Source organism: Leptospira bouyouniensis (assembly GCF_004769525.1).
Taxonomy (GTDB): domain Bacteria; phylum Spirochaetota; class Leptospiria; order Leptospirales; family Leptospiraceae; genus Leptospira_A; species Leptospira_A bouyouniensis.
The window spans coordinates 380001-437671 of the sequence record NZ_RQFT01000012.1 but is presented as its reverse complement, the minus strand read 5'-3'; the positions used below and the strand labels follow the sequence as shown (position 1 = coordinate 437671).

Here is a 57671-nt window from a genome sequence, read left to right as displayed (position 1 = left end):
CACTAATTCACAATCGCTCAAACATTATGATCTTTAGATTCACCTTAAGAAAGGATTAAGATTTCATTTTATTTAAATTCGAAACTATGGAAAATCTTTTCAAATTTTATTTATACTCAATTGACCAAAGGTATCCAACACCTGGAATCGTTTTGATCAACTTAGGTTGATTTGGTTTATCTTCAATTTTCTTTCGCAATTGAGTGATATGAACACGAAGCGAATTCATTTCATTTTGTGCTGCATCACCCCATATTTTTTTAATCAATATATCATGCGAAATTATCTTACCTGCATTTTTAATTAGATACGTTAACAACTGAAATTCAGTTGGCGTTAATCGCACTTTTTTATCGTTTTTTTGGACTTCATAATTTAGAAAATCGATAACTAAATTTCCCATCTCCCAATTGGAAGGAGTTTCTTCCGCAGGCAATCTCCTAAACGCTGTCCTTATTCTTGCGAGAAGTTCTCCCATGCTAAAGGGTTTCGTGATATAATCATCTGCACCTGCATCAAGTAAGGCAATTTTATCTTCTTCGGAATCCATAACTGATAAAACAATAAATGGTAGTTCGGAAAACGTCCTAACTTCATGGATCACATCCAATCCACTTCCATCAGGAAGTTGTAAATCCAACAATACTAATTTAGGCGATCTGAGTGCAATGGATTCGATAGCATCCTTTTTAGAGATTGCTTCAATGATTTGGTATCCTTTTGCTTCAAGTGCAATTCGTAACATTTTGCGTATGGCACTATCATCATCAACTAAAAGGATTAAATCATGATTCATACATTTTGATTATTGAAACTTACAGGGAATGTCAATGACAAACCTTGCTCCACCCTCTTTTCGATTCAAAGCTTCAATGTGTCCTCCATGCAAATCAACGATAGACTTAGTAATGGCAAGACCAAGTCCAGTTCCAATTTTCCCAGAGGATTCACCACGATAAAATTTTTGAAAGATACGAGACGAATCAAAAGGTAAACCAGTGCCATTGTCCTCAACAATCCAACGAAGCGATTCGTTATCGCTATTTTCTAATGAAATCCAAATTGTTGATCCTTCCTGAGTGTACAAACAAGCATTATACAATAAATTAAAAATAGCATGGGAAAATAGAATTCGATCCATTTCTATGGGAAAATCAAAATCACCAAGTTTGACCTCGATTGTATGATTTGATTTTGTTCTACCTAGGTAGGAAATAGCATCTTGGATTATTTCCGATGGATAAACCTTTTCTTTCTTTAACGATAAATATCCAGACTCTATCCGACTAATATCCAAAAGATTCCCAAGTAATAAATTCAAAACCAATGAATTTTCTTGGATTTCTTCTAAAAGAGCTCGTCTTGCAATCGGATTTGATTCTATCTCGGGATCAAGTAATGCCGAAGCAGAGCCTCTAATGGCAGTTAAGGGAGTTTTTAACTCATGTGACAAAGAGTTAAAAACTAAATTGTATAACTTTTCGGATTCTTTCAGTAAATAATTCTTTTTTGAATCTTCAGATAATACATCTCTATCAAGAGCAAGCGCCACCTGGCTTGCCACTGTATTTAACATTATTTCTTGTTCTAAAGTAGGTTCATATAATGAAACAACATTTATGACACCGGTGATTCCTCCGGGCGAAACAAGTGGATAAAAGGTTGCATTCGAAAGAGACAAGGTTTCAGTAAATCTTCCTGCGGGTTTTCCATTTTTTACTGTCCATGTGGCAACCGCTAGATCTTTGGAATCTACGATCATCGGTAAAAATTCACCCGACTGGTATAAATGTAATTTCACAGGGAAAGGGAAAATTCTTTTAAAATAAGTATCGCCTGTTTGTACAATCTCCTTTGATGAGGATGTTTTTGATAAATTCTGAGCTAATTCATATAAAATGGATAACTTTTCCTCTCTCGATCTAAGTTTGGTTTCATTTTTCTTTAATCTTGCTGTTAATCCGCCATTAATTAAGGCAATCAACATAAATATAACAAACATTAAGGCATCTTCTAACTTTGAAATATAAAAAGTATATAAAGGAGGGATAAATAAAAAATTCCAAAAACTTGCGGATAAAATGGCTGCAAGTAGGACTGGTCCTCTACTAAAAAACATTCCTAGTAGGGCAACATAAAACAAATACAAAATCGAAATAGTCCAATAACTGATAAAATTTAGGAGTAATAAGTTAATGAGTGTAACAAAAGAAGTTAAAACAAATATTGCTGCATATTGGCGAAAACTAGAGGAAGGTATCAATCTTTTATAAAAATCAAAATTAAATTTTCTATTTTCTTGGTAAGGAATGATTATCAATTCAACATCACGTAAGTAATTTAAAATTTTTTCCGTTATGTTTTTCTGGAATAAGGAATGGAAAAATCTTTTTTTGGAACCACCCATGACCAATCTATGGATTCTTTTTTCATGGACTGCGGATAAAATACCAAAAACTGGATCTGATTCAAATGAATGAATGACTTCTGCCCCTAACTCTTTTGCAAGCCTGATGTGAGAACGAATTGCCAATGCTGACTCTGTATCATTAACTTCTTCACTTTCAGAAAAGAACGCATAAAAATCAGAATTTCTTTCCAATGACAATCGTTTGGCGGTTCTAAGGAGTGTTTTGGAATGTGGGCTAGCCGAAATTGCAACCATAATCCGTTCCCTTCCTTGAGGCATTTTTTTCTCTACATACTTTGCTGTATAAGAAAGTGATAGTTCTCTCAAATAAGTTAGATTTTCTTTACGAAAAAAATTTTCTTTTGCGGCATTGATTTTTTCTGGTACGTAAACTCTACCATCAGATAATCGTTTTAATAACTCATCAGGAATAATATCGATGAGAACAAGTTCGTCTGCCCTCTCCAAAATTTTATCGGGAATGGTTTCCTTTACGGGACTTTGCAATATTTTTTCCACCGAATCAACCTGACTTTCTAAGTGTTGAACATTAACTGTTGATAAAACATTGATTCCTGCATCTAACAGGAGAAAAACATCTTGGTATCTTTTGTTATTCAGTGATCCAGGGATATTGGTATGGGCCAATTCATCCACTAATACATAATTTGGTTTCTCTTTTAGAATAGATTCCACATCCATTTCTTCCCAAACTTTCCCACGATATTCAATTTTTTTTAAAGGGAAGGAGCTTAGACCATCGAGTAAATTTTTTGTTTCTGAACGTCCATGTGTTTCCACAATTCCTATTTTGACGTCTTCACCTTCTTCGATTAAATGGTGAGCTTCGGTAAGCATCGCATACGTTTTTCCAACTCCAGGAGACATCCCGAAGTAAATTTTCAAACTTCCAAATTTGCGAGGCTCCGATTGGTTCGCTAGTGACAAAAAATCTTCGGGACGACGGCCTTCATTCATGTGTAAATTGTTTCCAAGCTATGTTTAATTTTGTAACGTTTACTCTTTCTCTGCCTATAAAACCAAAGTATGATTTTTCAACAAATTGGTCGATCATACCATCGATTGTTTCGATAGGAATTTTAGTTATAAAACTTAAAACTTTTCCTTGTTCTCTAGCGCATTCGGAAGTTATATGAGGATCCAAACCTGAACCTGATGTATAAAGCAATTCTTGGCAATGTTCAGGACGAATCCCAGCGGAGATTAAAACTTTTTTCCTCTCTTCCACTTGTTTTTTCAATTCCATACTCGATGGACCCAAATTGGATGCGCTACTGGGAATGGTATCATATTGATTGGCACTTGGCCGATATAAAAACAAATCAGTCCGTTCCTCATTTTTCGCTAAAAGTGATGAACCTATCACTTGTTTGTCTTGGTATATCAAACTTCCGTTCGCCAAATGAGTTCCCAAAGACTGACTGAGAAGTGTAATTATTAGAGGATACATAAATCCCAAAACCAAAATGGAAATAAACAAAAACCGAATGCTCACTTCCCAATCATTTGCAATATTTTTAGAATTCATAAACTTACTCCGGATAAAATCATATCAATTAATTTAATCCCAAAAAATGGAAATACCATTCCTCCACCTCCATAGATGATAAAATTTCTAAGTAAAGCTTGGTCTGGTGATTTCGGAACATATTTCACTCCTCGAAGAGCAAGTGGGATTAATGTTGGGATCACTAATGCATTAAAAATTACCGCAGATAAAATCGCATTATCAGGATTCGATAATCGCATGATGTTGAGAGATCCTAGTGGTAAAAATAAGGCAGGAATGATTGCAAAATATTTTGCAACATCATTTGCGATGCTAAAGGTAGTTAATGCGCCTCTCGTCATCAAAAGTTGTTTTCCAATTTCTACAATTTCAATGAGTTTGCTTGGATTGCTATCTAAATCGATCATATTTCCTGCTTCCCTTGCTGTTTGAGTACCCGTATTCATGGCGACTCCCACATCTGATTGAGCAAGTGCGGGGGCATCATTAGTTCCATCTCCAATCATTGCCACCAAATACCCGTTTGCTTGTTCTTCTCGGATTCTTTTTAATTTTGCTTCAGGAGTTGCTTCTGCAATGAAATCATCAACACCAGCTTCCGCTGCAATTGCAGCTGCTGTCAGTGGATTATCGCCGGTAATCATTACTGTCCGAATTCCCATTCTTCTGAGATATGCGAATCTTTCTTTAAGCCCACCTTTCACAATGTCTTTAAGTTCTATGATTCCTAAAAGTCGATTCCCTTCTGATACAAGAATTGGAGTGCTTCCTTTTCTTGAAATTTCATCTGAAATTTTTTGGTGATCTAAATTAAATACCCCACCTAGAGATTCAATATGTTTACGAATGGCATCAATAGCCCCCTTTCGTATATTTCGAATGACATTTCCTTTCTCATAAATTTCAACTCCACTCATTCTTGTGGAGGCAGTAAACGGAATCCATCGAACATCTAGCGAATTTAAATTTCTTTCTCGTATTGAATATTTTTGTTTTGCAAGAATTACGATTGAACGACCTTCAGGTGTCTCATCTGACAACGAAGAGAGTTGGGAAGCATCAGCTAATTCCTCTTCCGATACACCGTCCACCGGATAAAAACGATGTGCTTCTCGATTGCCTAAAGTTATGGTGCCTGTTTTATCTAATAATAAAACATGTATATCACCGGCAGCTTCGACAGCTTTTCCACTCTTTGCGATTACATTATATCGAATGAGTCTTTCCATACCAGAAATACCAATCGCACTCAGTAATGCAGCAATCGTAGTAGGAATCAAACAAACAAAGAGCGCAAGCCAAACGGAAAAACTAAAATGCCAATTTTCACCGATTTGATTCCCTACAAAGTTTGCGATTGGGATCAGAGTGACGACACCCAAAAAAAACAAAATTGTCAGTGCAAAAAGTAAAATTCCCAATGCAATTTCATTTGGTGTTTTTTGTCTTGTTGCACCTTCTATCATCGAAATCATTTTATCGATAAAACTTTCACCAGGTTTCGATGTAATTTTGATATAAAGAAAATCGGAAATCACTTTTGTACCACCGGTGACGGCGGAGCGATCGCCTCCACTTTCACGGATCACTGGAGCCGACTCTCCCGTTACTGCGGATTCGTCCACACTTGCAATACCAGAAATTACTTCACCATCAGATGGAATGATTGCACCTGCTTCGACTAACACGATATCATCGATCTTTAGTTCATTCGATGTGATTAGTGTAAATTGTGTATCTCCGACAGCATTCACTTTTTTTGTAGCAGTTGATGATCTAGTTTTCTTAAGACTATCTGCCCTTGCCTTACCTCTACTTTCCGCTACACTTTCGGCAAAATTCGCAAAGAAAAGTGTAAGGATTAACCATAACAAAATAGGAACTTCATTTTGAAGTGGCGTATTGGTTAACAAGAAATAGATAGTCTGAATCAATAGGATACTTGTACCGACCCAAACGGTTGCCATCACTGGATTGGAAAAAGCATATTTTGGAGAAAATTTTTGAATCGAATTCCAAATAGATTCCTGAATCAGATCTTTTGAGAATAAGGTTTTAGAGTTCATATTTTATGTTACCTATTTAAAAAAAGACACCACTTTGAATGAACAATTCTTCTAGAATTGGTCCCAAAGCTAAAACTGGAAAAAAAGACAATCCACAGACAATAATGATCACTGAGAAAGTTAAGATTCCGAACAATAGCGAATCGATTTTAAAATTTCCTTCAGACGTTTTCGTTGTAATTTTGCTTCCAAAACTCCCACATACCATCACAACTGCACAAATCACGCCAAATCGACCAACTAACATTGATATTCCAAGTGATAAATTCCCCCAAAGAGTATCCGCTCCAAAACCTGCAAATGCCGATCCATTGTTCCCTGCTGCAGAACTAAAAGCATATAAAATTTGGGATAAAGCATGAGGACCATTCGCCGTATAACCGTTATTCAAAAGTAATGTGAAAGTAGTCCCTATAAGTATGCATAGAGTGGGTGCCAATATCCCAAACAAAGTCCATTTAATTTCATAACTTCCTATTTTTTTACCAAAGTATTCTGGAGTTCGACCTGTCATTAGTCCAGATAAAAAAACGGTTAAAATTAAAAATAGGATCATTCCATACATACCAGTTCCGATACCACCAAAGATAATTTCACCTAACATCATTTGAAATATTGCAATTCCACCTGCTAGCGGAGAATAACTATCGTGCATTGAGTTCACAGAGCCATTTGATGCAGCTGTAGTTGCTGATAACCAAAGAGAAGATTCTGTTAAAGTGAATCTAGCTTCCTTACCTTCCCAAAACCCAGGATGGTTCATTTCAGAATAGAATACGCATAGAAATCCAATTACAAACAAACTCAGCATAACGAAGAACACAACCCAAGCATGCCGGAACGAATTTGTAATTTTACCATATAAAAACACACAAGAGGCAGGTAAGACTAGAATGGAAAAGAGTTCTATAAAATTGGAAATTGGAGTTGGATTTTCAAAAGGATGAGCACTATTGACTCCAAAAAAACCCCCACCATTCGTACCTAATTGTTTGATTGCTATTTGGGAGGCAGCAGTACCCATCGGAATGATTCGAATATTTCCTGTAGAACTAACACTTGTAATCGGTTCCGCAAAACTTTGTATCACTCCTTGCGAAACCAATAACAATGCAATGATTATAGAGATTGGTAGAAGTATATAGAAACTCGAACGAAATAAATCTAACCAAAAATTTCCAAAATGTTTCGTTTCTGAGGATGTGATTGCTCGACTCACATATGCTAAAACTGATACTCCTACCCCAGCACTTAGAAAATTTTGAGGAGTGAGTCCGACCATTTGCGAAAAATTGCTGAGTTGGCTTTCTCCAGAATAAGCCTGCCAATTTGTATTTGTGATAAAAGAAATTGTTGTATTTAACGCCAAATCCCAATCCATTCCAACAAGTTTTAAAGAATTCATTGGCAATAAGTTTTGGTATCTTAAAATCAAAAATAATAGGATCCCACCAAAGAGATGGAAAATGATTAAACTTTGTAAATATTGTTTTGGAGTTTGGCTTCTTGGTTCTCCCGAAAACAAAAATCGTTTCAAGGCTCCTTCTAATGGTAATCCTTTAGCATTGAGTATGAATGCCATGTAATAACCGATGAATGGTGAGACTAGTAGCAGTAATCCTATAAAAAACGGAAAGTAAAGTAATTCAACCATACACAAATTCTCGCATGGGAAAACCTATTGGTAAAGATCAGAGGAGTTAAGAAGAGAAAAGAAGAGATTAAGAAAAGATTAAGAAAATCTCCGAAGTCTCTCCTTAGAAGGTATGAAAAATATCATTCTCTAGTCGGGAAATACACCACAATCCCCCAAACCAAATGGACAAAGACCAAAAACAATAAAGAATAAATCCCTTTCGTTTCATATTCATGATCCAAACGGTCTTTCCAAACAATAAAGATTGCACCTTGTTCAAAATTGGGTTCACTGTTTTCCCATATGAATTCGCGGAGTAACACTCCACCTGTGTAAAGACTAGAAATTTGGCAATTTCTAGTTTCTTTTGAATAACAAATTGCATATAACGGATATTTGGTGTCATTTCCTAATAGAGACCGAATTCTTTTGTAGTGAAATGTAATGACTGGCCCGTACACAGATGCTCCGGATCGACGCCTGATAAGAAGTGGTGAATTAAAACTCCCAGAATCCGAATCATCCAAACGAAAATCTCTTAAATACAAATACCGATACCCAAGGGAAAGATGTACATCTTCAGGTGGTACATCAAATTTGGAAGTAAGGCCGAAATGATAACCAATCGAATCACCTAAAAACAACAAAACATTTCCACCAGCAATAAGAGATAAAAAAACGGCAAAAATAATTTTATAACCGTATCCTTTAGTAAAGTGGATTCCAAGAAAAACCAAAGGTAAAAAAAAGATAAACAATACCCAAATTGAATTTGATAAGGGCCAATACACACCAAACGGGAGTAAGATGAGAGAGAATACAAATATCATAAGTGACCCGATCCAAAGGATGACTAGCAATGGAGGAGATCCTTCATTAGGTTCTCTTTTTTTGGGGTTTTTGTTTTCCACAAAGGAAGTTAACATTCAGATATCCTCCCCTAATCTTTTACAGTAAAACTAGTGCGAATTGTATTCCAATACTTGTCAGCTTTATCCTTTTCTCTTTTGGGATAGGACAATGATAAAAAATATCCTCTCGGTGCATTATAAACATAATATTCTTTCATCTCCATAGGGATTGGATTTCCGATATCATCCACCTCCACCCATTCACTTACATACTGACCGTTCACATCGGAACGTTTGAATTGGAGTCGATTCATTAAACTTTTTGTTAAGGAACGAACTGAATCCCAGAATACAAAATAATTTTTGGTATCTCTTAGCGGTTTTACTTTATCAAAACTTGAACCAATTGACAAAATGATTTTTGGAACTGTTTTCTTTTTTTTACCTGAAGTTTGTAGTTTTAAGGCTTCATCCCATTCTGTTTGCCCCTCTGGCAAATAATTGGATAAAAATTCAACAAAACGTACTAGACGATAGATACTATCTCGGTTCTCTCCATAGATTCCGAGACGATTTCCATACAAACCTTCATATCGTAAGGAAGATGGAATTTTCAATCGATACCGAAATGACTCTGACTCAAGGTATAAAAAATCCATCGGAGATCTCTCATCCACATAACAACCATAAGGATCACTAACTAAATCCAATGGAATTGTTTGGTCCGACCATTCATTTGCTGCTCTGTTTGTGATTTCATTGGATCGGATAAGCCATTCTGGGAAAAATCCTGAGTCTTTTTCTTTTTTTAAACGATAACAAAGATGAATTCCTTTTCCAAGAAACACTACATCCTTTTCCTTTCTTACTTCATATAATACTTCTAACTCTTTCGAAGCAATATCAGCTTCCTTTTGGATGGGAAATTCTTTATAATACTCATCATCAATTAAAAACCGAATTTTACCTGCGGGGGACATGAGGTAGTTCCTTCCAAAACTATCTTTTTTTTTCACTGAGGATTGTTTGTTTTTGAATTCAGTTAAAAAGCGATGGTAACTTCGACTTTCCTCTTCTTCTGCATCAGGGATCCAAGGTTTTTGCAAGAGTGGGTCAACGATGATATCATTTCGCGTTTGCGAGAATACGGAAGTGCTTACAAAACAAAAAAGCACAATGAAATTTATGATTAGGTTTTTCCAATGAGTCTGGCAGAATAAAAGATACCCTTTCGAATGGTTCTTTTTGAGAGATTGATTCTCTCGGCCCATATCTTAGACCTGGTATTTTGATTGGATAAAATTGAGAGCCATAGTGAATATTTTTGAAAAATCTTTTTTATGAGATTCGTCATTCACTCGAGATAAAATTCCACGGAGTAAAGTCTGCACCTGTTGGTAATTTGGCACTTCATAAAATGATTTTTGGATATGAGGCCATGCCATTTTGACCATTTGCATAAACTCAGGACTTCCCTTTTTGAATTCCTGTATCATTCGGTCTAACGTTAGTTTCACGATCTGAAAGTTCTTGATTTTTTTAACTATACCTTGTAAAACTTCAGGTTTTAACTCAGATTTACTGCTCATCATTTGAAAAAGGGCTTTCCAATCGACGGCTTCATTTTTTTGTTCTTTTAAAACTTGGGTTCGCAAGGAAACCACTGCTTTGTCAAATTCTGAGATGGAACGTAACCAATTTTGATATCCTACTTGATCACCTTTTGTCTGATAGGTGGTGATGGTTTGCACCAAATCCATAAATTCTTTTACCGAAAAATTACCAAGTCTTACCAAATTCAAATCAATTTGTTTCGGAGGAGGTGGTGGTTCCTCCTCTTCATATTCAATCCCTAAATCGTCAGAAAAATCATCATGTTCTTCTGCACCATTTGATGTATTTGAATTGGATTGGCCGGAATCAGAATCATCAAATTCTAAATCTTCTATTTCGTATTCTTCGTTAACTTTTGTGGAGTTTGTATTTGAACTTGTATCGGCAAGTGAAGGCTCTGTCACTTCAGGACCAATTTTAATTTCGAGCTTTTCGCCTGTTAAGATGTCACTAAAGGTTTCTGTGATTTCTTGTAAGATTGATTTATCTTTTTCGGGAATTAACGATTGTTTTTTTGTGACCGGTGTTGGAGGTGCATTTGCAACCGCTAGGGCTTCGGTTAATGAGACTGGTTCTTTTTCCGAATCAGTCCCTTGTGGCATCGCTAATGCCGCTTTAGCGGAAGCTGCCATAAGACCTTGTGGTTCGATGATCTCCCCTGTGATTGGATTTTCCAATACCATCAAAATGCCTTTTTGGGCAAAAACATAATCCTTTGGGTGAGTGACTTGTAATCGTTCTACAATTTCTTCTGTGATTGATGAGAAACTTGGTGCAGGTGCATTTGTCAGTTTTTCTAATTCTTGGGTTTTCAGTTTCTCTTGGACTTTGGTTAAAACTTCGATGAAATTGGAATTGAGATAGGAAGAAACTTCCTCTTTGGAAACCCCAAGGATTGTAGCAAATTGAGGGAGGTGCTCAAAAAACTGGTCAGTTTTTTTGATGTTCCCCGTCATGTAGGATTTGATTTGTTTGGCGACCTCTTCCACTCTGGTGGGGTCCATTTTTTTGGATTTGAGAAGCCTTTTGAAAATATCTATATGGGCATGGAAATAGGACAAAAATTCCCCGTAAGCGGTGAATTCATATTCGCCTTGTCCTTTTTTCTCTAAAACTTTTTTGGAAGAATCTGCCATATTGGAATCTCATCCAATGCATAGGAAAAGTCACAAGGGTCAAGATTTTTACGAACCGATTGACGAAATGCTAATCAAGTGAGTCTATGTGTTATGAAACGTTTTTTTTTACTGATGGTGCTTAGTTTTGTCGTGTTCTTTTCTACATCTTGCCAAAAGCGAGAAGACAAAACCTTGGAGAGAAACTTGTTCACTTTCCTTGTTTCGTGTACGGGTGGAAGTCTGACTGCCTGCAATGCAGATTGTGCAGCGAAATACCCGGACATCACGGGTGAAAATTATACAGTGGCTTCAACATGTTTTAGCAATTGTTCGACCAATTGTAGTCTTTCGAGCACCCTTCTCCTTTTAACCAATAAATAATTTTTTTAAGTTCCATAGACCAAAAAACTTGCGGCTACGATTCCGCAAGTTTCCGTGCGGAGAACTCCCCCAGGTAGTGTAAGTTTTGGAATTTGATTCTTGTCCATCCATTCCTCTTCCTCTGCATGATATCCACCTTCAGGTCCAATCACTGGAATTTTCCCAACCAAACTTTGGATTTGGAAAGAATCTTTTGCAAATGGATGGAATACCACCAAACTTTCTTTATGTGCATCCATCCATTCTTTCGCTGATTCAATAGATAAATTTAAAATTTCTGTTTGTTTCGATTGAGCCGCAGCTTCTCTTACAATTTTTTCAGCCCGTTCCAAATTAAATTCCTTTCGGATTGAATGACGAAAGACCAAAAATACGACTTCATCCAAACCTACTTCGGTCACTTTTTGTAAAAAAAAATCCAGACGATTCCCTTTTGGTAAAGCGATCGCAATTTTTTTACGATTCATTTTTCTCGGGATCAATTCTTCGTTTTGGAAAACTAAATTTTTAGAATTGGGAGTGTAGAGATAATTATATAACCCACCTATACCATCTCGAATTTGGATGGTTGTTTGTGCTTGTTGTAAACGGAGTGCTCTTAAATGATTTAACTCTTCTTTTGTGAGTTCGATCTGATTTTGTTTTTGAAATGGTGTTCGAAAAAGTATCAGACCAGGTTCGGACAATGGCAAACCACTCTACCTGCTTAGATTATCAACGTTAAACAGTGATGCATCTGGATTCACTGTTTTGTCCACTTCTTGGATTTCCCAAACAGTGATACTACCTGTATTCAAATCTAACATTTCCAATCGAGATGCTTTTTGCACTTCTTCCACTTTACCAGTGGCATCCTTGATTTTGACAGGACCATACTTTAAGTTTAAAGTTTTGAATAAAATTCCATCACGGTCGTGAAAGTCCACACGGTATGGTTTTAAATCTTTTTTACCAACAAGAAGGACTAATTTCTTATAAAAGTAAGGTAGAATGGGTTTAAGCGAAACACGGTAATAAATCTCACCTCCAATTTCCAAATCTCCATTGACTAAAGGATTGTAGTTTGCCTGATACGAATAACCAGATAAATCCACATAAAAAAATCCAGTCCCCATTAGGGACTCGTATTTTTCATCATCAGTTTTACGGAAAAGTTTGGCACTAAGAACATTGAAGAAAAATACATTTTCCCCTTCGTCCTTAGTGAGAAGTTTTGACTCAAGTCCTCTTCCCTTTCGATCAAATAACAAAAGGGCATCCTCGCCATTAAAGAACCGATTGATTTTCCACGTTTCGGATGTTCCATTCCTACGAATGAGAACGTAAGTTCCTTTCACAAGGCCTTTCCCGAAATCCATTTCTCGGTCAAGCCTTGCCAAAAGTTCCTGTGCTGACAAACTCGTATCAGGTGCTTGTGCCGCAAGCGAGGTAAAAGAAATCAAAAAAATAAATATCCAAAGTTTTCGCATGTGATTTCTTTATTCAGCTCTCATCGAAGGTTTTGTATAAGAATACAACCCGTGCACACTTCCTTGTGCTTGAGCCGATTCCGTTCTCCGTTCAAAACGAAGTTTTCCTTCGCGTAATGCTTTATGCAAATCAGGGATGTTTCGATAACCCATATCTTGGAAACTTTGTCTAAGGCCTTGCACTAGATATGGAATGAGATTGAGAACAGAACCCTTATCTACCACATAACCAGAAACACCTTGTGCTACCTTGATCTTTTGTGACTCTGAGAAATACCGTTTGTCCCCACCTTTGCTCATTGCTTCCAAACTAGCCATCCCTCTATACTTCTTTAGACGAATGCCGTTCTCATAAAAATACTCACCAGGTGCTTCTTTTGTTCCAGCAAACATGGAACCCATCATACACATGGAAGCTCCAATCGCGAGTGCATTGGCAATGTCGCCAATGTTAGAAATCCCTCCATCGGCAATGACTGGAACTCCGTGAGCCTGTGCATACTCCGCTGTTTTGAAAACAGCCGTCGCTTGTGCTCGACCAACTGCCATCGTATCTTGTGTGATACAAATGGAACCAGGTCCCATTCCAATCCGTAGTCCATCTGCCCCAGCACCAATGAGATTGGCAGCTTGTGCTTTTGTGACCACATTCCCACCTATCACATCAATGTTTGGAAAATTAGATTTAATCCATTGGATCATTTCGATTTGGTAACTGGAGTTCCCTTGTGCGGAATCAATGATGATCGCATCCACTCCCACACCTGCAAGAGCAGCCATACGATCGCGTGACTCTGGTAAGGTGGAAAGTGCGGCACCCACACGTAATCTTTTTTGGTCATCTTTGGAGGATTGAGGGAACTCTTTATTTTTTTTCAGGTCACTTCGACAGATGAGTGCTACAAGTTTTCCTTGTTTGTCCACAATGGGAAGTTTTCCTTTTTTACTTGTACGAAGAATATCGTTTGCCTCAAGTAAACTGATCCCCACGTTTGCTGTGATCAGATCTGTTGTCATCACCTTACCTAATTTGATGTTTCGGTCTTTTTCAAAGTCCACATCTCGGTTTGTGACAATTCCAACTAACTTAGTACTGGCGGTTCCGTTTTCGGTAATGGGGATTCCACTAAATCCATATTTTTCTTTGACTGCGTCTAAATCGGCAACAGTATGTTCTGGCGAAAGAAGGATTGGATCTTTAATGAATCCGTTTTCGTATCGTTTCACTTTCCGAACGAGATCTACTTGTTCTTCTATCGAGTTATTATAATGAATGATACCGATTCCACCCATAAGTGCTTGTGCGATCGCCATCTCAGACTCTGTCACTGTGTCCATGGGGGAACTCATGAGTGGTCTTTTGAGTGAAATATTTTTGGAAAGTTTCGTTTCTAGTTCTACATCGCTTGGATTGAAGTCTATATACCCAGGTAGTACTAAAAAATCTCGATACGTGAGTCCCATGTTGACCGAGAAGAGCTCTTGTCCACTGACTCCATCGAGAAGCTCAGATCCTGGTAGGGGGTGATTTGACATAATTATCCTTCCTTTTTCTACTTTAGGTAAGAAAACTCTGCGTGCAAGAGAATTTCAGGAGAAAATTGACCGATAATAGTAAGTACCACGACCTTTTATGGAAACAGTAGAAAGAAACAAACGTTCCTTGGATGTTTTTTCCGACACGGAAAAAAAACTGCATGTTTTGACCAAATTTTTATTAAACCAGGAATTGAATCTGAAGGATGACATCCATTCAGGTGAGATTTGTTATCTCAAAAAAGTTTCTCAAGATGGAAACAAAATCTTAGTGGGTGTTCGCCCTACCATCACCCTATCAGTAGGCCAAAAAATCACCCTCTACAAAATCCTTGGTCGTTACCTCCACTTGGAATGTACGGTGGAACAGGATAAAGGTGAATCACAATACGTTTTACAATTGAATAAAATTGCGATCGCCAAAAAAGACAGAGAAAGTTCAAGAATCCCTGTCCCTCCCGGATCTGCATGGATTACGAATGTTGTTTCAAGTAAGGCAAAAATTGAAACAGATATGTTTCATGTTCCGACAGCAGTCAAAGTCAATTTCCAAGATTACGAAACTAAATTAAAAAACACTGTCGATTTTATTAAAATTTCAACTTTCAATTCTCGCGAAGACAATGAAGTCATTCGCCTAATCAAAAAAACAAAAAAAGGATTACTTCTCGAAGATGTGAATAACAAAGAATGTTATGAAACGTCTCCAAACGAAGACTTTATTGTTTTCGCTGATGAAATAGAAGAAGATATCAATAAAGAAATTAACAACCGTAGGAATTTAAAAATCAAATCAGAACTCATTCTTCCCATTTTGTATTTAAATGATGAAGAAGAGTCCATCCCCATCGGTTACATTCATATGCAAAGTAAAACAGAAAATTTTGATCTGATCAAGGCAATGGAGATGAAAACTTTGTGTTTTGAAATGGTTGATCGAATCCGCCATTCGAACATGATCAAATCCGATGGAAAATTTCCTGTGATCGATATTTCAGAAGGTGGTCTTAAAGTGATTGTGGATCACCCTGATCTCATGCAAAGTTTGCCTAAACTCTCAGGGTTTCAGTTTGATATCTTTTTTAAGATGCAGTCGCCCCTCACTGCTTTTGGACAAATCAAAACCATCACAAAAAACGAAGAAGGCCATTTAACAGTAGGACTTGCCATCGCAGGGCATTCTTCAAGAGCCGGTGAGAAAAAAAGATTTTTGGAAAACGTAGAATTTTTTCGAAAACAAATCCAAAAGACTTAAACTTGTTTTTTATGGGTATCGAGTACCGATTGCCTAGACAACTTTCGTATCACAAGAATTTTGTTTTCGGATTGGTTCCTACGATAGAGAACAATTGAATGATTGGTTTTTAAATTTCTCCGTATCCCAATACTTCGATACACCACCTCTCTTCCATCACCCGAGACGAAAAGGTTATGGTTTCAGGATCCATCACTTCTTTTAAAAAATTCCAATCTGTTTCAGTTATCTGATCCCCTTTCAACAGATAAAAATGTGTTACATCAGCATCTATTTTGGAAATTTCAGACGGCGAAATGGTTTGATAGACTAAATATGATTCTGATCCATCTAGGCTTTGGCACCATTTCCTGAAACTTACATTTCCTTCTGGAATCACAAAAACCAAACGGTGTTGTAAATTCTCTCCCCGGTAAGCCAACGTTTTGGAAAGATACGAATTTCGTTTCGATTCAAGTAATGATACGAGAGATTTGATTTCATTTGATTTGGGAACCTCTTTTAGTTCGATCACAAAATCCATTGTACAAAAGGGTTCCCGTTCTATTTTTTTCCCAATGAGATTTTGGATTTGTGAAAGATCTTTTGAGAGAGAAACGGGATGGAACCAAACGCTTTGGTGTCTGGTTCCAGGTTCCAACAAACGATCGCGAATTGTGACTCCTTGGATGGAATCCTCTGGATACCAGTCAAATCGGTCAGCTATTCCTGTTATAGTATCACATAAAAATGGTCTCGGGAATTCATCTAACCTTCGTTCCAAGAGATCTTCAGCAAAATAAACAGAATCACGTAAAGCATCAGGACTAAAATTAGGAGTTTGGATGATTCGGTAAGGTGGGGTTGGCATATAAATCAGTCCTTCTTTTGCTGCGTCTTTTCGCATACTAGTCCCAGGAAGGACCGAAAGTGGAAATGCTTGTACCCACTCACCCAAACCATGTTCTAAGAAAAAATGTATCCCTCGTTCCACATCGTCCGGTGTGTCTCCCGGAAGCCCGATGATGAGATCGAGGAGTAAATCGATTCCTTCTCCTGCAAGCATCTTTGCCACTTCTGCAACTTTATCTGGACTACCATATCGTTTGACTCGTTTTAGGGTTTCTTCGTTTACAGATTGTAATCCAAGTTCAATTCGATTAAACCCAGCTTTTCGAAGTTTGGTGGCAAGTTTCGGAGTCACACCTTCCGATCTAAGTTCTGCAAACATGGTCATTTGGCCATCTGCATTCACTTCAGCAATGGCATCGAGAAACGCTTCAAACCCAGGGCGGTGGTTAAACGTTGGGTCTAAAAATACAAGTTCCCTTGCTCCCTTCTCTTTTAAGTTTGAAATCAATTGAATGGTTTCTTTGATATCGAGTGTCCGCAGGTTTTGAGATGATTTAGGATAAAAACAATAAGTGCACTGTGATTTACATCCTCTTACCGTTTCCAAATATGTGGAACGTTTGGGATTCACCTGTATGTGGCCTGTTGTATAGGGTGAAGGAAAATCTGTTAAAGGGAAGTTTGCTGGTGAGGAAACTCCAAAAGCACTGAGACTCCCATCTTTTTTTCGATAGGCAATATTTTCTACGTTCTCTATTGATTCTTTGTTTAATAAAGATTTCATTAGGGTGCGGAAATTATGTTCCGCCTCTCCTGAAACTGCTATGTCGAATCCAGTTTCACCTAACACATAAGGATTATCTTCATTGACTTCTGGTCCACCGACAAGGATTTGAATTTCAGGATTTCTTTTTTTGACTTCGTTTGCAATATAAAGGCTACGTTCAGTATTCCATAAATACAATGAGAGTCCTAAAAAATCAGGGCCTTCTTTACAAATCCGATCAATTAAGTTGATGTCGCCGAGTGAGTCTGTATCTTCTGGTGAAATCACAGAGGCGGTGATCCCTTTGACGGGATCATCCTTCGATTCCAGACAACTGGCTAAACTAGCTGCTGCTAGGGGAACGTTTCCTGTGGCCGCAAAATAACTTGGGGGTGGAACGGGTAATTGCAAAAACTGGATTTTTGCCATATCTCTTACCAAGATTCACCATCCAAACCATAGGGCAAAAACTTTCAGCCTCTTGAAACAACCACATCGATAAATAATATCAAATTTTCAGAAAGATTTCTAGCAAATGTCCGTAACATCATTCTTTCAGAAATATCATGGTACATCTGGGAAAGGGTCCAAGCATCACGACTCGTTTTCGATTTATGGAGGTGTTCGAAAAAATAAGGCCGAAACGACCAGTTTTTCCCAAGAAAAGAATAATCTGGTTTCATTACTTCTAATTCTGATCTCGCATAATTGGGTGAGACTTGAAACCCCATATGATTTGTGATGTACATTCGGAAAAAATCAGTATCACCAAAAACCGATGTATTAAAATTTTCTTGCCATTCCCAAATCCCATCTTCTTCCCCAAATCCCATTACAATTTCGGAAAGTTTATTTTTCCAAATGGTTTCCCATTCAATTTGGGAATTCATTTCTTTTTGTTTCCTTGCATGAAAGTATTCTAAGGAAGATTGCATTTCGGATCTAAATTCAAACCGATTGGCAAAATTTAGTTCAGGTTTAGCAAAATAATAACCTTGGATATAACGTGCGCCATAATTTAAGGCATTGTACAATTCATCTTCTGACTCGATGCCTTCAAATAACAAACTACTCCCAAGTGATTCACCTAACTTTGATAAATTAAGTAGGATTTCTTTAAAGTTTCGAGAGAATGTAGATCGACGTAACATTTGTAAGTCTACTTTAATGATTTCAGGATGGAATAATCCAATCCGATCCAAGTTACTTGCTTCAGAACCTGCATCATCAACGGCGATGGAAAACCCTTCCTTTCGATATAAATTCAATACAGGTTTTAATAATTCTAAATTATGTGGGAAACGTTCTTCAGTAATTTCAATCACAATCCGCGTTGGATCAAGTCCGACTTCTCTCACCATAAGAATCGTTTGAGGTAACGTTGTTTCCAAATTGAGAAGGGCATGGTACAATATGTTCGGAGAAATATTTAGGAATAATTTTGTTTCAGGTGGTGCTTCTCTTGCAAACTTTTGTAAGGCGGCAAATCGTATTTCTTCATCCACCTGTTTTTTAAGAAAAAATACTTCATCATAACCTAAAGTGTGTGTTAAAAAAAAGTCACCTAAACTATGTAGTCCTTGTGCAGTGGACAGTCTTCCAAGGACTTCATAGCCGTAAATCCCTGTGGATTCGGAAGATAAGATGGGTTGGAAAACAGGGGTGAGTTCACCACTGGAAAGCCACTCTTTCCATTCCCTGACTAATTTATGACTTTCGCTTTCTATTTGCATAGAGGGGTACATACTCTCTTATTGCAAGATCGGTACCAATGAGCAATGTAGTGAAGTTTACTGCATCATGCGTATATTATCAGCATTAATGAACAATCGATTCGAGATTTCGTGAATTCTGTAGAAACTTTTAGCAAAATGGTAAAAAAAAAGCCACCCAAGTCTCCTTGAGTGGCCTCTTGCAATCGAATCAATTACTTGATGTCTCTTGTTCTTGTTTTGAATGATTCATCCAATTTTGGCTTTTTAGAAGGTTTTGGTTCTTCTACCACTGGCTGAGTCGGTTGTTTTACTTCTTCAGAGGCACAGTTGATCATAAATACAGCCAAAAAAGCAATGATTAGCATAGACGAAATTTTTTTCATGTATTTGCTCCTTAGACTAAACTGTCGAAATTCATAAATAAGTCGAGGAAAAAACGATGATTCTAATGATGGAGGAGATATGCCAGTAAAGTCGCAATTTTTTGTCTTCGAAGGGATTGATGGTTCAGGGAAAACGACAGTCTCCAAGAAAGTTTCCGAAATACTTAGTACAAAATCCATTAGTAACGTATGGCACAGAGAACCAACAGACAGTGTACATGGACAAAAAATCCGAGAATTCTTACAAGGGAAACTGAAACTCTCCCAAGAGGAACAACTCAAACTCTTTTTATCGGATAGGGAAATCTCAGTTCAGAATACCATCTTACCAACGTTAAAGAATGGAAAATGTGTGGTACAAGACAGATATTATTTTTCTACAGCAGCGTACCAAGGCAAAGATGAAGAACATGCAGCAGACATTTTGTACATGAACGAAGACAAAGGATTTCCAGAACCCAATCGTGTTTATTTTTTAGACCTATCTCCTGAAGAAGCATTGGAACGAAGGAATACGCGAGGTGGGAAGAAAGAAGTTTTCGATGAACAAAATGAACAAACACGTATTTACCAAAACTATTTGGCTATCTTACCCGATTCCACAATCTTTGTCGATGCGACTGCCGACCTTGAGGAAGTTGTTAATTTTTGTGTAGAAGATATTTTAAAATCTCTATCCATCAATGTTTAGTCTTTCACAACCGAAAAGACCATCATATCTCCCATTTGGAACCATTTGACAAATCTATCACAAAAGATTTTCGCCAACCGAAAAAATAAACTCGCGTTTTTTCTGCTAGTGAGCCCACTCCCGTAAGTAAACGCGTTTGGTGAATGGTATCCAAGGGAAACCAAAACTTGTTTTAACCCTTTAAATGAATAATAATATAGATGTTCAGGTACATTCAAATACCGCCAATGTAAACCTTTCCTTTTCGCAAGTAGTCCATACCGACATGTGGACAATATAAGGATTCCACCAGGTAACAAATGTTTTTTGATCTTCTCCAGAGTTTCTTTGGGTTTGTGTAAATGTTCAATCGTCGCCCAAAGTGTGATCACATCAAATTGATGTTTAAAGCCCAAATCCCATTCTAAAAAATTATCCTGAAATATTGAAAGGCCAAGTGATTCTCTCGCAAACTGAACCGGCCCATCTGCAATTTCAATTCCCTTTGCCTCATACCCTCTTTCTTTCATGTATGAGACAAAATATCCGGCTGCACAACCAATATCGAGTGAAGATAAAGTTTTTCCCGAGTCATTTTGTTTTTTTCGATTCTTTTCCCATTTAAAAAAATCTAAATCTTTCAGATTCAATTGGAAAACACGGGAAATTTCTTTCCTTAGTTCGCTAGAATAATAATTATCATACCCTCGTTCGGTCCTTTGCGTGAAGTAAGAATCATCATAATATTTTTTAACCGCTTCCAAACTGGGTTGGGGATTCACTTGCACAAGGCCACATTGATTGCAACTAACAATCGAAAATGTTTCACCCAGTGGGCTATTTTTTAAGAATAAAGAAGTGAAGGTTTGATGACCGCAGGTATTACAAGGAATAGTTTCCACAAATAACCTATCGGCCCTTTTTAGAAAAAAAGGAAGTGATTACATAACGAGAAATATGAAGAAAAAATGCAAAAAAACAAAGCACAAGGATAATACTCGAGGAAGTGGGGAAATAAATCATTTCGCCATTACGTTCAAGTCCAATGAGCGAGACCATAAATCCAAGACAAGTTGATAGCACAGAAAATAATACACAAACAATCGTTAGAATTTTTAATGAACGAATGATAGGAAGTAAGGCAAATACCGGCAATAATAAATGAGCAATGCTATAAAACGTTCCAAGTAAATTCACAGCCACCGTCAGAGAGGCCGCAAGGATAATGTAAAATAACAAATCAAATGGTAATGGATTTCCGACTTGGATTTTATACTCGTCTCGGTCAAAACTGATAAACAAAAACCGTCTAAAAAAACTTAAGTATAAGAAAAAAAAGAAAATGCCTACATAAATGCCAAGGGAATCGGCTCTCACTTGGGAAATCAAAATATCACCGAAAAAAGCTGCCATCAAATGATTTTGCACATTCCCACCGAGTGCGAGCATAAACTGGGAAGCTGCCGAAAAGAAGACAAATAAGATCCCAAGAATCACCTCCTCCTTCATTCCAGGGAGTTTACGCACATAGAGGAGAGGGAAAACCAAAATACAGGAAAATAATATGGGGAAAATTTCGCCGTGCCATTCCATAAATAGAGACAAGGAAACAGAAAACGTAACAGCTTGTGAAAGAGTCACTCCAAAGAAAGTCATACCTCTTAGGACAATCAGTATGCCAAGGACTGAGAGTAATGCTCCCACAAGACTTCCCACCAAAACTTGAGGTAAAAATAAATTCCAACTGGAGACGATGTTAGTCATGGTGGTGGCAGTTAGGAGGCCTTTCTCCATTTGTGATGTTATACAACTTACCTTCGTCAATTTCAAACACTTCATCAAACCCAAAACCCCAATCATGTTCAAGGCTATGTGTGATAAAAAAAAGTGACCTATTACCAGTTTTCAAATATTCTGATAAAACCGATTGGAATAACTCTCTAGCGTTATGATCCAAAGAATCCATTGGTTCATCTAAAAAAATCAAATTGGCTTTTGTGAGTAAAGATCTTAAAATCAAAACCTTTTGTAATTGTCCCCCACTACAAAGTGAAATCTGTTTTTTTAAATAGGAACTAACACCTGTTTTTTCAATGAGTGCCAAATCTTCTTCCGAAAACCTACGTTTTGGTAAAAAACTAAATCCAATGTTTTTTGGCATTAAGAGGACGTCTTCCACTCGCAAAGGAAAATCCAATGCCATTTTTTTGGCTTGAGGAACATATGACGTGGATATCTCTTTAGAAAACTGAATGGAACCAGAAAGTGGTGGGAGTAAATCTGTTAACGTGCGAAATAGAGTCGTTTTGCCAGCCCCATTCCCACCAACAAGTGCATAGGTTTTTCCAGCCTCTATGTGAAGATGGATGTCAGAAACAACAGGGAATTCTTTTCTATATCCTACAGTCAAATGATCTGCATGGATAAAAGAGATAGGTTTTAAAATACTATTTGGTTTTGTCGCTTGCATCGCGTATTTTTTGTAAACTCAACCGTAAAGCATCTTCGTAACTTGAGGTATCAAGTGCACCAACAGATACAGGGAGTGTGACTACCACTGATCCAGGGACTTTCGAAGAGACATACTCTGCATACTTTGGATTGTGATAGGGTCCAATCAAGATAATTTTTATCTTTTCTGCAATCATATAACCAATGACTTGATCCATATAACGGACTGAAGGTGGAACTCCAGGGCGTTCTTCTATCGTTAAATTGGCATTGAACTTAAATCTTGAAGCAAGGTATACAAATTGGTCGTGAAAAACAGCTACTTTTAAACCAAAGTACGGTTCCATTTTTTTCATCTCTTCTTTTGTCACTTGGATGAGACGTTTTTTAAAGGTATTAAAATTCCCTTCATAATATTCCCCGTTTAAAGGGTCAACGCGGGTTAGTGCATTTTTTATATTTTGAGCCATTTGGATGGCATTAATTGGATCATTCCAATAATGTGGGTTTCCATAAATATGCATGTCTCCCATAGAACGGTCCATCATTACTGTTGGTTCACCCAAAATTTTTACACCAAAGGATGTATCACAATACCCAGGTTGTCCTTTTTGGATTTTCATATTACGAGATTGTTGTTGCAGGTACGGGACCCAACCCACTTCTAAATCAAGTCCAACCACACATAAAACATCAGCTTCACTGAGTTTGACCAAAAAATCTGGTCTTGTCATCACGAAATGAGGGTCGTCCACGCCACGGATCATTCCATATACATCTGCACGTTCACCTGCGATTTGTTCGGCGATATACTTGATATCGGAGATACTAGCCACAAGGGTAACTTTTGCAAAGATAGGCGTGGAAAAAAATAAGGAAACAAACAAAAACAATCTAAGAACATCCAAAGTATGTTTGGTTTTGTTTTTCTTTGGGTTTTGATGATTACATTCAAACATATTTGTTCTTTCCTCTTAATAACTATGTGCTGGATGAGATCCTAAAATGGCCACGGCTTGCACATAAAATCTCCATTCCCTTTGTTCTTGGAATTCCGTTTTGGAAAAATCCTGGATATAACGCCTTTCCACAGAGCCTCGAATCCGTCCAAACTCAGAACTATGGAATGTGATTTGAGTGGAATGTGCTTCGATTGCATTGTCTGCAAGTTTTCCATTTTTGTCGACTAGTGATTTGTCAGTAAAATAATCATAACGATACCCGAGAGACCAAAGTTGGTGGAATTTATAATCCACAAAAAAGTAATACCCCCATTGGTCGCGAGATGGGGCTTTTGACCTTTGGTACGTACTTGGGTCCATTTGTTCAGGGAAAATTTCTTGTTGGTACCAACCTTCAGACATGATCATGAGTTCTCGGAGATTAGAACGATTCCAACGTAATACAGCATCCATTCCATATAAGTATCTTTGGTTTCGCCTATCCGTTGTTGGTTCAAAACGTACGCCGGAGAATCCAAATTGAGTCCCCCAGTTATTTCCAAAATAATAAAAATGTTTCAGGTGGGCATAACCCATCGGGTTATTTTTTTGTTGGCCTTCCGAATGGGAATGTCCCCATTTTTTTCCATTTGTGGCACCTAGCACGAGTTCCTGGGTGATCCATTTCCAAGGGAGTAAGACACTAAACTCGGCACCCGTATCCATCGCAGACTCAAATCCAATGAATTTCTCATGGACAATGGGGTTCATGGTAAAAGGCCTATCATGCAAATGGATACGATTCAACCGTCCGATATCGATAAACATTTGTCCCACTTTCAACGAGGTGTTAAACGGCAAAAAAGGAAACAGTACATTGGCTTCATGGACTTCGAAGTAGTATTTACCATCTTCCCCGTGCGCTGCTCCAAGGAAATTGGCTCGCATCCATTGGTCAACAGCTGCAGTGAATCCAAACTCAGCTGATCGTACATCCAGTTTGTTATCGATGCGTTCCCCAGTGCCCCTTGGTTTGTTTCTGTCCCAAGCACCAACGATATCAATGGCTGCCGAAACATCCATCATCAGATTTTGTGCGGAACGATTGATTTGGTTCGGTTGTTGGACATTGGATGTCACACCCCGACTACCTTCTGTTACTTTACTACGAGTTTCTTGGTCTTTTAAGTCTTTGTCGAGTTCGGCTTCCCAATCTTCTGTGTTAACGTTCTTTGGATTTGATTTGTTTGTGGAACTTGTTTTGGAATCCTTAGGATCCTCCAATTCTTTTTCCCAATCATTGGTGTCTGCATACAACCAAAACGCAAAAAAAACTGGCAGGAACAATCCCACCAGTCGCGCCAAAGAATTAAATTTAGAAAATCCGAGTTTCACTGTTTTAAATGTTTTTCCTGACTTTATCCTAAATCAAGTGTGATTTTGACGATGTCATTATTGGAAGGAACCAGCAGTTCCGATGGATTGATTGTAAATGGTCAAACTTTTAATGGTTGCTCCATTAATTCGAAGGGCAATCCTATCTCCCCCTAAACTTACCACTACATCTTCTTCTTCAAAATTGTAACTACCTCGATCTATAGTTGAGCATGCTCCTTGCCAACCAAAAATATGAGCACCGGCTCCTTCTTGATGAACTTCTAAACAGAGAGTCTTATCTTGACCAACGGAAGAGCCCCAAGTAGCAGCAGCTCCACCAAATGCAGATGCAGTTCCATCCACCAATTTCTGAGCTGTTGTAGGCAGTAAGGAAAAACCAGGTCCAGCAAAGGAAGTAGTGGAAGGTAAAATTGCGGAGATCGACGATGAAGCCGCATTCAATTGATAAACAATTTCGATTGATGCTTTTTTATTTCCGCCAGAATTTGAAAGACTAGAAGCATTGGTAACGATAGTTGAATTATTGCTCGTACCAACCAATCCACCGCTTAAAGTGACATTACTGGCTTGGAATCCAGAACCAGAAAGCGCTAAGTTTGCATCTCCAGAACAATTTGCAAAATCGAAACGAGTTCCATTGGTTGGGGTTGTTACCGTCGTAGAAGGACAACGTGTTCCGGCAAGCAACGCAAGAATTACTTGATCATTATTATTATCTTCTTTTGAAGAAAATAACTCAGCACAATTGCCCAGAGAAAAAAGAACCGTAAAAATCATGATTGGTTTTAAGAATTTCATAACTACCTCTGTTTGCCTATCATTTGCAACGCTGTTGCAAATGCAACCACGTTTCATTTGAAAAATCGATTTTTTGCGTTTTGGTATAGGATTTTTTGTTTGGCTTTGTCCGAGATTGGTAAGCCAAGAAGTTTAGAAATGGGGTGGTTTAGATTGTAAGGGATATTGGGAAAATCCGATCCAAAATAAATTTGGTTTTGGTAGGTTTCCAAAAGAGGGACCACTGCATCCACATCATCCGCTTTCCCTGTGGCAAGAAAGTCAACAAATACCATGGTTGTATCCAGTGCTAAGTTCGGATAATCACCAAGTAACGATGCATAGTCGGATATTTCATGGGCACCCATATGGGCAACAATCACATGTAATTTCGGATAGGATTGGATAAACGGTTTAAAAAATTGAATTCCCGTAAATTCACCTGGAAGTGGTGCCGTCCCAGTATGGATGACAATGGGAATTTCTTTTTTTTCCAAATACAAAAAACAATCGGTTAATTCAGGATCATTTAAATTGAGTTTAGAAACTTCACAATGGAGCTTAAAACCAAGAAACTTGTAATCTTCCACGGCTTGTTTCACATACTGGAGTACACCATCTTCTGGATAAAACGTTCCGAAGGGAATGGCACCGTCCCAATTTTTATAATTCGCAAAGGTCCAATCATTGAGTGAGGCAGCCATATTTTTTTTGTGCGCATAGTTGAGAGTCGTGAAGTCCTTGATTCCATTATGGTGGAGACGTTTCACTCGTTCTATCTCCGGCAATCGGTAGCCGATAGCCCAGTTATCATTGTCAAACCATCGCCAAATCAACTTCATGATGGTCTCAGGAAAAAAATGAGTGTGGATATCAAAAATGGAAGGAATTCCTAAATCAGAAATTTGTTTTAGATGTTCTGGAGTTTCTGAATCAGTGATTGGTGGGAATGAATCCCCCCTCCATGAAAAAGGAGAGGAAATTCGAGTGTCGGTAAGATTTGCGGAAATACCAGCCTCATTTCCCCCCGCAAAACAAGCGTAACAGGGAAGTAAGGCATGGTTTAAATTTTCCTTATGCAGTGACTGGAGTTTTTTTCTTTCCACGAATTTTGGTTAGGTTAGAAGCAAGGATTGCCGCACTATCCAAAATATAACTTTCAGTCAGCGATTTACGGTGTGCTCTTCTTTCTACTTTTGACCTACCAATACTCCTTTCGAGTAACAAACTGTTATGAAATCTTGCTGCCGATTCTACCACTTCAAAAGCTAATTCTTCGCGCAGTGGGGTCGAATCAATTTCTGCATACTCAGCCACAACTGTTTCAAATTGTTTGAAAAGATCGTTTAACTCGGAAGAAGACACAAATCCGGACATTTCCGATTTTAAATATTCACGGTAAATTCCGGTATCTGTCATACCAGAAACAATCCCTCCAATACAAGCTACAGTTTGGAGTTGAGTCGTTCCTTCATAGATGTTTGTAATCCTTACATCACGATACAACCTTGCAACATCATAGTCTTCCGTATAACCAGATCCACCATGGATTTGTAAAGCGTCGTAAGCGACAACGTTTGCCATTTCAGTGATGTAATATTTGGAAAGTGGTGTGAAAAGTGAGGCAAGTTTTTCCCATTTTTTGAAGGATTCATCTTTTTTGATATCCTTCTCGGAAAGACCTTTCATTTTTCCTCGTTCTTCTTTCCATCTATACTGATCTACAGCAAAACTTGCTTCGTATAAAATACAACGCATGGCCGCCACTTCTCTTTCCATTCGTTCTATCATCTTTTTGACAGCGGTGATGTTACTGATTGTTTTCCCAAATTGGACTCGTTCTTCTGCATACTTTTTCCCTTCGAAATAAGCAGCAGTCGCAATGCCCATCGCTTGCGCAGCAATGTTTAAACGTGCTTGGTTCATCATCGCCATGGAATACTTCACAAGGCCTTTTCCTTCATCCCCGATCAGAATTCCTGGAGCATTTTCGAAAACCACTTCACAAGTAGGAGAACAATGGAGTCCCATTTTCTTTTCAATGGAGGCAACAAAGACATCTTTGGAATGAACTAAGAAAAAAGAAAGTCCACGAGCACCACTCGTTGTCGATCCTGTTCGTGCTAACGTTAAAATGATCGAAGGTGCATTACCAAATCCACATGCGTGAGTGATGAAACGTTTGGTTCCAGTGATTCTCCAAACACCATCTTCGCCTTTTACAGCTTTCGTTTGTATGTTCGGAAGGTCTGAACCATAATTGGGTTCTGTAAGTGCCATCGCACCACAAAGTTCACCAGCTGCCATTTTTGGCACATATTCGTGAATCATTTCTTCAGTACCGAATCGTTCGACAGTTTCCGCAAGGTTCATACAACCAAGTGTGATGGCAAGTGATCCATCACCACGTGATACACATTCAGATAACATCGATTGAACAACAGAAGGTAATCCAAGCCCACCGTAATGTCTATGGATTCCATACGGCAATAAACCTGCAGATTTAATTTTTTCAACTACGTCTAACATTGGTTTTGGAAAACCAACTTGTCCGTCTTTGTATTTGAGTCCCTCTTCATCCATTTGTTTTGCGATTTGAGAGATGTCATTCCCTGCAATGTCCCCACCTGCTTCCAATGTGGAGCGGTAAAATTCGATTGCATCTTCATAATTGCCAGGGGCATAAGCTAACTCTTCTTTCCCTGTTTTTTGAAATTCGGCAAAATCTTCAAACCCTTGTTCGTATTGATCAACCACCTCATTCCAAGGTGTGAGTGAATCAAAATGATCAATTAAATCATCATTATCATTAAAATAGTTATTAGATATCATACAATTATTGGCTCCAGACCAGGACTTTCACTCACAGTTAAATATCACGAAAAGAATTACAAATAATTTTCCCTGAGCTTTTTCTGAACGAATGTCCAATCCGTTAAGTTAATGGTGTTAAACAAGGATCATTTAATCCGATTGGCAAGGACTTGGATGTCTTCGATGTGTTCGGCAAGGACCCTTGTATTTTCTGCTACCACTTGGACAGCATCTTCAATATTTTGAGCCGCACGCATCACTTCCCTGTTTCCAATGGATTGTTCTTTGGCAATGATTTCCAGTTGGGAAGAAATATCTTTTAATTCTTTTTGAGATTCCACAACTCTTGCATTTAACTTCTGCATATCGATAATCTTTTCATTGAACAAAATGACTTTGGATTGGATGTTTTTCATTTCTTTTTCTTGGTTAGATGCCAGCGAATTAGCTTCTTTTGCAGATAAATTCCCTTTCATCAAATCAGATTTAGATTTTAGAATGGTTTTGGAAATAATACTAGCATTGGATGCAGAATTATCCGCGAGTTTTGCAACTTCTTGTGCTACTACCGCAAAACCCCTTCCATGCTCCCCTGCCCTTGCGGCTTCTATCGATGCATTTAAGGCAAGTAAGTTGGTCTGATCCGCAATTTCTTTCATGATTTGATTGACATCTTCGACTTTTTGGAAACTAGAACTTACTTCAGCAAGTATATTGTTTAAATTTTCCATAGCCAAAGTGACAAGATTACTAAATTTTGAAGACTCACTAATTTGACCAGAGATCAATTCAATTTCGTTTCTAACCGTCGTGACAATTCCTTCTAAAGTTTGGCTCTCTTCATTTAAAGTTTCGATACGTTGGTATTGGTCTTTGACAAATGAAAAAGAATTTTCTGTGGATTGAGCGATTTCTGTAAGCGAGGCAGAGATTTCTTCTATAGATGCTGCCTGATTTTGTACAAGTCCATTCAGATCATCGGTAAACACTTTCAAGGCGGCAACAGACTGGTTTAGGTTTTCTCCCGTTTCGACCATTGCTTCTTTTTGTTCCGATACCACTTTAGAATGTGCATCTGCTTCTTTTTTCCCTTTCAGTGCTTCTTCTCGAATTGATGTGAGGAGACCAACCATCTTACTCATAAAGTATGTAGCTAAAATCAAAAATATTACTTTGACAATTTCAATCGGCAATGAAACCGAATGTGCCAAATGGTGGACATCATTTCGGTCCACAAAATTCACACCTTCACGATATGAAAAATACAAGGACCCAATATGAATGATGATAAGTAAACAACCAACAATAATCGTTTGCCTTGCAGAAAACAAAAAACCAGAATATAGGATCAGAAAAAAACAAATTGTATAATTGATTCCAATTTTTAAGGCCGCTGCTGATAAATCCAAGGTAATCATGGATTGGCCCCATGTAGAAAGACCTACAAGGATCACATCGCCTACTACAAACCAAAAAGGATATGGATTTTTTTGTTTGTGGAACAAATACAATTGAAAAAACGCTAACACTCCATACAAGGTAGTGGAGATTACCATCACTACCAATTGGTCAGGACGAATGGATCCCAGACTCCCCAAAATTCCTAATACATATATACCAAATAAAATAAAACGAATGGTATTGATGATTTTTGCAGATTTTAATTTATATTCATCCATGGCATCTTTCTTGTTAAACTTCCTCTATTAAAACTACAGGGGAAGCAATCATTAACAATTCAATTGAATCCTAGTTTTTTATTTTTTGTTTAATAATCGATTCCGCAAAGCGAGGAATGGCTTTTCAGTCATTAGATAATATAAATACGCATAACCGAGGATAATAACACCAATAGGAATTGTCCAGATTATGATTTCATAGTAGTGAATTTTATGGTAACCAATGAATTTTTTTGAAAGAAAACCTAAGCATAATAAATGAATGATATAGGCACAATAGGATAATTTTGCAACAGGAGAAAAGATTGGTACTGACAAAACTTTTGCAGTCCAACTTTTTTCATCCAAGGTTTTGATTAAGATAATGGACCAAGCCAAAGACGCAAAAAGAAATCGAAACACACAGGTAAATAAATCGGGTCTATCTTCTGATGTGAAAAACATAATTGATAATAAAGTAACTAAAGACAACAAAACAAAATAAATTGAATTTCGATCCTTCAAAAATTTATCGATTTTTTCAGGATAATAAATTTGTATCGCTGCAACTAGGACACCAAGAAACAATCCATCCATTCTCGAATGAAATGGATAATAAAAAGTAACTGAATATGTCCAAAAACTCAAATTTTCAGGGCTGATTTGCAAAAATTGAATCAATCGAAAGATAGTTGGTAAAATCACTAGAATACTGAGTGAAAACAGGATTTGATTTTTTTGTTTCAGTTTTAAAATTAAAAAAAGTAAAATCGGTAACAAAATATAAAATTTTTCTTCAACACTGAGTGACCATCCATGAATCATTATACCTGCAAAATAATCACTCATATATGCATAATCCCATACAACTCTTTTCAACAACTGAAGCGATTCTGTTTTAACAAGTTCATCAGTAGCGAATTTTGAAAGATTATAGATAATTATAAATTGAAATGTTAGGAATATATAATAAGGTGGAAAAATTCTTAACACACGTTTTGTGATAAAATTCCCATAATTGATTGAATTTGTTTTAATTTTTTCTTTTAATAATTGTCCGCCAATCAAATATCCACTTAAAACAAAAAAGGCATCCATACATAAGGAACCATTGTTTAAAAAATTTTCAATCCAGACGTTAGGTTCGTGAAAACCAAAATATTTATATGGCCTGAACATGTGAGTGTAAATCACCATAAAAAAAGCGATTCCACGGATCCCATTGAGTCCCTTCATTTCGAGGGGATTGGTTTTAAAAACGGAAAAAAAATAGTCTTTCATGAATTAATCTGCCGTCTTAAGGAAACCAAACGAACCCTTACGGTCACTTTATTTTTTTATTCAATGTAAAAATAACCTCTAAACCAGCTTTCATCCAAATTAGCTTTTTTGGAAATCCATTCCAAATTTTCTGCAACTTTGTTGCATTTGAATTTGACAAAAAATCCAGCAGTTTTTAAATGCAACTTAATTGCAGAAGGTGGATTCCAATGGATCAAAAAATACCCGTCACAGTCTTATCAGGATTTTTGGGAGCAGGCAAAACAACCCTACTCAATCACATTCTTTCGAACCGAGATGGACTTCGTGTGGCAGTCATTGTCAACGATATGAGCGAAGTGAATATTGATGCAAAGTTAGTTGCCAACGGTGCTTCCCTCAGTCGAACAAACGAATCACTTGTAGAAATGTCCAATGGATGTATTTGTTGCACCTTACGCGAAGACCTTTTGATTGAAGTCACAAAGCTTGCAAAGGAAAATCGATTCGATTCGATTCTCATAGAATCCACCGGAATATCAGAGCCTTTACCAATCGCAGAAACCTTTACCTTTGAAGATGAAACTGGTGTTAGTTTGAAAGATCTTGTAAAACTTGATTCAATGATCACGGTTGTTGATGCAGTGAATTTTCTGAAGGATTTTGAGAGTTTAGATTCTCTGAAAGAACGAGAATTAGGTGCTGGTGAAGAAGATGATCGAGACCTAGTGGACTTACTTGTTGACCAAGTGGAATTTTCTAATACCTTAGTTGTCAATAAAATTAGCCTTTTATCGGAAACCAAAAAGAACAAACTACTGACAATTTTACGCTCATTAAATGCAGAAGCCGAAATTATAACGACAGATTTTGGAAAAGTACCTCTCAATAAAGTTCTCAATACAGGTAAGTTTGATTTTGATAAAGCCAGTCAATTCCCGTTGTGGCTGAAAGAATTAAGAGGAGAACATGTTCCAGAAACGGAAGAGTATGGAATCAAAAGTTTTGTTTACGGTAACAGAAGGCCTATGCATCCGAAACGTTTTTATGATTGGTTGGATTCTGAAAAAGAAGGCCTTGTCAGAGCAAAAGGTTTTGTCTGGCTTGCGTCCAAAATGGATTGGGTATTACTCTATTCACAAGCTGGGTTTCTTTCATCTTATAAACCAGAAGGTTACTGGTGGGCAAGTATCAGAGAAGAAGACATTCCCGATGATCCAGACGTATTGGAAAATTTAAAACAACATTGGTTAGAACCTTGGGGAGATCGTAGGCAAGAAATTGTCCTTATAGGTCGGGATATGAATGAAAAAAAAATCAGGGCATCTCTCGACAAATGCCTATTAACTGATGAGGAATACAAAAAGGGACCCGAATTTTGGGAAACATTAGAAGACCCATTCCCGAATTGGGATGAAATGATATCCTCTGCCGGACAAGATACGGATATTAATGAGGAAACTGAGGTTGTTTCCAAATGAAAGTTTATTTAGGAGATTTGCCAGTGGAGCTCACTGGCAGAAGACCAAAACTTGGGGATCCTATAGAAGGGAAATTTGGATTTAAACCTGCACTCAATACAAAGTCTAAATTTCCTGATTTACAGAACATAAAGGGACTAGTATTCCTTTCCACCTTACCCAATGTGAAATCGTTTGCTTGCTCTACACAAGTTTTAAATTTAGAAGAAGAAATTTCGAAAAGAAACATAAGAGCTAAAATTTTTCATCTTGCTTCCTGTGGAATTAATTCCTGGACTGAAATCAAAAAGTTACATCCACAACTGAAAGCAAACGGTTATTCACTTCAAAATTGTGATACCGATGAAGTTACTACATTTAAACAAAAATTAGGTGTAGGGGTCACAAATTCACATCGATTGGCTCATGGACTCTTTGTATTAAAAAATGGAAAATTCATCGCAAGTTATATCCCAAAACAACAGTATGGTGTGCCAAACATAAAACGATTTTTAAATCGATTAGAAAAAGGTCTATCTTCCTAATGCACAATTCTTTAGAAGTTGTCGAAAGTTTCAGAATCTCATCTCAAATAGAAGTTTTTAATGAAATCCAAAGAAAAGGTGTTAATGTAAGTATTTGGAAACGTAGACCCTCTAAAAATATAATAAAATATTTAGATTCGATCATAAACAATAAAAATTTTTCATTTGAAATTGATGCAGAGGATATAGATCGAGTAGAGCATTTTTTACCAATTCATAATAATATATCAAATCTTGAATTTGCAAATGAAATCAAAAAACTTTCTTCTATCTTTGCAAATATAACGAACAAAAAACATCATACAATTCAAATCACTACAGTGAACAAAATGCAATGTCCCTTGTTTCATGTAGATTTTTTATCATATCGTATGATGTGCACATATAAGGGTCCAGGTACATTATGGATTCCAAATTCGAGTGTCGATAGAAGTCATTTAGGTTGCGGACGGAATAATCATGTCATTCAAGATTTTCGACTGATCAGAGAAACTGAAAATTTTGATGTGATTTTAATGAAAGGAGATTTGCACCCAGAAGATCCAAACAACGGATGCATCCACAAATCTCCAGAAGTCCTTTTTAATCCACGAATCTTCTTAAAAATAGACTAAAATTCAAATTAAGTTATGGATTGTCTTTCACCCAAACATTCCATTCTTTTGCTGTTCTAAATTTTTGACCCGTAATAGCAGTCAGTGCATAATAACTTAACTTCCGTTTTTCGGCATCATCACCATTAGTAAATTGAATCAGTACTGGGATAGATTTTTTATCTTTGCGTTTTGCAATTTCTTCCATCGCAGGTCGATACACTTCTGCATTTTTCGATTTTGTTGCTTCTTCGATTAGAAGTCTTGCTTCTTCAGAAGGAATAAGTGCAACCGTTGATAAAATCTGTGGAGCCATTTTAGGACGATCATTCAAAAGTACTTTTAGTTTTGGTAAACTGCTGGGATCGGCAATGGATCCTAAAGCTTCTAAAGCATAACTCATAAGTTTAGCATCACCTTTGTCTAAGGCAAGTAATAGGTCAGGAACTGCTTCTTTTGCTCCCATTACACCGAGTGCCCAAGCAGAACCATAAGGCCCTTCCTTTTCACCAGATAACAATATTTTTCTTAAAACAGGAATGGAACTTGGATCCCCAATCCAACCAAGTGCCTCCGCAAAATTGTCCCGTTCTGGTGTACTTGGTTTCACAAGTAGTTCTTCTAAACGATTTTTTGCTTCTTTGTATTTTTGCCTTCCAATAATTTTTGCCGCATAACCCCAGTTTTTTGTCTCTTCAGAATTTAATAATGCGAAAGCAAGTTTTGATGCTTCTTTAGAAGGGATTGCACATAATACATCAGTAGCATACATTTTAGATTCTAAATTCTCTGATTTTAAAACACTAAATACTTTCGGAACAACCAAAGGATTTCCAATTTCAATGAGTGCCATTGATGCATTTTCCTTCCCTTTATCATATGGTAAAGTTAAAGCTGAAATCAAAACATCGTTTGCATTTTTCGCGTTTATCCTACCAAGCGCAAGGTATGAAGCGGCAAGTGTTGGTGATTCATCCTGAATTTTTGTGAGTCCAATCAAATATGTTTCAGCGGAAGAAACCTTTAGTTTTCCAAGTGCCATCGCAAATGTTTTATCTTTCTCTCTGTTTTTGTTTTTCTGCGCCATTAACAGAATTTGAGAACCAACAGAAGTTGCACCAATTTGAACCAAAGCATCCACAGTTTGCAATCGGAGTGTAGCATTTTCATCATTTAACAAAGGATAAATTCGAGAAGCAACTGATGTATCTTTCATACGAGTCAGTGCATCCAAATACACATCCTTTGGATTTTCTGTATCTGACCACATTAGATTGGCAATATTTGAAGAAGAATTTTTATCTTTTAGATCTCCTAATGCAATGGCAGCCCCTGCTCTGAGACCAGGATCTTTATCACTTAACATCTTTCGAAGAGTTGGAATTGCTTTTGTTACCCCTCGATTCCCAAGTTGGATGGCCGCTTGGCCTCGATCAAAATTAGATCCAGATTCTAAAGTTTTCAGAAGGACTTCCGTTGGAATTTCCTCTTCCACAGGGATAACCTCCGGAGTTTCAGGTTCGTTAGGTCCACCAAAACAATTTTGGCTTAAAGAGAATATAATCAGTAAAATGGATAATTGAAGAAAAAAGCGCATGAGGTTACTTATCAATATGAGTTGAGAATTGTAAAACAAAAAGCCTCTTAACCAATAAGAGGCTTTTGATGAAATTGGTTGAAAGATTAACTATTAGGTACTTGGTTTCTTACTTCTCTGAGTGTTGCGAGTTCTTTTTTCCAGATTTGTAAATCTTTCTCTGCAGAACCTTTCACATCACTATTAGGTTTTTTATTTTCTAACCAATACTCAACCATTTGGATCCTAGATTCCAATTCGTTGATCTTAAAATCGAAATATGCTTTTTGAGTTTTTGCAGAAGGTCGTTCATTTACATTTGGTTCTTCAGTTGATGGTTTGTCTGACCATTTTTCTTTTGAAACATTTGCAGAAAAACTGGCATCCATTGCCGTAAAAGAATCCAACATTTCCAATTGGTCTTTCTCTTGTTTTTCCGTCATAGGTGCACGTATTTCACGAGGAATGTAGAAATTGTTTGGATATTTCGCCGCAAAATCTCTCCACTCCTCTTTGATTTCTTCTTTACGATTTGGTTTTTTTTCGAGAGCAAACGGCCAAAGAACTTCTGCTTGTGCCAATTCCAATTCTTCTGGATTGGGAGCATCTGCAAATTCTGGATCATCAAATAACGAATTTGCATGTTTCTCTGAACTGCCAAAATCAGAATTTGACACAACAGTTGTTTGTTTGGTTTTACTGGAAGAAAATTTCCAAATGGTAATTCCAAATAAAACTAAGAAAAAACTACAAACCGAAATAATTCCAATAGACCGTTTACTCATCGTTCTAACCTCTTATGTAAAGATGGATACTACCCAAGAAATTGCCTGACCAAAAATATTCTCGGTTAAGAATTTTTTCAAATCAATTGGGTTTCTGTTAAGTGTATCGTAATACCAAGCAGTATATTCACTCACTTGTGGAATTGAAAATCCATAACGAGTGTTAATTGCTTTGATTAACTCATTTGCAAATAATGAGTGACCATACATGTTCGGGTGAACACCATCTAAACCAAACACACCTGGTTGGTTAGGAAGTGGCCAGTTTGCACGAGCATTACCAGGAGACCATCCAGAAGCACTACGAATTGGTCTTCCATTTTCTTTGAGGTCATCAAAAATCACACGTAAATCAGCAACAGCAAAACGCATAGTTGCCGCCTGAGCTTTGATTTCATTGTTCAACATGTTTAAAAAATTAGAAATAGTGGCGACTTCATTCGCATCCAAAACTTGATTTGGATCTGATACTGAATTTCTAAAGAAAGCTTTGAGTCCAGAATAGTTAGCTCTTCCGTTTGGATCTCTGTAGTTTTCAAGGAAAGCAATTGCAGTTACGTTAGGAACAGTAAACAAAACCCCACCTTTTAAACTTCCCATGGCAGCCATTCTGCGGAAAAATTCACGAATATCTCTTTTGAACCTAACTTCGTCTAAACAATCAGTTGATGTGTGAAGAGCTGTACAAAGCACGTGGTTGGCACCAGCAGAACCAAATAAGAAAGTTGGTTTTACTTTTTCCATCACTTGCGCTTGTGTTCCTGCATCACGTAAACCAAAACGGTGGAATTTGTCTGGTTCTTTACAATCAGCAACAGTCACCCAACGGTAAGTGTACCAATACCATTTCGCCCAATACCATTCTTTCTCTTGTTTGGTGGCAGTGATGTCTTCACATTTACCTGAAGTTCGGAGAACGGTTGTATATTCAGCACCTGTGATTCCTGCATGTGATGGAAGTGAAACAGTGGACTGATTTCCCCCAATTATGCTTTCTGCGATACAAAAGATTCCACAATCCCATTTGAGAACGTCTTCTAAGTTTACAAATGGCCCTTTCAGAACATTGTAAGAAACAGAAGCACCTGCTTGTTTCGATACGAGGACTGGATAAGCCCAATCTTGTGTTTTTTTCTCAACCGTGACACCAAAGAAACCTTGGCTCAAGGAATCCCCAATGACACCTACTTTTTGGAACATTTCGCCTTGCGTTTGTGCAGATAAAGAACCTGCCAATAGCAAAGAGAGCACCAATCCGAATGCTTTTTTTGTGTTCATATTTCCTCCCAATCGGAACATTTTTAACATACTTTGAACAATTGAGACATTTTGGTGTCTTTTTTGAACGAGTGTCAAATAATTTATTTCCGAACCAATGAGAATTTTTGAACCAAGTTCACAAAAATCAAAAAAGCAGTGACGTTTTGTTTTGAAATGTAGCATTTTTAAAGACAAAAATGAACGAATTCAGTGATTTTTACGGAATTCACGTTCCTTGTTCAGAAAAAAAATGAAAATGGGCAGGAGAGTAACAAACGTTGTTAAAAATATTTACCCACTCGATCATAATTGGAAAGAGCTGATTTTACCGTGGTTTCCTCCCAAGCATCGAGTACTACCCCATTCCCTCTCAGGTAGATCAATACATCACTTCGATCAATGCTTGGAATTTTTGTCAGTTCTTTCAATACTTGAGACAGACGATGGGAATCTCTTTCTTTTGGCGTGAGATTTGACTCGTGTTTTAAATCGTATTTGTCTTTTAAGTCTAAACAAAACGTTTCCCAAACATGGATCGAGTCTAAGATGTTTTCTAATCGTTTTCGATTTTCTTTTTCTTTGTCATCGGCGATGGCAATTTCTTGTTTTCCCGATACCATCATCATTCGTAAATAATAATATAATGTATGACTATTTAATAGAATTTTTCGAATTTCGTTTTCCCTTAGATTTGAAAAAATCCCAAGAAGGGTTTGCATCGTCATATTCTTTTCTTCAAGTAAATCAAAGTATGCTTCCCAAGTTTGAGGATCCAGATTTGACAATAAATGAATTTTCAAAGTTGGATCACGATCCATTTCTTCACCTAACGAAAGGATACGCAAACTTTGAGCCGAATCAAATAATTCTCGAATTTGAAGGAAGTATGAATTGGAATCAAATTTTTCGGCTAAAAATTGTTTTCCGTATCCGAAATAAATAAAACGCATAAGAAGTTCTGGTGTGATACTTTCATCGTTTAAAAATTTTTTTGTGGCATCTTCAGACCGTAATAACCATAAGTATTCGAAGACCAAATCGCAGAATTCAATATCAGCCAACATATGTTCGGCTAATGATTTCAGGTCCTCTCCTTTATCGATGGTTAAAAAGAAGGATAGGAGTTCATTTGGAGATGCGTTTTTCCAAAACTGAGACGCTTTCCATCGCATACTCATTCATAATTGCAAAAACGAACAAAGTCAATTGAAATTTGAATGGTTCAATTTTTTAGCATATTAATATACGTTCCAATAGTAACTCAATAATAGATTTTTGCAAATTCTACCTTTCGAACCAGGATTGATGGAAAGTACTAAATCATTGGTATGTGGTACAGCCATAATTTTTCCGTTAGGTGAAAGAACTCCGTCTCCCCATTTATTCCCTGTTCCAATTCCAGTATCAGTAGAAGTATATGTTAAAGTAATGGGATCAATTGCAATAATATTCGGAATATCAGCTGGGATCCCAATGATCCGACCATCAGCAGTAAAGATACCCCCTCGCCATTTTCCAGTTCCACCGATCGGCGAAACCTGCAAAGTAACAGAATCATTTTTGGGATCTAAAAAAATAAAATCTGAATCATTAGAAGGAATTCCCACTAATTTCCCATCGGAAGTGACGACTCCATGCCGCCATTTCCCAAGACCCGACTTTGTAGAAGGAATGGTATAAGTCCTCTCAGAATACGGATCCAAAACAAAAATCAGATCAATGTCAACAGGAAAGGCATAAATTTTTCCATTGGGTGCAAGAACACCACCTTCCCACATATTCGATGAAGCCATTGGTGAAGGAATTGTTCTGACATGATCAGTTTGTGGGTCGATCACTAAGATTTGAGGTGATGTATTGGGAATTCCATAAATCAGTCCATTCGGAGCAAGAACTCCTCCCCGCCATTTCCCAACTCCAGTCACTGGAGAATTGAGAAAGTAGGTACTATTGTTAGTTGTATTGATGACTAAAATTTGAGATGCATCTCGAGGCATCGCATATATTTTTCCATTGGGAGCATATACTGCTCCTTCCCATAAGGCAGAACCACTTGTTCCTGATTCAAAAGTAGAAAATGTATTCTTGTTTGGATCAAGCAATTGGATATCCGACCGATTGTAAGGCATCGCATATATTTTTTCATGATCGGTTAGTATAGCTCCTAACCACTTCGCAGTGCCAGTGTTAGGTTGCACATAGGTTTCAAAACTTACACCATCTGTTCCTAATGCCGCTTGTTTTTTTAACTCAGCAGAGACATACTTCCAACGCCGTGGTTGGATGATGGAAAGTGGATCCATTTCACAGATAGAACGATTGGGGGCTACCGATCCGCAATACTCCCTTTCATCATCAAATAAAATGCGAGCTAAGTAAAAATTTTGAAAGGATTCGGAACCTGGGTCACATCCATTTCCCAATTCTGGTGATTGGCAGGAAACAATCAAAAATAAGAGGGATATAGGGAAACAAATATGATATGACCAAGTTTGAAACTTCAAATTGTTTCCCCAAATATAGCAATGGTTCCTACAAGATTCCAATTTTGTCAAATGAAAGAAATTTCCAAAATTGATAGTTCCCAAGAAAAAATGAAATAGGTCCGAAGTTTTCGGTATGAATCACTCCCTCTAAATCGTATCCTAATCTATCAGATGGACTTCCTCCATGAATCCAAACCAGAAAGAACGGTTTTAACTCGATTTCAGAACGTAATGAGCGGAAAAAATAAACTATTTTCTCTTACTCTCTGATTTCCGAATGACAAAATTTTAAATTCAAAGAATATACCAAACTAAGAATCGAACTTTTGTTATTTGTGGTTCCAAAATAGATAAAAAAATTATATCAATCATATAAAATGCATCAGAATTTTGAAATAAATCTTTATCATACAATTTCAGAATATAAACATAAACGGATTCTTTTCTTTTTTATACTTATATTGTCTTTATTATTCTCGTCATGTATGACTAGCAAATTAGCAACCAATATCGGTTACATTGAACCCAAACGATCAGACAAACCGCACGCCCGCACCAACAAATTCCAACATTGTGTCGGGATTTATCCCCGTATCCTAGAGAATGCTCTCAACCAATTTGAAATCAAAACGAAAAAAAGTAGGTTTGATGATATCGAGATAGAAATTAGCAAAGATTATCTAATTGCTCAGTGTATCAATATTTATTATGACACGAAGTAAACGCATGGTAAAGAAACTCTTATTCCTAGGAATATTGCTCCTACTATCCCATTGTCAAAATTGGGGGAGATACAACCGTATTGAACTCACTCCTCGCACTGTTATGAGTGAGGATGTTTTTGTGGAAGGAAAAAGTTGTCGTTATTTTTTTAACCCATTTTACCCAGATTTATATGATGCCGTCACCGATGCTCTCTCAAAAGCTCCCGGGAAAAAAGCGATCAAAAATCCAGAAATCATAGATATACATTATATGTTTTCTCCAATCAACCGTTGCACAATCGTTAAGGGGTATGCGACAAGTGAGGATTGACCTAAATCAATTTTACATTCTATCCAAATATAATCTTGTTAATCGTTCCAAGTATACGATCTTGTTGTTTTGTTTTGGATTGAGTTTCTATTCTAATTGTTCGTACCAAAAAGAAGTACCAAACGATCCGCTCGTCCAACTTTTTGTGATCAATTTTGCAAATGAATACTATTCCAATTCTTGCAAAAACCCAAAATTGGTTTTGCGGAAAAACACAAACCATACAATCGAATTAAAACCAAATGAAAAATCATGGTTTCGTTTTTCATACGAAGATTATAAAGCACAGTCAGGGGTGACTGATTATTTTTTTAAAATCACAAAGCAATCCGGAACTGCAGTGCAGTTTTATACCAATAACAATTGCCTTACCTATGCCGATTCCGCTTACAAACGATTACCAATAGCAACGTCTGCAACTGAAGACACCTATCGTTTGTACAAATCTGATTTTGAATCATATTCGACTTTTGGAGCCTCAGAAAACGGCTACTATCTCGAAATCCTGTCTGGAAATCCCAATCTCATCATTAGGCAATATTAAACATTATGAATTTGATCAAAACAAACAATCTGCATACAACTGTTTTTATTTTCCTATCTCTATTTCTTTCCTTAACTTGCATCTTACCAGTGCCGGATAAAAAGGATACCAGCACAGATGGAAATAATTTTTCAAATAACTTTGTATTTTCATATATGTTACTATTAAACCAAATACAAACTGCAAATTACTGTCCGAAACCAAGTCAAATCCTTCGGAAAAATACAGATTATCCCATTACTTTAACATTTGGTCAACCTTACTATTTTCATTACCATTACTTGGATAATGCAAAACCTCAAGAAGAGATTAGAAACTATACATTTAAAATCACAAAACAAACAGGAACAACTGTTACATACAAAGAAAACTCCAGGTGTAATTCATCTGGCGTAAGTTTTGCAACAATCACGCCAACGACGACAAGTGCTACTGAAGAAAATTATACCTTATCATATTCCCAAAACTTTATTCCGTCTTGGCAAATCCAGAATATCTATTCCTTAGAACTCATATCAGGTGATCCGAATGTTAAGCTAAGACAAGATTAGAAGGGCAAAAATGATTCCTTCTACGTCTTCCTTGGGGAATACCATATAAAGAGAGGAACACGTTTATTCCAACAATACCATTTCCAATCGTTAGGAAAACCAATCTTATTGTTTAAGTGATGTATGATATGTAACAAAGCTTTAAAACCTAGTTACGTTTCATTTATTCTTTACCAATAATCTATCCAGAAAATAGATATATGCAGTGAACATCAGTTTTTTTATCATATGACTCGTATTTGGTGGAATTTTTACTTTGACATTTTTATTCAAATATTCGAATTTACTCTATATGAAAAACATCATCTCTTTTTTAATCCTAACTATTTTCCTTGGAATGTCTCTCAATTGCAACCAACCCGTGATAGGTGGCCTGAGCTCGAAAAACATTACAGGAAAAGAAGCAATCAAAAAACTTGTGGATGCAGCTTCACAAATTGACACAATCTATATCCGGTCAGTTGCCGGTTCTTCCACTTCTTCGTCTACTATATCTTCGGCTACTTTGCTTGCCAGTTTGTTAAATGGACTTTTAGTGCCGATAGCCGCAGGAATCGAAGAGGACAAGTATTATCTAAAGGATGGAGTCGAAAAATGTGTGACTAATATTTATGCCCTTGGATTAATATTAGAAAACTTCGTGACTGTAGGTTTAAGTTGCGACATCAGACCAGCTCCTGTTCTTGGTTTACCTTAAAGAATCACTTTCGTTTGATACTTTTTATGCGAAATGTCGAAGTACATTGCCAATGACAAAAATCCATCAAATCAAACACTCAATTTGATGGATTTTTTCGCAAATTTCGATATCATCTTTTCCAACATTACATACTGTCCATTCCCAATCATAGGTTACTCATTGTCAAAAGTTTCCATGAAAAAATCCCTTAGATGGATTGCGATTTTATCCTTTCTATAACAAATGAAAAACTCGAACACTTTCAAATTTTAAATTCTATTGTTTCCTTATTCCATCAAAGCACCCAAATATTAATTTGTTTCATCTCCACCAAATTTTTTCCATTTAGAAGGTACTCAATCGAACTGATTCTACTATTACGAGCTTAACCACCAAATTTGCATAACGATCTGCCCAACCACTCGATGGCAAGAGTATTACTGATTCAAATTTACAGTCAAACAGTCTATGTTCCCATACAATTCATATGTATATTTTACAATAATACAATATTTGTATATATGAATGATACGATAAATAATCTTTAACAATCTATTTTTCTTATATTTTGGGTCCAAAATCAGATTCTACTTCCGAGAAAGAGTCATCCCTCTTCTAAAATAGGAATGGCATAACACTAAATGAAGCAATGCAACCAAAATGGCCCCTGGTAATAGATTTATTACGACAAGATACTGGAAATTTTTTGCTAAAATAATCTCCAAACCATTGTATGTAAAGGAACCCGAAGGTTTTGCAATCAAATAAAGAATTAACATTGAAGTATGTAACGATGTCAACGTCACATGTAAAATATATTCTATCGAACTCAATCCTCCGAATCGATTTCTGGCTCTCTTCTCTTCCCACATGTCAAAAACCTGTACGATTAGGTCAATCACTGTGATCGTTAGAACCAAAACATACAACCAACCTTTGATCTCGAATAAAAATAATCCAATGAGTACGATCGGGAATAAAACCGCTCTTACCGTATGTAATTTGTGCTCATAAAACGTATCATCATAATAGTAAAGTTTATACTTCCACAGATGTAACACAAATCCGTCAAAAAAAGCCAAACCTGAAAAAGCGATTAGAAAAACCAAACTTAGTTCAGAAATACTCATACTTATCTCCTAAAATGCATATATGCACCTACATGCACTTAATGAATACGAGGATTTTGTTGTCAATGGAAAAATGAAAAAAGCTAGACTACGTCAAATTCTGGAAAAATGATAGAGCCGATGGCTGTAAAATCGCGAACAGTTTCCGATAAAAAGAAAGAAATGGCAATAGATGCTTTGAACCAAGTACTAGATTCAAAGTTTTTAGCAGCCCTCGCCGAACCAAGCAGAATCGAAGTATTAAAACAAGTCATCCGGTTTGGAAAGGCAGATATTTCTGAACTATCAGAGGGATTGTCATTAGATCGGTCTGTAATATCTAGACACCTTATTACACTACAAGAAGCTGGAATTTTAATTAGAGACAAACAAGGGAAACACGTATATTACCAATTGGATCCAAACCAGGCGATACAAAAATTCAAAGTCATTTTAAATCACTTAGAAGAAATGGTAGCAATTTGTTGTCCTCCCATAAATTCGTAATTTTTTTTAAGACAAACAATCTGTTTCCGATTTTTATCTAAAAAACTAACAAAGAATCAATACATTCTTGTTACTAAATCAATTTCTGATTCTTGGGCAAAAACAAAAATTACGCATACGAACCATTCTACAAGTTATGAACCATTGGAACGTTTAGAAGTCACATTTTTTCTTGAAAGTGCGGCCAAAGATTTGTGTAAATCCTACGCTTATTGGGAATTACCTGAATATGAAAAGGAATTACAAAATTCAAAATATTCTGATTTCAAATCGAAGTTAGATATCAACTTCGAAAATAAAAGGATCATGGAAATCGAATTAAAACTTATAATCGTTTATCCAGTTCCGTTGCTTTTCTTTTCATGATTTTACGGAATACAAATCCAACCATGATGACAATCATACCAACAATGACAGGCCACCAAGATACTGTCGTGCGTTGAATAAAATCATTGGTAACGGCTGTTTGAATTGGATTTTCTGGATCATATAAAACGTCTACTTTTTGTCCTTTTTTGTATTTTTCGAAACTATGATTCCAAAACAATTTATCTAAAAAACGAATGGTTTGACCTTTTTCTGTTTTAAATTCAACCCAAGCTTGTCGGTAAGGTTCAGTGATTTCCAATGCATACACTTCCCCTTTTGTTTTTTTCCCTTTTGTATCTAACTGCTTTTCAATAGTGAGATGGTAGAATCCATAGAGACACAGAACAATTCCTATTTTTTATATTCTAAATCAATAAGAATCATGTTACGAACTAAGAAATTTGATGAATTGAAGATATAAGGTCTTTATTTCGTCACTTAAGAATAGAAAAAATCCTAGATTCAGTGATGGCGTGATTTGAACCATTGAATTGTATTTGTATTTCCAAATGTTTACCTAATTGAATTCATTCTTTTTTGAATCATCAATCGATCGCTTAGTTTATCCGACAAGGAATATGCTTTTTGAAAATACTCTTTAGCTTTTTTTGGATCAAACTCAGAATATATTTCGGCTAATAAAGAAAAATAATATCGATTTGATTGAAAATTCAATTGTTTTAACTCTTCGAGAGCACTCTCCCTACCCTTAAAACGAAATAACGCATACGCACGATTTAATATTAAAATTTCCGAAGTTTCAAATTCGATAAGGCCTGAATAAAGTGTATAAATTGTATCCCATTTTTCCGTCGTATCTTCTGGAAAAGTATGCCAATATGCGATGGCAGCTTCTAAATGATATTTAGAAATATTCAGATCCTTATTTGACTGCATAAAAAAATACTCACCTTTTTTTATGAATTCTTGGTTCCATAATGAACGATTCTGCTCTTCAAATAAAACCATTTCTCCTTCATCATTCAATCTCGCATCAAATCTTGAAATATGAAAACAAAACAGGGAGATGAGTGCATTCACCTCAGGTGTATTTGTGTCTTTACTTTCCAACAAAAAAGTACAAAGCCGAATTGCCTCCAAACAAAAATCTTTTCTTAAAATTTTATCTTGGCTATGAGAGCAGTACCCTTCATTAAAAATTAGATAGATTGTCCGAATCACGGAAGTTAATCGATGTTTCAAATCACTGGGGGATGGCAATTCGATCGTAAGATTGGACTCTCTAAGCTTTTGTTTAGCCCGAAACAAACGTTTTCTTATTGTTTCCTCATTTGAAAGAAATGCTTTTGCAATCTCATCAATTCCAAAACCACACAAAATCCTAAGTGATAAACAAATTTGAGATTCTAAAGGAATCGAAGGATGACAAAGTGCAAAAAGCACTCTTAACTGACTATCTTTTATATTTTCATCTGATAGATCGAATTCGAAATCATAACCATTACAATCGTGATCTATTTGGTAGAGAGGTAATACTTTTTTTTGATAAAGAGAATCTCGTTGGAGTAAATTTTTAGCCTTATTTTTTGCTACTGTATATAACCAACCAATGGGATTCTCAGGAATCCCATTGATACCCCATGTCTGGGAAGCAGCTAAAAAAGTATCACTTGCAATATCTTCAGCCGTTTCAATCTGATGGAATCCAAACTGTTTGCAGAGTACTGATACAATTTTGGAATATTCCAATCGAAATAAATGAGGTAAAACATCTAAGTTATCCATATAGATTTTTGAATCAAAATCAGCCTTTAGTCTTCAGTATGTATCCCCATTACCTTTCGGATTTCCACACTATTCCCTTCACCTAACAGAATGGGGCATAATTTTGCAAATTCCAATGCTTCCTCAAAACTCTCAGCTAAAATTGTGAGAAAACCAGCTAGTGACTCTTTGGTTTCGACAAATGGTCCATCTGTCACAAGTGTTTTATGTTGGATGACTCGTCCCTCGGTAGACAAGGCTGTTCCAGACACAAATTTCTTTTGTTTTACAATTAAATTTACCCATTCCCTATACTGTTTCATATAAACCTGCAATTGTTCCGGTGAAGGTTGAGATTCTTTAGTCAGTAGATCGAGCCGCATTAAAATTAAGTATTCTTCCATTATTTCTCTCTTCATCATTTTATATTCTTATGAATGAAACTTTCCACTTTTGTTTCATATTCCAATTGATTTGAATCCCATACTTTTCCGTGAAAACCTAAATCAGGAAACCAAAATTCTACTGTACCTTTGTAAAGTTTAACGAGTTTCTCTGAATGATGGTAATTCACGACAGAATCTTCTTTACTATGAATGATGAGTATTGGTATATCATTAACAAATGGCAAAGAATTTTTGGGACTAAGCATATAATCAAACTTACCACGAATTGAAACAATTTCTAAAAGTGTTTGCATCATCCAGTTGGGTAAATTGGATGATTCTGGAGAATCAAAAATTAAACTCTTAAAATCAATCATGGGATTTTCTAAAACCAAACCCTTCACAGATTTCAAAAATGGAAGAGATATTAAAATTGAAGACGCTCCAACAGAAGAGCCAATCATTAGAATATTCTTATATTGTTTCTCGACAAAAAGATAAGCCGAAAGAGCATCTCTAAATTCCCTGCTACCAAAGGTCAAACCTGGGAATAAACATGGCGCTTCTCCATGACAAGAAAGATCAAAACTAATGGTATCAAAACCTTGTTTGAGATAAAATGAAATGAAGCGAGAAAATTCTCTCCGATCAGCGCCTCCACCATGCACAAAAAGAACGACACCTCTTTTCTTTAAAATACCGTTTTCATGTGTCGCAACAATCCATCCAGGTAAATCATACCCGTTGATTGAGGGTATCATGATTTCTCGGTAATGATATTGGTTCGATATTCGAAGATTCCCACAATTCTTACCCCAGTTTTTTTCACCTTCCGCATTACATTCCTTAAAATCCTTACTGATTCCAATTAGCGCCGGAAATAAAATCTGATTGCTTGCCTTCCACAAACCCACAAACAAAATAACTAATACCAAAACTACGATTAGGATTACATAAAAGCCATAGAGAAGGTTTCGATTCCTTCGACTTTTTCCGTTTTCTTTCTCGATTTTTATATCCATTTCCCTCTCCATTCTATCTCTATATCCATTGAAATTCCGGAAAAGGGACAATATGTTGGAAAAAATTTAGATATTAGAAGAAAATTTTTATGTTTGGATGGCTGAACCAACTCACAGGGTACTTTGGTTTAAAAGTAGAATGATTGAGTCTCCTTCATTTTACAAGTTTCACAGATAACCTTCCTTGACGAATTTCAAAAATTAAATTACCTTAATGCCTATGGATGATCATTACTTGAACCGATTCTACCAAGCGACTTTGATACCACTTTACCTTCGTATCAGTATATGTTTGTTAATTGTATCCTTTTCAACAGAGCAAGATATAAAAACTAACACAGAAGCACAACCGAATCCAGAATTTGAAGTGGTCGCCGACATCGAATTTAGTCAAAAATATCATTATCGACCATGGATCGAAGCACAATCATTTTGTTTGAGCCAGAACTTAAAACTTCCCAAAAGAGAACAACTTTTAGCCGTATACCAATTTCAAAAGTATTTTGCTGGGGATGGACCTGAAAATTCATCTTAATGGACTAATGAAAAAAATGTTTTTATCTATGGTGGCAATGTTTTGATTGGAAATGATGAAACTAGATCCTCCGTACGTTGTGTCAAATAATTGCATTTGATACATTTTAACTGATGATCAAAACCTTTCCATGGCAAATGAAACACAATATATAGACCTTACTTTACTCCTTTGCTACAATTCAATTGCCGTGCTTTTCGTAATGGCCATTACATATCTTGTAATGTATCGTCAAACGCTCTTACTCATTCTCGTATTCGCCTTTACGCTCTTCGTTTGCATACAATCCTTTGGGAAATTTTTTTCAAATCCGATGCAAAATATGGGTTTCATCAAGCTGATGTTACTTTTACCGATGGGTTTAGGTGTTATCCTTCTATTGATTCGTCTGCCAAAAGAGATACGAAATCAATACTATATATGGTATTCTAATTATATCAACATGGCTGTGTTACTCAATATCTTTGCGATGTTATTTACACCTGATGGAGGAACATACCGAGGTAATCTGAGTCGATTAGTTTGCTTAGCACTCTTAATTTGGTTACTCCAGGAAATGAGAAAAAAACGTTTCCAAACAATTCATTTTGACCAAGGATTATTCCTCTTTCGTTCATCCCCATTACATTGGATCTTTTGTCATGCAACTTATCGTATCGTATTACTATCTTTACCAAGCTTTGAAACTCAAAAATTCCTACTTCTTGAACCATTGAGTTTGATTGTTATGTTTAGCCTCTTTTCTTTTCATAAAAAACGTTTTGCTCTCGAACAATATTTTGGATTTGCTGATACTCTTGTCGTTACGACGATTACTGTGTTAAGTTGGTATCCGATTTTACTTCCATTTAAGACCAATGGTCCTTATATCAAAAACTTAAATCAAAATGAATGGGACATGATATTGATTCCCCTCCAATTGATGGTCATTGGCTTCGCCTTACTCGCCATATTCAAAAACACAAAACAGATTAGATTGACAACCGAAAACTAAATCACTCAAAGTTCACTTGCCAAAAATATTACACTCGTTAGCATTTGACTTATGACCTATTTAATTTTCTATGAAAGATCAAAATGTCTCCTTCAGTTATTCGAAAAAACTCATAATAGTATTCTGAAACTTTCTTATTTTCCTTCAATAAAATCTAAAAAACCTAACAAACCTCTCACAAAAATACTAATCGCACTTTATCTCGTGGTTATTTTTTCACACTGTGTTTCTGCTCCCGCAACAAAGCCAAAACCAAAGTTGGACTTAACACAAACAGTCAAATCGGGAGATTGGTATGCAACCCAAGAATTCCTCGTGAGCAATCCAGATAGTGTCAATTCAGTAAACAATTCTGGAGGGTTTGCCATTCACGAAGCAGCAATACTTGGTGATGCAAAACAAATCAGAGTGCTAATTAGGTTCAAAGCTAATGTTAATGCGAAAAACAAAGAAGGTATGACACCCTTACATATTGCAAGCGCAGAAGGTTATACAGATTGTGTAAAGGTTTTATTAGATGCAGGTGCTTTACCAAACGAAAAAGATAAAAAAGGACGGTTACCAATTCACTATGCTGTTTCCACTGCTTCCGGAAATATCAGTGTATTAAAACTCTTGGTCAAATATGGCTCAGAACTTGATGCGAAAGACTTAAAAGGTGCATCTCCTCTATTGACTGCGATTCGAAAGAAAAATTATCAGTTCGCTAAATACCTCATAAACAACCGATCGTCAATTGATATTGTTGATTCAGACGGATTCAATGTATTACATCTATTAGCTTTAAAAGGCAACACCGAATTACTAAAAATTTTACTAGAGTTAGGTGCAAATCCAAACAAAGTTATTGAAAAAGGAAACATTTCTCCGCTTCACTTTGCTGCGATGAATGGACATCTAGAATTTGTACAATTACTATTAAATCGAGGAGCTAATCCTGACATCCAAGATGAAACAGGTTACACAGCGCTCCATTATGCTGTAAAGGAAGGTGATTTAGATATCGTAACTACTCTCTTACAAAAAAAAGCAAATCCTAATCTTAAAACGTCAGATGGGTATACTCCGCTCTTTGTCGCCGCCCAAGAAAATCATGCAAATATCGCTCGTGTTTTATTAGAAAATCATGCAGATCCGAATTCACAAGGAAACGATAATCGTGCAGCAATCCATAAGGCATGTTATGAAGGCCATCTAGATGTATTGAAGGTATTATTGGAATTTAAAGCTAACAAAGAACTTCGATCTCGTCAAGGTTGGACTCCAATGATCGCAGCTGCCAGCGGTGGCCATTTAAAATTGGTCCAGTTATTGATTGAACATAAAGTAGATTTGAATGCTGTCACTGAATACAAAACAACTGCACTATATGGTGCGGCATCTGATGGATATTTAGAAGTTGTGGAAACCTTGCTGAATGCGGGGGCCTTGACTGATGTACCAGGTACAAGTTCTCCGCTAGGTGCCGCCAGAGCCCATGGTCACACTCAAATCGCTGACCTCATTCAAAGTAAAAGTAAGTGATGGTTTTCTGAAAAAAATCGACGTATTTTTCATTTCCCTTCGTCTCATCGGACAAAGGAGAACTAAGTTCAGTCTATCAGTTGGATGGCAGGTCCTTAGGTTTTGTCCGCATGTTTAATTCACTTGCATGGTGATTTTCGAATTTGACCTGCAATTTACAAACATCTGTCGGGTTTCAGGACGTTTCTTGCCAAAAGATTCCATTTTGAAAGTATGACCTTATCCATTCCCTTTCGATAGAAGGTGTAGCTTGTTTTCTAATTTTTTTTCCCCAAAGAAAGCCATGACAATTTCCGATGACCTCTTCACGGAAGTAATGTTACGAAACAACAAACGGATGTTCTTGTCGTTTCTCTCCATCCTTGCTCTTGCAAACATTGCTACCCTTTCCATCAAAATTGCAGGAAAGGGATCAGATTACTTAACCTACCAAAGTATCCTCATAGAATTTGTTTTGGCAACTTCTATATTAATTCTTGGCTTTTTGTTATCTTCAAGATTAAAAACCCATTGGGTATCAAGTTACATTTCAATAACTGGCGTTACATTGTGTTTGTTAGTATTTCAGTATGTAATTTATGGAGCAACGGAACTTTCAGCTACGTTTTATATCTCTTTTGTTTTAAGTGTTTTATATTTCAATCGCAATGCATCGATATATAATTTTATTTTGATCATAGTTTCTGAAATTTTATTATTTAGTTTGCGACCAGAATTAATTCCAGGTGGTCCTAAAAGTAATATTATTGTTAGATTTTTGATTTTTGTATGGGTTGGGATAGGAGCAACTGTTGGCGCCACAGCAACAAGGACTCTACTGAACTTAGCTGTTGAAAAACAAAAAGAAGCCAAAAAGGCCTTGGACAATTTATTACAAATGGCAAAAACCATTCTCAATACAATTGATATGATGAAACAACAAATCAAGAACCAAGATACAATTTCAGAAGAACTAAAAAATATTTCAGAACACCAAGCAACATCTCTTTCTGAAATTTCTACGTCCCTACAAGAATTATCATCAAAGGCAGATTCCAATAACAAGATAGCCAAATCATTATATCGTGAATCTGAAACTTCCATTCAATCCGTTAATGATCTAAAAACAATTAACGAAACTGTACAAATCGGAACGAATAGGATTTATAAAAACTTAGATGTTGTTACGGAATATTCAAGTGATACATCAAAACACATTCACCTTTCTATTAATAAATTTAACATACTCCAGGAAAAAAGTACTGAAATTTCTAATTTTGTCTCTGTGATCAATGAAATTGCCGACAAAGTCAACTTGTTATCATTGAATGCTTCAATCGAAGCAGCAAGAGCCGGAGAACACGGTAGAGGTTTTGCAGTTGTTGCAGAAGAAATATCGAAACTTGCAGCAGCAACGACAAAAAACTCCAAAGAAATTTCAAATATCATCAAAGAAAATCTATCGTTGATTGGTGAAAGTAGTGAACTCATCAACCGTTCGTCTGAAATGATGGGAAAACTAGACACAGCAATCGGACTCATTAAAACTGAAATCACAGGTGTTGGTACAAAAATCATAGAAATTGACAAAGCAATTGAAACAATCGACAATCTCAATTCAAGAATTTACGAAACTAGTAAAACGATCGAGAATTCCACAAACTTCCAGAAAGTTGAAACGGAAGAATCTACAAAAATTACGACCAATATCTCAGAATATGCAGCAAGCATAGTCCAAATTTCTAAACAAATATCCGAAAGTAGCAAATCGACAGGTGAAATCATAACACAGCTAGATGGAATGGCAAAAAAGATGACGAACTGAAGAGGCATTGATCGTGTCTTCAGCATCTCAAATTTCTCTTCCTTGATTCCAAAATATAAACTGATAAGTAACCTAGGTAACTTACAAACATTATAATGTTTTGGATCAATCAATTATATTTTAGTCAAAATATTTATTACAAAAATACGCTATAGTTGAATTCATGAGAATCATATGATTTTTTTAATATAGATTTCTCTAAAAATGCCACCAATATTCTTTCATAAAGAAAAAATAAGTTGAGTAAAGCTAACAAATTCCGAAAGCTTAGTCTATGTTGAAAAATATATGCATTTTTATCATTTTAATCCCCCATCTTCTCTCCGCTGAAGGATTTCAAAAAGGAAATCTTATGTTATTTGGTTCTGGATCGTATGGACTCGGTTTGACTTCTGGAAGTTTAGAACGAAATATTGAAGCATATAACTTTCCTACATATTTAATTTTTCGCGATGGTCTAAGCTCGGATACAAGAGCATTTTCTACCTATGGACTAATTGAGTATAACGCTGATCAAATTCGATTGAACAGCCATTTGGGGGAAGTGGGAGTACAGTATGCTCTATTTAAATATATTTCCGTTGGTCTAACGGGTGTTTCTCAGACAATTCAATCTTCCAATTTGAGACAAATAGATCCTTTTATTGTTCCTTTATGGGCAAGTCAATTGCAACGCCAAAATCTCTCGAGTTCATTTAATGATAATCTCTTTTCAGCAGAACTACTATCTTTTTTAATACGAAGAGACCAAAAAACCTCTTCGATCACATCAGGAAATTTAGATATTGGAATCCATTTTATTCCAAATTCCGTTTTTGATCCATACATTCGTTTTGGAGGAGGAATAGGAAACGAACGTCAGTCAGGTGGGAAAGTCGAACGTTTGTTTGCAGGCGTAGGACTACGATATCATTTTGCAACCTCTTATTTTCTTTTTTTAGAAGCATTAAAAACGAATACTTATATCGTAGATTATAAAGGACAAACAAATACACTTCGTAACCATGGTAATTTCGAAGAGAGTTTTGTAAGTTTAGGATTTGGAAAACAATTAACACCAAATTCTTTCAGTGATGAACCTAATGTAACTAACATAACTCAATCTTCTGAAAAAAATCAGCTACAAGAACTGCCTCCGCGGATCAAAACGTTTTCATTCCTTTCCAGTGAGATTTTTGAACCGAAAACAACTCGGATACATGTCGAAGGTAGAGCCAAGTTGGATGCCCTTGCTCGTAGTCTAACAATTGAATACCCAGAATATGAAATTGTGATTATCAATTTTGTGGCGCCTTTCCCTGGCACAGAAGAGGAAGACCCATTACACGAACAATTTGGAATCAATCGTTCATTTGCAATTTTCCAAATCTTACGGGAAAAAAACATTCCAGCCTCACGCATCGTAAACGCTACTGCTGGTTCAACTCGTTATGATTTGGACTCATCGGAACGTGTGATTTTTGAACTCCGAGCAAAACCATAATACGAATTCTTTTCAATTCTTCTCAAACCGTACCTTAAGAACTTTCATATTTCACAAGCATGAAAGTTCTCAAGTTCTATCATAAAAGGAAGGTAATTGGCTTCCTTATCAATCTAAACGGTTGAAGCATTTCGAAATGACGAAAAATCGATGCTAATTTATCGTTTTAAAAAAAAGAATTGGTGATTTCGATACCAGTTGTGTTTAAAACATCATTCGCAACTAGCAGTCATGATCCGACTAGCAGTAAAACCAGATACAGCAACAAATTTATTATCAACATATATAATTAATTTCCAACCAACTTGTTCGGGAGCAAGTTGTGGTTTCCAATTTATCCCATCTTGCGAAGTCAAAATCCGATTGGTTCCACTTAACGAAAGTGCTAAATAAATTCCCTTCGCATTAATAACAGCTCACCAATCGTTTGCTTCTGCAGCTGACCGCGCTTTCCAACTGGGGAGAGCAAGTTACTGCGAAAGAAATAATCATATTTGATAAAAAAACAAATCGTAAAATTTTTCTCATTTTGAAACACCAATAAAAAAGTTAACGCTCATTATTTGTATCGGCGAATTGTATATCAAATTGCAATTCTTTCATGTAACATAAATTAGCAAAAATGATGAATAAAATTTCTCTGTTATATGAATTAATTAAATATTTTGTATAAGATTTTGCTACAGATGGAATCAATTGCATCTTTTTTGATCACTGCCTAAAACATACTTCGATGTTAGGGTTTGACATACAGAATCAACCAAATCGATATTTAGCCAACTCATGCTTAAACCAAAAAAATATTTTCTCAACACTCTTACCAAACTTCCATGTGAATTCCACTTTTTAAAAAAATAAAACTTAATTGAATGAAGGACTTTGCATTTCCATTATTTAGCAATAACAATGTTTTTTGCGAATTGAAGGTTTACAATTTAAAGATTTGGTTTCCTTCCATCAATCGCAATGATTCAAATGGTTTCTATTACGATACTTGATTATCTATATGATTTAGAATATTTTGAAAAAATAACTCTCTAAAGCAATTGGATCACCCATCATCCGAAACTTATAATGCATAACATATACATATTCTTTAATTCCACATTGTATGAAGAAGTAATCGACAAGATAGAAGTGATTACTCTCTAAGTTTCGTTTAAATATTGTTTTAGATTAAAAATCTGTTCACAATGATCCGCCAAATAATAAGCTTGCAAAGATCTTGACTCAGCTAACTGTTTGGATATAAATTCAGGCAGGTGTATCCAATGGAATGTCGTCCGATTTGTAGTTTCATCCATTGCTCCACAAATGACACCGACTCCACCTCCTGGAATTGCAAATATTTTGGATCCTGAAAGTTTAGCGACTCTAGTAGTAGAAGCTGTACGCGAAGTATTAAAATCTTTACTATGATAAAAACCCGAGATTTTGTAATAACCTTGCGTAAATGTCGCCTCATCCTCATAATCTCCAGTTGGTTTTTTTGCTCCACCAGGAGATTTCTGAATCGGATTCCCTTTTTCATCGGTTCTTTCGTATAAAGCGCTTATAACTTTATTAAATTTAACGGTAACTGATAAATTCTTATCTGCATCTCGTTTTTGAATGTAAGTCCGATTCTGAATACTATTAAGGTCTACTTTAAAATTGGATTTTTGATCCAAATCAACTTCAACCCATCGATTGTAATGCAAATAAGATCCTGAAAAATAATCAACTGCGAAGCCAATCGGAGCTCCTACTAAGAAAATTAAATTCCATCCAAATAGCATATGAATTTCTTTTGTTACTTCTACTTCTTTCGGTTCATATCCGTCTTTTTCAATTCTTAGTTTATATTGTTTATTCGGATTTATTTTGGGTGTATCAATTACACTTGCGCCAAATGATTCTCCAATTTTCTCGCCATCTAAAAAAATATGACTATTAGCAGGCGCTTTGACAAAAATTGCCTGTTTTCCATCGTCCCTACTACTCATCGTCGCACAGTTGAATATGGAAAAATAGATAAAAAAGAAACTCAAATGAATCGGAAATATTTTGTACACGTTGTAAATCCTATAAAGTTCGTTGGAACGACTATACATTTCAATAGTAAGAAATTAGTGCAACTATTTTTCAATAAACGAATTGTTAGGTGGAATTTCTGTTTGCAAGCCTCTCTTCGTATCTCATAACTGGGGAGTGACTTTAAGATTTAACTCAAAAGTGCATTTCCAAGCTGTTAAGGAGAGCTCTTGGCGAGTCCCATATGGAGCAGAGATTCCCAGGGCTTCGGTCTCAAAGTATCCGCTACGCACCCTTGGTATCCCTATGGCAAAATAATGATAAGTCCTTTATTTCGAGTTATACGGGGAAATTTGAATCCAAATTTGGGAAGATTCCAATCTGAAAACTCATCGAGGTCGAAAAACATTTAGCCTACGGGAAATTTAGTCGCAGCTTTAAATGGAACGAATTCCATGATTGCAAAATCGTATTAGATGTCCCATTCTACTGCAAAAGTAGACTCTATCTCTTTTGCTTTCTTAAAAAGCTTTTCTGCCTGTCATTCCACCATTACAGAATTCTAATCCATGAACTTCCCCGCTTTCATATCATTTCCACATTACCCGAAAGACTCAACTAACAGTTATTTTCGCATCTGATATATCCCCATTTTCTAAATGGTCTCGCCGCAGCGGCTTTTTCAAAAAACTTAGCGCCATCGCCAAGGCAGATGAAAATTCCAAACCTGGCATTCTCAAGCCTTCTTCACCTAGCAGGAAATCACCTTTATTTCAACCTTAATGTTTACGATCGTAATCTACATTATAGGAAGACGGTCAACTTCAGTGCGACTACATTTGATTCACACTTCAAATAGCAGAAAGCATCAATTTTTTCCTATTGCGAAGAAAAATAGCAAAGAATTGTTCAATGAACCCTCCTTTTGCCTAGAATAATAGTTACGATTTGATTAAGTGGAAAAACGAATCTTGATTAAAATTTAAGCATGGAAGAAAGTAGTCACTTAGGAATCAAAAAGCGAGGAGCGTACTTTGAAATTCTATATTCCAATATTATTTTTGTTTTTAAATTTAACTTTAAACGCACAATCGAAATCAATTTACGAGATTTGTAAATCTGAAATTGCCTCTTACTGCCAAGGGGTTAAACCAA

At 36.4% G+C, this 57671-nt stretch carries 53 protein-coding genes (1 of these 53 only partly in view); 18 read left to right on the top strand and 35 right to left on the bottom strand.

Annotated features, from left to right (window positions below):
• Positions 1-106: 106 nt before the first annotated feature.
• The 8 genes from EHQ43_RS16225 to EHQ43_RS16190 all read right to left on the bottom strand — a co-directional run bounded on the left by EHQ43_RS16225 (position 107) and on the right by EHQ43_RS16190 (position 11244).
• Positions 107-796: a response regulator transcription factor gene (locus EHQ43_RS16225; RefSeq protein WP_135771732.1), complete on the bottom strand. Its 690-nt coding sequence runs from the start codon at positions 794-796 to the stop codon at positions 107-109.
• A 9-nt stretch (positions 797-805) separates the two neighbouring features.
• Positions 806-3388, bottom strand: a complete 2583-nt coding sequence (locus tag EHQ43_RS16220; protein WP_135741604.1) for a sensor histidine kinase — start codon at positions 3386-3388, stop codon at positions 806-808.
• On the bottom strand, positions 3381-3959 hold the full coding sequence (locus tag EHQ43_RS16215; RefSeq protein ID WP_135771731.1) for a potassium-transporting ATPase subunit C: 579 nt from the start codon (positions 3957-3959) through the stop codon (positions 3381-3383). Before EHQ43_RS16215 ends, EHQ43_RS16220 begins: the two co-directional genes overlap by 8 nt.
• Positions 3956-6007: a potassium-transporting ATPase subunit KdpB gene (kdpB, locus tag EHQ43_RS16210; protein ID WP_135771730.1), complete on the bottom strand. Its 2052-nt coding sequence runs from the start codon at positions 6005-6007 to the stop codon at positions 3956-3958. The genes EHQ43_RS16215 and kdpB overlap by 4 nt, the downstream gene beginning before the upstream one ends.
• 16 nt (positions 6008-6023) lie before the next feature.
• Entirely contained in the window at positions 6024-7661 is a 1638-nt protein-coding gene (gene kdpA / locus EHQ43_RS16205) for a potassium-transporting ATPase subunit KdpA (protein WP_135741601.1), read from the bottom strand.
• A 122-nt stretch (positions 7662-7783) separates the two neighbouring features.
• Positions 7784-8569 (bottom strand): hypothetical protein, encoded by a 786-nt coding sequence (locus tag EHQ43_RS16200; protein ID WP_135771729.1) that lies wholly within the window; start codon positions 8567-8569, stop codon positions 7784-7786.
• A gap of 14 nt (positions 8570-8583) precedes the next feature.
• Positions 8584-9765 carry an LIC10775 family protein gene (locus tag EHQ43_RS16195; protein ID WP_244242861.1) on the bottom strand — a complete coding sequence of 394 codons (1182 nt, stop codon included), beginning with the start codon at positions 9763-9765 and terminating at the stop codon, positions 8584-8586.
• Between the two features lie 3 nt (positions 9766-9768).
• A complete protein-coding gene (locus tag EHQ43_RS16190; RefSeq protein WP_135771728.1) occupies positions 9769-11244 on the bottom strand; it encodes a hypothetical protein in 1476 nt (491 codons plus the stop codon).
• A 93-nt stretch (positions 11245-11337) separates the two neighbouring features.
• Here EHQ43_RS16190 and EHQ43_RS19650 point away from each other — a divergent pair, with 93 nt between their 5' ends.
• The gene (locus EHQ43_RS19650) at positions 11338-11607 is read left to right on the top strand and encodes a hypothetical protein (RefSeq protein ID WP_135741598.1); all 270 of its coding nucleotides are present in this window, start codon (positions 11338-11340) and stop codon (positions 11605-11607) included.
• Positions 11608-11612: 5 nt separating this feature from the next.
• Here the strand turns inward: EHQ43_RS19650 and EHQ43_RS16180 are convergent, their stop codons facing one another.
• The 3 genes from EHQ43_RS16180 to guaB are packed head-to-tail and all read right to left on the bottom strand — an operon-like array spanning position 11613 to position 14612.
• On the bottom strand, positions 11613-12293 hold the full coding sequence (locus EHQ43_RS16180; RefSeq protein WP_135741597.1) for a 16S rRNA (uracil(1498)-N(3))-methyltransferase: 681 nt from the start codon (positions 12291-12293) through the stop codon (positions 11613-11615).
• 12 nt (positions 12294-12305) lie between these two features.
• The gene (locus EHQ43_RS16175; protein WP_135754843.1) at positions 12306-13076 is read right to left on the bottom strand and encodes an outer membrane lipoprotein-sorting protein; all 771 of its coding nucleotides are present in this window, start codon (positions 13074-13076) and stop codon (positions 12306-12308) included.
• Between the two features lie 9 nt (positions 13077-13085).
• Positions 13086-14612: an IMP dehydrogenase gene (gene guaB / locus EHQ43_RS16170; protein WP_135741595.1), complete on the bottom strand. Its 1527-nt coding sequence runs from the start codon at positions 14610-14612 to the stop codon at positions 13086-13088.
• A 97-nt stretch (positions 14613-14709) separates the two neighbouring features.
• On the opposite strand from guaB, the gene EHQ43_RS16165 reads away from it, so the two are divergent.
• Positions 14710-15867 carry a DUF1577 domain-containing protein gene (locus EHQ43_RS16165; RefSeq protein ID WP_135741594.1) on the top strand — a complete coding sequence of 386 codons (1158 nt, stop codon included), beginning with the start codon at positions 14710-14712 and terminating at the stop codon, positions 15865-15867.
• Between the two features lie 109 nt (positions 15868-15976).
• Here EHQ43_RS16165 and EHQ43_RS16160 read toward each other — a convergent pair whose 3' ends face one another.
• The 3 genes from EHQ43_RS16160 to EHQ43_RS19610 form a co-directional block, all read right to left on the bottom strand.
• Complete coding sequence (locus tag EHQ43_RS16160) at positions 15977-17893, bottom strand: B12-binding domain-containing radical SAM protein (protein ID WP_135771727.1); 1917 nt, start codon at positions 17891-17893, stop codon at positions 15977-15979.
• 44 nt (positions 17894-17937) lie between these two features.
• On the bottom strand, positions 17938-19197 hold the full coding sequence (locus tag EHQ43_RS16155) for an EAL domain-containing protein (protein ID WP_135741592.1): 1260 nt from the start codon (positions 19195-19197) through the stop codon (positions 17938-17940).
• 194 nt (positions 19198-19391) lie between these two features.
• Complete coding sequence (locus EHQ43_RS19610) at positions 19392-19562, bottom strand: hypothetical protein (protein WP_167481809.1); 171 nt, start codon at positions 19560-19562, stop codon at positions 19392-19394.
• Between the two features lie 79 nt (positions 19563-19641).
• Between EHQ43_RS19610 and tmk the strand changes: the two genes are divergently transcribed.
• Positions 19642-20253, top strand: coding sequence for a dTMP kinase (tmk, locus tag EHQ43_RS16150; RefSeq protein WP_135771726.1), 612 nt, complete (start codon positions 19642-19644; stop codon positions 20251-20253).
• Here tmk and EHQ43_RS16145 read toward each other — a convergent pair.
• The 10 genes from EHQ43_RS16145 to EHQ43_RS16100 all read right to left on the bottom strand — a co-directional run bounded on the left by EHQ43_RS16145 (position 20250) and on the right by EHQ43_RS16100 (position 31552).
• On the bottom strand, positions 20250-21134 hold the full coding sequence (locus tag EHQ43_RS16145) for a class I SAM-dependent methyltransferase (RefSeq protein ID WP_135771725.1): 885 nt from the start codon (positions 21132-21134) through the stop codon (positions 20250-20252). The genes tmk and EHQ43_RS16145 overlap by 4 nt on opposite strands.
• 7 nt (positions 21135-21141) lie before the next feature.
• On the bottom strand, positions 21142-21996 hold the full coding sequence (locus tag EHQ43_RS16140; protein ID WP_135754838.1) for a metal ABC transporter permease: 855 nt from the start codon (positions 21994-21996) through the stop codon (positions 21142-21144).
• Entirely contained in the window at positions 21989-22702 is a 714-nt protein-coding gene (locus EHQ43_RS16135) for a metal ABC transporter ATP-binding protein (RefSeq protein WP_135754837.1), read from the bottom strand. The genes EHQ43_RS16140 and EHQ43_RS16135 overlap by 8 nt, the downstream gene beginning before the upstream one ends.
• Positions 22680-23642, bottom strand: coding sequence for a metal ABC transporter substrate-binding protein (locus EHQ43_RS16130; RefSeq protein ID WP_244242860.1), 963 nt, complete (start codon positions 23640-23642; stop codon positions 22680-22682). The genes EHQ43_RS16135 and EHQ43_RS16130 overlap by 23 nt, the downstream gene beginning before the upstream one ends.
• A gap of 15 nt (positions 23643-23657) precedes the next feature.
• Positions 23658-24977: a TonB-dependent receptor gene (locus EHQ43_RS16125; protein ID WP_425269659.1), complete on the bottom strand. Its 1320-nt coding sequence runs from the start codon at positions 24975-24977 to the stop codon at positions 23658-23660.
• Between the two features lie 99 nt (positions 24978-25076).
• Positions 25077-25820, bottom strand: coding sequence for a hypothetical protein (locus EHQ43_RS16120; RefSeq protein WP_135741587.1), 744 nt, complete (start codon positions 25818-25820; stop codon positions 25077-25079).
• A 53-nt stretch (positions 25821-25873) separates the two neighbouring features.
• Positions 25874-26809: an amidohydrolase family protein gene (locus EHQ43_RS16115; protein WP_167481819.1), complete on the bottom strand. Its 936-nt coding sequence runs from the start codon at positions 26807-26809 to the stop codon at positions 25874-25876.
• 64 nt (positions 26810-26873) lie between these two features.
• A complete protein-coding gene (locus EHQ43_RS16110; protein WP_135771722.1) occupies positions 26874-28631 on the bottom strand; it encodes an acyl-CoA dehydrogenase family protein in 1758 nt (585 codons plus the stop codon).
• A gap of 128 nt (positions 28632-28759) precedes the next feature.
• Positions 28760-30292 carry a methyl-accepting chemotaxis protein gene (locus tag EHQ43_RS16105; RefSeq protein ID WP_135771721.1) on the bottom strand — a complete coding sequence of 511 codons (1533 nt, stop codon included), beginning with the start codon at positions 30290-30292 and terminating at the stop codon, positions 28760-28762.
• A gap of 78 nt (positions 30293-30370) precedes the next feature.
• Positions 30371-31552: an acyltransferase family protein gene (locus tag EHQ43_RS16100; RefSeq protein ID WP_135771720.1), complete on the bottom strand. Its 1182-nt coding sequence runs from the start codon at positions 31550-31552 to the stop codon at positions 30371-30373.
• A 209-nt stretch (positions 31553-31761) separates the two neighbouring features.
• On the opposite strand from EHQ43_RS16100, the gene zigA reads away from it, so the two are divergent.
• The 3 genes from zigA to EHQ43_RS16085 are packed head-to-tail and all read left to right on the top strand — an operon-like array spanning position 31762 to position 34150.
• Positions 31762-33012: a zinc metallochaperone GTPase ZigA gene (gene zigA / locus EHQ43_RS16095; RefSeq protein ID WP_135741582.1), complete on the top strand. Its 1251-nt coding sequence runs from the start codon at positions 31762-31764 to the stop codon at positions 33010-33012.
• Positions 33009-33536: a hypothetical protein gene (locus tag EHQ43_RS16090; RefSeq protein ID WP_135741581.1), complete on the top strand. Its 528-nt coding sequence runs from the start codon at positions 33009-33011 to the stop codon at positions 33534-33536. The genes zigA and EHQ43_RS16090 overlap by 4 nt, the downstream gene beginning before the upstream one ends.
• Positions 33536-34150, top strand: a complete 615-nt coding sequence (locus tag EHQ43_RS16085; protein ID WP_135771719.1) for a DUF1826 domain-containing protein — start codon at positions 33536-33538, stop codon at positions 34148-34150. The genes EHQ43_RS16090 and EHQ43_RS16085 overlap by 1 nt, the downstream gene beginning before the upstream one ends.
• Before the next feature lie 13 nt (positions 34151-34163).
• Here the strand turns inward: EHQ43_RS16085 and EHQ43_RS16080 are convergent, their stop codons facing one another.
• From EHQ43_RS16080 to EHQ43_RS16060, 5 genes are all read right to left on the bottom strand, one after another.
• Positions 34164-35726 (bottom strand): HEAT repeat domain-containing protein, encoded by a 1563-nt coding sequence (locus EHQ43_RS16080; RefSeq protein WP_135771718.1) that lies wholly within the window; start codon positions 35724-35726, stop codon positions 34164-34166.
• A gap of 86 nt (positions 35727-35812) precedes the next feature.
• Positions 35813-36490 (bottom strand): hypothetical protein, encoded by a 678-nt coding sequence (locus EHQ43_RS16075; protein WP_135771717.1) that lies wholly within the window; start codon positions 36488-36490, stop codon positions 35813-35815.
• Positions 36491-36502: 12 nt separating this feature from the next.
• The gene (locus tag EHQ43_RS16070) at positions 36503-37768 is read right to left on the bottom strand and encodes an SGNH/GDSL hydrolase family protein (RefSeq protein WP_425269649.1); all 1266 of its coding nucleotides are present in this window, start codon (positions 37766-37768) and stop codon (positions 36503-36505) included.
• A 263-nt stretch (positions 37769-38031) separates the two neighbouring features.
• Positions 38032-38922: an LBF_1199 family protein gene (locus EHQ43_RS16065; RefSeq protein WP_135771716.1), complete on the bottom strand. Its 891-nt coding sequence runs from the start codon at positions 38920-38922 to the stop codon at positions 38032-38034.
• Between the two features lie 66 nt (positions 38923-38988).
• Positions 38989-40254, bottom strand: a complete 1266-nt coding sequence (locus tag EHQ43_RS16060; RefSeq protein ID WP_244242859.1) for an NHL repeat-containing protein — start codon at positions 40252-40254, stop codon at positions 38989-38991.
• A gap of 708 nt (positions 40255-40962) precedes the next feature.
• Here EHQ43_RS16060 and EHQ43_RS16050 point away from each other — a divergent pair.
• The 4 genes from EHQ43_RS16050 (at position 40963) to EHQ43_RS16035 (ending at position 43063) form a co-directional block, all read left to right on the top strand.
• Positions 40963-41271, top strand: coding sequence for a hypothetical protein (locus tag EHQ43_RS16050; RefSeq protein WP_135741576.1), 309 nt, complete (start codon positions 40963-40965; stop codon positions 41269-41271).
• On the top strand, positions 41252-41815 hold the full coding sequence (locus EHQ43_RS16045; RefSeq protein ID WP_244242858.1) for a hypothetical protein: 564 nt from the start codon (positions 41252-41254) through the stop codon (positions 41813-41815). Before EHQ43_RS16050 ends, EHQ43_RS16045 begins: the two co-directional genes overlap by 20 nt.
• A 5-nt stretch (positions 41816-41820) precedes the next feature.
• Positions 41821-42366, top strand: coding sequence for a hypothetical protein (locus EHQ43_RS16040; protein WP_135771715.1), 546 nt, complete (start codon positions 41821-41823; stop codon positions 42364-42366).
• Positions 42367-42658: 292 nt separating this feature from the next.
• Positions 42659-43063 (top strand): TIGR04452 family lipoprotein, encoded by a 405-nt coding sequence (locus tag EHQ43_RS16035; RefSeq protein WP_135741574.1) that lies wholly within the window; start codon positions 42659-42661, stop codon positions 43061-43063.
• A 569-nt stretch (positions 43064-43632) separates the two neighbouring features.
• On the opposite strand, the gene EHQ43_RS16030 is transcribed toward EHQ43_RS16035, so the two are convergent.
• Entirely contained in the window at positions 43633-44175 is a 543-nt protein-coding gene (locus EHQ43_RS16030; protein ID WP_135754824.1) for a hypothetical protein, read from the bottom strand.
• A 120-nt stretch (positions 44176-44295) separates the two neighbouring features.
• On the opposite strand from EHQ43_RS16030, the gene EHQ43_RS16025 reads away from it, so the two are divergent.
• Positions 44296-44661, top strand: coding sequence for an ArsR/SmtB family transcription factor (locus EHQ43_RS16025; RefSeq protein WP_135741572.1), 366 nt, complete (start codon positions 44296-44298; stop codon positions 44659-44661).
• 325 nt (positions 44662-44986) lie between these two features.
• Here the strand turns inward: EHQ43_RS16025 and EHQ43_RS16020 are convergent, their stop codons facing one another.
• From EHQ43_RS16020 to EHQ43_RS16005, 4 genes are all read right to left on the bottom strand, one after another.
• Positions 44987-45289, bottom strand: a complete 303-nt coding sequence (locus EHQ43_RS16020) for a DUF3592 domain-containing protein (RefSeq protein ID WP_425269648.1) — start codon at positions 45287-45289, stop codon at positions 44987-44989.
• Between the two features lie 254 nt (positions 45290-45543).
• A complete protein-coding gene (locus tag EHQ43_RS16015) occupies positions 45544-46776 on the bottom strand; it encodes an RNA polymerase sigma factor (RefSeq protein WP_135771713.1) in 1233 nt (410 codons plus the stop codon).
• A gap of 26 nt (positions 46777-46802) precedes the next feature.
• Positions 46803-47159 (bottom strand): YciI family protein, encoded by a 357-nt coding sequence (locus tag EHQ43_RS16010; RefSeq protein ID WP_135771874.1) that lies wholly within the window; start codon positions 47157-47159, stop codon positions 46803-46805.
• Between the two features lie 14 nt (positions 47160-47173).
• Positions 47174-48163, bottom strand: coding sequence for an alpha/beta hydrolase (locus EHQ43_RS16005; RefSeq protein WP_135771712.1), 990 nt, complete (start codon positions 48161-48163; stop codon positions 47174-47176).
• A 235-nt stretch (positions 48164-48398) separates the two neighbouring features.
• Here EHQ43_RS16005 and EHQ43_RS16000 point away from each other — a divergent pair, with 235 nt between their 5' ends.
• The 6 genes from EHQ43_RS16000 (at position 48399) to EHQ43_RS19605 (ending at position 54896) form a co-directional block, all read left to right on the top strand.
• On the top strand, positions 48399-48698 hold the full coding sequence (locus tag EHQ43_RS16000) for a hypothetical protein (RefSeq protein WP_244242857.1): 300 nt from the start codon (positions 48399-48401) through the stop codon (positions 48696-48698).
• 322 nt (positions 48699-49020) lie between these two features.
• Positions 49021-49692: a hypothetical protein gene (locus EHQ43_RS15995; RefSeq protein ID WP_244242855.1), complete on the top strand. Its 672-nt coding sequence runs from the start codon at positions 49021-49023 to the stop codon at positions 49690-49692.
• A gap of 51 nt (positions 49693-49743) precedes the next feature.
• Positions 49744-51216 (top strand): ankyrin repeat domain-containing protein, encoded by a 1473-nt coding sequence (locus EHQ43_RS15990; protein ID WP_135741566.1) that lies wholly within the window; start codon positions 49744-49746, stop codon positions 51214-51216.
• Positions 51217-51466: 250 nt separating this feature from the next.
• On the top strand, positions 51467-53020 hold the full coding sequence (locus EHQ43_RS15985; RefSeq protein ID WP_135771710.1) for a methyl-accepting chemotaxis protein: 1554 nt from the start codon (positions 51467-51469) through the stop codon (positions 53018-53020).
• 352 nt (positions 53021-53372) lie between these two features.
• The gene (locus EHQ43_RS15980; RefSeq protein ID WP_135771709.1) at positions 53373-54503 is read left to right on the top strand and encodes a hypothetical protein; all 1131 of its coding nucleotides are present in this window, start codon (positions 53373-53375) and stop codon (positions 54501-54503) included.
• Between the two features lie 231 nt (positions 54504-54734).
• On the top strand, positions 54735-54896 hold the full coding sequence (locus EHQ43_RS19605) for a hypothetical protein (RefSeq protein ID WP_167481808.1): 162 nt from the start codon (positions 54735-54737) through the stop codon (positions 54894-54896).
• A gap of 755 nt (positions 54897-55651) precedes the next feature.
• Here the strand turns inward: EHQ43_RS19605 and EHQ43_RS15970 are convergent.
• On the bottom strand, positions 55652-56488 hold the full coding sequence (locus EHQ43_RS15970) for an LEPBI_I2678 family protein (RefSeq protein WP_135741563.1): 837 nt from the start codon (positions 56486-56488) through the stop codon (positions 55652-55654).
• A 1062-nt stretch (positions 56489-57550) separates the two neighbouring features.
• Between EHQ43_RS15970 and EHQ43_RS15965 the strand changes: the two genes are divergently transcribed.
• Positions 57551-57671 carry the 5' end (the start) of a cysteine rich repeat-containing protein gene (locus tag EHQ43_RS15965; RefSeq protein ID WP_135771707.1) on the top strand. Its footprint extends 239 nt past the window's final position, so only the first 121 of its 360 coding nucleotides appear in the window; its start codon is at positions 57551-57553; its stop codon lies beyond the right edge, outside the window.

Coding starts and splice junctions, on each gene's coding strand:
- EHQ43_RS16225 (WP_135771732.1), bottom strand. CDS start 796: ATGAATCATGATTTAATCCTTTTAGTTGATGATGATAGTGCCATACGC.
- EHQ43_RS16220 (WP_135741604.1), bottom strand. CDS start 3,388: ATGAATGAAGGCCGTCGTCCCGAAGATTTTTTGTCACTAGCGAACCAA.
- EHQ43_RS16215 (WP_135771731.1), bottom strand. CDS start 3,959: ATGAATTCTAAAAATATTGCAAATGATTGGGAAGTGAGCATTCGGTTT.
- kdpB (WP_135771730.1), bottom strand. CDS start 6,007: ATGAACTCTAAAACCTTATTCTCAAAAGATCTGATTCAGGAATCTATT.
- kdpA (WP_135741601.1), bottom strand. CDS start 7,661: ATGGTTGAATTACTTTACTTTCCGTTTTTTATAGGATTACTGCTACTA.
- EHQ43_RS16200 (WP_135771729.1), bottom strand. CDS start 8,569: ATGTTAACTTCCTTTGTGGAAAACAAAAACCCCAAAAAAAGAGAACCT.
- EHQ43_RS16195 (WP_244242861.1), bottom strand. CDS start 9,765: ATGGGCCGAGAGAATCAATCTCTCAAAAAGAACCATTCGAAAGGGTAT.
- EHQ43_RS16190 (WP_135771728.1), bottom strand. CDS start 11,244: ATGGCAGATTCTTCCAAAAAAGTTTTAGAGAAAAAAGGACAAGGCGAA.
- EHQ43_RS19650 (WP_135741598.1), top strand. CDS start 11,338: ATGAAACGTTTTTTTTTACTGATGGTGCTTAGTTTTGTCGTGTTCTTT.
- EHQ43_RS16175 (WP_135754843.1), bottom strand. CDS start 13,076: ATGCGAAAACTTTGGATATTTATTTTTTTGATTTCTTTTACCTCGCTT.
- guaB (WP_135741595.1), bottom strand. CDS start 14,612: ATGTCAAATCACCCCCTACCAGGATCTGAGCTTCTCGATGGAGTCAGT.
- EHQ43_RS16165 (WP_135741594.1), top strand. CDS start 14,710: ATGGAAACAGTAGAAAGAAACAAACGTTCCTTGGATGTTTTTTCCGAC.
- EHQ43_RS16160 (WP_135771727.1), bottom strand. CDS start 17,893: ATGGCAAAAATCCAGTTTTTGCAATTACCCGTTCCACCCCCAAGTTAT.
- EHQ43_RS16155 (WP_135741592.1), bottom strand. CDS start 19,197: ATGCAAATAGAAAGCGAAAGTCATAAATTAGTCAGGGAATGGAAAGAG.
- EHQ43_RS19610 (WP_167481809.1), bottom strand. CDS start 19,562: ATGAAAAAAATTTCGTCTATGCTAATCATTGCTTTTTTGGCTGTATTT.
- tmk (WP_135771726.1), top strand. CDS start 19,642: ATGCCAGTAAAGTCGCAATTTTTTGTCTTCGAAGGGATTGATGGTTCA.
- EHQ43_RS16140 (WP_135754838.1), bottom strand. CDS start 21,996: ATGACTAACATCGTCTCCAGTTGGAATTTATTTTTACCTCAAGTTTTG.
- EHQ43_RS16135 (WP_135754837.1), bottom strand. CDS start 22,702: ATGCAAGCGACAAAACCAAATAGTATTTTAAAACCTATCTCTTTTATC.
- EHQ43_RS16130 (WP_244242860.1), bottom strand. CDS start 23,642: ATGTTTGAATGTAATCATCAAAACCCAAAGAAAAACAAAACCAAACAT.
- EHQ43_RS16120 (WP_135741587.1), bottom strand. CDS start 25,820: ATGAAATTCTTAAAACCAATCATGATTTTTACGGTTCTTTTTTCTCTG.
- EHQ43_RS16110 (WP_135771722.1), bottom strand. CDS start 28,631: ATGATATCTAATAACTATTTTAATGATAATGATGATTTAATTGATCAT.
- EHQ43_RS16105 (WP_135771721.1), bottom strand. CDS start 30,292: ATGGATGAATATAAATTAAAATCTGCAAAAATCATCAATACCATTCGT.
- EHQ43_RS16100 (WP_135771720.1), bottom strand. CDS start 31,552: ATGAAAGACTATTTTTTTTCCGTTTTTAAAACCAATCCCCTCGAAATG.
- zigA (WP_135741582.1), top strand. CDS start 31,762: ATGGATCAAAAAATACCCGTCACAGTCTTATCAGGATTTTTGGGAGCA.
- EHQ43_RS16090 (WP_135741581.1), top strand. CDS start 33,009: ATGAAAGTTTATTTAGGAGATTTGCCAGTGGAGCTCACTGGCAGAAGA.
- EHQ43_RS16085 (WP_135771719.1), top strand. CDS start 33,536: ATGCACAATTCTTTAGAAGTTGTCGAAAGTTTCAGAATCTCATCTCAA.
- EHQ43_RS16080 (WP_135771718.1), bottom strand. CDS start 35,726: ATGCGCTTTTTTCTTCAATTATCCATTTTACTGATTATATTCTCTTTA.
- EHQ43_RS16075 (WP_135771717.1), bottom strand. CDS start 36,490: ATGAGTAAACGGTCTATTGGAATTATTTCGGTTTGTAGTTTTTTCTTA.
- EHQ43_RS16070 (WP_425269649.1), bottom strand. CDS start 37,768: ATGAACACAAAAAAAGCATTCGGATTGGTGCTCTCTTTGCTATTGGCA.
- EHQ43_RS16065 (WP_135771716.1), bottom strand. CDS start 38,922: ATGCGATGGAAAGCGTCTCAGTTTTGGAAAAACGCATCTCCAAATGAA.
- EHQ43_RS16050 (WP_135741576.1), top strand. CDS start 40,963: ATGGTAAAGAAACTCTTATTCCTAGGAATATTGCTCCTACTATCCCAT.
- EHQ43_RS16045 (WP_244242858.1), top strand. CDS start 41,252: ATGCGACAAGTGAGGATTGACCTAAATCAATTTTACATTCTATCCAAA.
- EHQ43_RS16040 (WP_135771715.1), top strand. CDS start 41,821: ATGAATTTGATCAAAACAAACAATCTGCATACAACTGTTTTTATTTTC.
- EHQ43_RS16035 (WP_135741574.1), top strand. CDS start 42,659: ATGAAAAACATCATCTCTTTTTTAATCCTAACTATTTTCCTTGGAATG.
- EHQ43_RS16030 (WP_135754824.1), bottom strand. CDS start 44,175: ATGAGTATTTCTGAACTAAGTTTGGTTTTTCTAATCGCTTTTTCAGGT.
- EHQ43_RS16025 (WP_135741572.1), top strand. CDS start 44,296: ATGGCTGTAAAATCGCGAACAGTTTCCGATAAAAAGAAAGAAATGGCA.
- EHQ43_RS16015 (WP_135771713.1), bottom strand. CDS start 46,776: ATGGATAACTTAGATGTTTTACCTCATTTATTTCGATTGGAATATTCC.
- EHQ43_RS16010 (WP_135771874.1), bottom strand. CDS start 47,159: ATGGAAGAATACTTAATTTTAATGCGGCTCGATCTACTGACTAAAGAA.
- EHQ43_RS16005 (WP_135771712.1), bottom strand. CDS start 48,163: ATGGATATAAAAATCGAGAAAGAAAACGGAAAAAGTCGAAGGAATCGA.
- EHQ43_RS15995 (WP_244242855.1), top strand. CDS start 49,021: ATGGGTTTCATCAAGCTGATGTTACTTTTACCGATGGGTTTAGGTGTT.
- EHQ43_RS15990 (WP_135741566.1), top strand. CDS start 49,744: ATGACCTATTTAATTTTCTATGAAAGATCAAAATGTCTCCTTCAGTTA.
- EHQ43_RS15980 (WP_135771709.1), top strand. CDS start 53,373: ATGTTATTTGGTTCTGGATCGTATGGACTCGGTTTGACTTCTGGAAGT.
- EHQ43_RS19605 (WP_167481808.1), top strand. CDS start 54,735: ATGATCCGACTAGCAGTAAAACCAGATACAGCAACAAATTTATTATCA.
- EHQ43_RS15970 (WP_135741563.1), bottom strand. CDS start 56,488: ATGAGTAGTAGGGACGATGGAAAACAGGCAATTTTTGTCAAAGCGCCT.